General features: G+C 58.5%; 42 protein-coding genes, 1 tRNA gene, 1 pseudogene and 1 CRISPR repeat array (1 of these 45 running past the window's edge). Of the genes and pseudogenes, 23 read left to right on the top strand and 21 right to left on the bottom strand.

Translation table 11 applies throughout. The features are described from left to right. Positions 1–721, bottom strand: the 5' portion of a protein-coding gene (locus tag JIN78_RS01745) for a LysR substrate-binding domain-containing protein (protein WP_200390205.1). 167 nt of this gene lie to the left of the window's left edge; the window shows 721 of its 888 coding nt (coding positions 1–721); its start codon is at positions 719–721; its stop codon lies beyond the left edge, outside the window. 73 nt (positions 722–794) lie between these two features. On the opposite strand from JIN78_RS01745, the gene cas10 reads away from it, so the two are divergent. The 11 genes and pseudogenes from cas10 to JIN78_RS01690 all read left to right on the top strand — a co-directional run bounded on the left by cas10 (position 795) and on the right by JIN78_RS01690 (position 17,378). After that, complete coding sequence (cas10, locus tag JIN78_RS01740) at positions 795–3,581, top strand: type III-B CRISPR-associated protein Cas10/Cmr2 (protein ID WP_200390204.1); 2,787 nt, start codon at positions 795–797, stop codon at positions 3,579–3,581. A gap of 23 nt (positions 3,582–3,604) precedes the next feature. Further along, positions 3,605–4,969, top strand: coding sequence for a type III-B CRISPR module-associated Cmr3 family protein (locus JIN78_RS01735; RefSeq protein WP_200390203.1), 1,365 nt, complete (start codon positions 3,605–3,607; stop codon positions 4,967–4,969). A gap of 116 nt (positions 4,970–5,085) precedes the next feature. Continuing rightward, a complete protein-coding gene (gene cmr4 / locus JIN78_RS01730) occupies positions 5,086–5,937 on the top strand; it encodes a type III-B CRISPR module RAMP protein Cmr4 (protein WP_200390202.1) in 852 nt (283 codons plus the stop codon). 8 nt (positions 5,938–5,945) lie between these two features. Beyond that, on the top strand, positions 5,946–6,314 hold the full coding sequence (locus tag JIN78_RS01725) for a type III-B CRISPR module-associated protein Cmr5 (RefSeq protein ID WP_200390201.1): 369 nt from the start codon (positions 5,946–5,948) through the stop codon (positions 6,312–6,314). A gap of 6 nt (positions 6,315–6,320) precedes the next feature. Beyond that, positions 6,321–7,697 (top strand): type III-B CRISPR module RAMP protein Cmr6, encoded by a 1,377-nt coding sequence (cmr6, locus tag JIN78_RS01720; RefSeq protein ID WP_200390200.1) that lies wholly within the window; start codon positions 6,321–6,323, stop codon positions 7,695–7,697. Between the two features lies 1 nt (position 7,698). After that, positions 7,699–8,547: an RAMP superfamily CRISPR-associated protein gene (locus JIN78_RS01715; RefSeq protein WP_200390199.1), complete on the top strand. Its 849-nt coding sequence runs from the start codon at positions 7,699–7,701 to the stop codon at positions 8,545–8,547. A 6-nt stretch (positions 8,548–8,553) separates the two neighbouring features. After that, positions 8,554–11,211 carry a transposase gene (locus tag JIN78_RS01710; RefSeq protein WP_200390198.1) on the top strand — a complete coding sequence of 886 codons (2,658 nt, stop codon included), beginning with the start codon at positions 8,554–8,556 and terminating at the stop codon, positions 11,209–11,211. Between the two features lie 17 nt (positions 11,212–11,228). Beyond that, positions 11,229–12,518, top strand: coding sequence for a TIGR02221 family CRISPR-associated protein (gene csx2, locus JIN78_RS01705; RefSeq protein WP_200390197.1), 1,290 nt, complete (start codon positions 11,229–11,231; stop codon positions 12,516–12,518). 110 nt (positions 12,519–12,628) lie between these two features. Next, positions 12,629–13,636 carry a CRISPR-associated endonuclease Cas1 gene (cas1, locus tag JIN78_RS01700; protein ID WP_200390196.1) on the top strand — a complete coding sequence of 336 codons (1,008 nt, stop codon included), beginning with the start codon at positions 12,629–12,631 and terminating at the stop codon, positions 13,634–13,636. A gap of 164 nt (positions 13,637–13,800) precedes the next feature. Beyond that, a complete protein-coding gene (gene cas2, locus JIN78_RS01695; RefSeq protein ID WP_200390195.1) occupies positions 13,801–14,076 on the top strand; it encodes a CRISPR-associated endonuclease Cas2 in 276 nt (91 codons plus the stop codon). A 186-nt stretch (positions 14,077–14,262) separates the two neighbouring features. Continuing rightward, positions 14,263–15,853: a CRISPR direct-repeat array (repeat unit 37 nt; unit sequence CTCCCCCCAATCCCCTCAGCCGAAAGGCACTGAAGAC). A gap of 234 nt (positions 15,854–16,087) precedes the next feature. After that, a pseudogene (locus JIN78_RS01690) lies at positions 16,088–17,378 on the top strand (O-acetylhomoserine aminocarboxypropyltransferase/cysteine synthase family protein). Positions 17,379–17,483: 105 nt separating this feature from the next. On the opposite strand, the gene murJ reads toward JIN78_RS01690, so the two are convergent. Beyond that, on the bottom strand, positions 17,484–19,544 hold the full coding sequence (gene murJ, locus JIN78_RS01685) for a murein biosynthesis integral membrane protein MurJ (RefSeq protein WP_200390194.1): 2,061 nt from the start codon (positions 19,542–19,544) through the stop codon (positions 17,484–17,486). A 183-nt stretch (positions 19,545–19,727) separates the two neighbouring features. On the opposite strand from murJ, the gene polX reads away from it, so the two are divergent. After that, positions 19,728–21,458 (top strand): DNA polymerase/3'-5' exonuclease PolX, encoded by a 1,731-nt coding sequence (gene polX / locus JIN78_RS01680; protein ID WP_200390193.1) that lies wholly within the window; start codon positions 19,728–19,730, stop codon positions 21,456–21,458. Between the two features lie 111 nt (positions 21,459–21,569). Further along, entirely contained in the window at positions 21,570–22,199 is a 630-nt protein-coding gene (locus JIN78_RS01675) for a carbonic anhydrase (RefSeq protein ID WP_200390192.1), read from the top strand. 104 nt (positions 22,200–22,303) lie between these two features. Here JIN78_RS01675 and gpmI read toward each other — a convergent pair whose 3' ends face one another. Then, positions 22,304–23,842, bottom strand: a complete 1,539-nt coding sequence (gene gpmI, locus JIN78_RS01670) for a 2,3-bisphosphoglycerate-independent phosphoglycerate mutase (RefSeq protein ID WP_200390191.1) — start codon at positions 23,840–23,842, stop codon at positions 22,304–22,306. Positions 23,843–23,964: 122 nt separating this feature from the next. Here gpmI and JIN78_RS01665 point away from each other — a divergent pair, with 122 nt between their 5' ends. Next, entirely contained in the window at positions 23,965–24,768 is an 804-nt protein-coding gene (locus JIN78_RS01665; RefSeq protein ID WP_200390190.1) for an ATP-binding cassette domain-containing protein, read from the top strand. Between the two features lie 33 nt (positions 24,769–24,801). On the opposite strand, the gene JIN78_RS01660 is transcribed toward JIN78_RS01665, so the two are convergent. After that, positions 24,802–25,374, bottom strand: a complete 573-nt coding sequence (locus tag JIN78_RS01660) for an FG-GAP repeat protein (RefSeq protein ID WP_200390189.1) — start codon at positions 25,372–25,374, stop codon at positions 24,802–24,804. A 99-nt stretch (positions 25,375–25,473) separates the two neighbouring features. Beyond that, positions 25,474–27,480 (bottom strand): glycosyltransferase, encoded by a 2,007-nt coding sequence (locus tag JIN78_RS01655; RefSeq protein ID WP_200390188.1) that lies wholly within the window; start codon positions 27,478–27,480, stop codon positions 25,474–25,476. A gap of 264 nt (positions 27,481–27,744) precedes the next feature. Between JIN78_RS01655 and JIN78_RS01650 the strand changes: the two genes are divergently transcribed. Further along, positions 27,745–28,455 (top strand): peroxiredoxin-like family protein, encoded by a 711-nt coding sequence (locus tag JIN78_RS01650; RefSeq protein WP_200390187.1) that lies wholly within the window; start codon positions 27,745–27,747, stop codon positions 28,453–28,455. 90 nt (positions 28,456–28,545) lie between these two features. Here the strand turns inward: JIN78_RS01650 and cutA are convergent, their stop codons facing one another. After that, positions 28,546–28,842 (bottom strand): divalent-cation tolerance protein CutA, encoded by a 297-nt coding sequence (gene cutA / locus JIN78_RS01645; RefSeq protein ID WP_200390186.1) that lies wholly within the window; start codon positions 28,840–28,842, stop codon positions 28,546–28,548. Between the two features lie 102 nt (positions 28,843–28,944). Here cutA and JIN78_RS01640 point away from each other — a divergent pair, with 102 nt between their 5' ends. Beyond that, positions 28,945–30,138, top strand: a complete 1,194-nt coding sequence (locus JIN78_RS01640) for a two-component system sensor histidine kinase NtrB (RefSeq protein WP_200390185.1) — start codon at positions 28,945–28,947, stop codon at positions 30,136–30,138. 234 nt (positions 30,139–30,372) lie between these two features. Here JIN78_RS01640 and JIN78_RS01635 read toward each other — a convergent pair. Then, positions 30,373–30,447, bottom strand: a tRNA-Arg gene (locus tag JIN78_RS01635). Positions 30,448–30,535: 88 nt separating this feature from the next. Here JIN78_RS01635 and JIN78_RS01630 point away from each other — a divergent pair. Beyond that, positions 30,536–32,401, top strand: a complete 1,866-nt coding sequence (locus JIN78_RS01630) for a vWA domain-containing protein (RefSeq protein WP_200390184.1) — start codon at positions 30,536–30,538, stop codon at positions 32,399–32,401. Positions 32,402–32,497: 96 nt separating this feature from the next. Here the strand turns inward: JIN78_RS01630 and JIN78_RS01625 are convergent, their stop codons facing one another. Both JIN78_RS01625 and clpB read right to left on the bottom strand, forming a co-directional pair. After that, positions 32,498–32,770 carry a Precorrin-3B methylase gene (locus JIN78_RS01625; RefSeq protein WP_200390183.1) on the bottom strand — a complete coding sequence of 91 codons (273 nt, stop codon included), beginning with the start codon at positions 32,768–32,770 and terminating at the stop codon, positions 32,498–32,500. A 94-nt stretch (positions 32,771–32,864) separates the two neighbouring features. Continuing rightward, positions 32,865–35,444 carry an ATP-dependent chaperone ClpB gene (clpB, locus tag JIN78_RS01620; RefSeq protein WP_200390182.1) on the bottom strand — a complete coding sequence of 860 codons (2,580 nt, stop codon included), beginning with the start codon at positions 35,442–35,444 and terminating at the stop codon, positions 32,865–32,867. Positions 35,445–35,637: 193 nt separating this feature from the next. On the opposite strand from clpB, the gene JIN78_RS01615 reads away from it, so the two are divergent. Then, positions 35,638–36,357: a hypothetical protein gene (locus tag JIN78_RS01615; RefSeq protein WP_200390181.1), complete on the top strand. Its 720-nt coding sequence runs from the start codon at positions 35,638–35,640 to the stop codon at positions 36,355–36,357. On the opposite strand, the gene mnmM is transcribed toward JIN78_RS01615, so the two are convergent. The 8 genes from mnmM to JIN78_RS01575 form a co-directional block, all read right to left on the bottom strand. Further along, a complete protein-coding gene (gene mnmM / locus JIN78_RS01610; RefSeq protein WP_200390180.1) occupies positions 36,334–36,903 on the bottom strand; it encodes a tRNA 5-(aminomethyl)-2-thiouridylate-methyltransferase MnmM in 570 nt (189 codons plus the stop codon). The genes JIN78_RS01615 and mnmM overlap by 24 nt on opposite strands. Continuing rightward, the gene (locus tag JIN78_RS01605; RefSeq protein ID WP_200390179.1) at positions 36,900–37,871 is read right to left on the bottom strand and encodes an NAD(P)/FAD-dependent oxidoreductase; all 972 of its coding nucleotides are present in this window, start codon (positions 37,869–37,871) and stop codon (positions 36,900–36,902) included. Before JIN78_RS01605 ends, mnmM begins: the two co-directional genes overlap by 4 nt. Positions 37,872–37,881: 10 nt before the next feature. After that, positions 37,882–38,418, bottom strand: coding sequence for a DUF1353 domain-containing protein (locus JIN78_RS01600; RefSeq protein WP_200390178.1), 537 nt, complete (start codon positions 38,416–38,418; stop codon positions 37,882–37,884). A 49-nt stretch (positions 38,419–38,467) separates the two neighbouring features. Further along, complete coding sequence (lnt, locus tag JIN78_RS01595; protein WP_200390177.1) at positions 38,468–40,222, bottom strand: apolipoprotein N-acyltransferase; 1,755 nt, start codon at positions 40,220–40,222, stop codon at positions 38,468–38,470. A 21-nt stretch (positions 40,223–40,243) separates the two neighbouring features. After that, positions 40,244–41,143 (bottom strand): YitT family protein, encoded by a 900-nt coding sequence (locus JIN78_RS01590; RefSeq protein ID WP_200390176.1) that lies wholly within the window; start codon positions 41,141–41,143, stop codon positions 40,244–40,246. A gap of 96 nt (positions 41,144–41,239) precedes the next feature. Next, complete coding sequence (locus tag JIN78_RS01585; protein ID WP_200390175.1) at positions 41,240–41,989, bottom strand: ThuA domain-containing protein; 750 nt, start codon at positions 41,987–41,989, stop codon at positions 41,240–41,242. Between the two features lie 147 nt (positions 41,990–42,136). Further along, positions 42,137–45,271, bottom strand: coding sequence for a PVC-type heme-binding CxxCH protein (locus JIN78_RS01580; RefSeq protein ID WP_200390174.1), 3,135 nt, complete (start codon positions 45,269–45,271; stop codon positions 42,137–42,139). 71 nt (positions 45,272–45,342) lie between these two features. Continuing rightward, on the bottom strand, positions 45,343–46,206 hold the full coding sequence (locus JIN78_RS01575; protein ID WP_200390173.1) for a phosphoenolpyruvate hydrolase family protein: 864 nt from the start codon (positions 46,204–46,206) through the stop codon (positions 45,343–45,345). 144 nt (positions 46,207–46,350) lie between these two features. Between JIN78_RS01575 and JIN78_RS01570 the strand changes: the two genes are divergently transcribed. After that, on the top strand, positions 46,351–47,226 hold the full coding sequence (locus JIN78_RS01570) for an AraC family transcriptional regulator (RefSeq protein WP_200390172.1): 876 nt from the start codon (positions 46,351–46,353) through the stop codon (positions 47,224–47,226). 15 nt (positions 47,227–47,241) lie between these two features. Here the strand turns inward: JIN78_RS01570 and JIN78_RS01565 are convergent, their stop codons facing one another. The 4 genes from JIN78_RS01565 to dnaK all read right to left on the bottom strand — a co-directional run bounded on the left by JIN78_RS01565 (position 47,242) and on the right by dnaK (position 51,949). Next, positions 47,242–47,652 carry a cupin domain-containing protein gene (locus JIN78_RS01565; protein ID WP_200390171.1) on the bottom strand — a complete coding sequence of 137 codons (411 nt, stop codon included), beginning with the start codon at positions 47,650–47,652 and terminating at the stop codon, positions 47,242–47,244. A 312-nt stretch (positions 47,653–47,964) separates the two neighbouring features. Beyond that, positions 47,965–49,590 (bottom strand): chaperonin GroEL, encoded by a 1,626-nt coding sequence (gene groL / locus JIN78_RS01560; protein WP_200390170.1) that lies wholly within the window; start codon positions 49,588–49,590, stop codon positions 47,965–47,967. A gap of 33 nt (positions 49,591–49,623) precedes the next feature. After that, the gene (locus tag JIN78_RS01555; protein WP_200390169.1) at positions 49,624–49,917 is read right to left on the bottom strand and encodes a co-chaperone GroES; all 294 of its coding nucleotides are present in this window, start codon (positions 49,915–49,917) and stop codon (positions 49,624–49,626) included. 85 nt (positions 49,918–50,002) lie between these two features. After that, entirely contained in the window at positions 50,003–51,949 is a 1,947-nt protein-coding gene (dnaK, locus tag JIN78_RS01550) for a molecular chaperone DnaK (RefSeq protein WP_200390168.1), read from the bottom strand. A gap of 350 nt (positions 51,950–52,299) precedes the next feature. Between dnaK and JIN78_RS01545 the strand changes: the two genes are divergently transcribed. From JIN78_RS01545 to JIN78_RS01530, 4 genes are all read left to right on the top strand, one after another. After that, complete coding sequence (locus JIN78_RS01545; protein WP_200390167.1) at positions 52,300–54,003, top strand: TolC family protein; 1,704 nt, start codon at positions 52,300–52,302, stop codon at positions 54,001–54,003. 6 nt (positions 54,004–54,009) lie between these two features. Next, complete coding sequence (locus JIN78_RS01540; RefSeq protein WP_200390166.1) at positions 54,010–55,515, top strand: efflux RND transporter periplasmic adaptor subunit; 1,506 nt, start codon at positions 54,010–54,012, stop codon at positions 55,513–55,515. An 8-nt stretch (positions 55,516–55,523) separates the two neighbouring features. Next, complete coding sequence (locus JIN78_RS01535) at positions 55,524–56,225, top strand: ABC transporter ATP-binding protein (RefSeq protein ID WP_200390165.1); 702 nt, start codon at positions 55,524–55,526, stop codon at positions 56,223–56,225. A gap of 84 nt (positions 56,226–56,309) precedes the next feature. After that, complete coding sequence (locus tag JIN78_RS01530; protein WP_200390164.1) at positions 56,310–57,515, top strand: ABC transporter permease; 1,206 nt, start codon at positions 56,310–56,312, stop codon at positions 57,513–57,515. Positions 57,516–57,671: the final 156 nt, after the last annotated feature.

Below are 57,671 nucleotides of genomic sequence, written 5' to 3'. Positions count from 1 at the left end.
AGGGGCGGCAGAGGCCCGGCACCACTGCCATGAAAGAACTCTGCGCCGCCAAAGCGAGAGCCTGCTCGTAGGTTGAGCACAAAGCCGCAATCTGCAAACGGACTCCCTGCCTTTCAGCAGCTTGCTCCAACGCCATTCTGAGCGGGGTCACCCCCTCCAAGAGAATCAGACGCTCTTTTAAGATAGTTGAAACCATCACCCGCTTGGCGGCGGGATACTTCCGCCGAGTGAGAGCAAGAAAATCTCCCTGATGCAACCGCAGCGAGCGTTGCCCCACCTCCTTGGGCGGCTCGCTCGAACTCAAGACAATATCGACCACCCCGCGCCGAAACTCCTGCATCGCCTCCGCGCTCCGCATATTTCGCAAACGCATAGCAGGAAAATCGGGCAACAAACACGGCGCCAAAGCAGGAATCACAAACTGCACCAATGCCATCTCTCCCCCCGCAATGGTCACCTCTTCGCAATCCCCTTCAATGGACTCCCCCTGAATCTCCCTCATCAGCTTTTGGTAACGACCCAACACCTCATACCCCTTCCGGGAAAGACGCAGCCGCCTCCCGACCCGCTCAACCAACACCAGACCGGTCGCTTTTTCCAGCAACTTGATCTGATGACTGAATTGGGACTGCCGGACCGCATTGCCCGCCGCCTGATTTAAGCTAACAGATTCAGATAGAGATTCTAACACCGCAAGCCTCGCCAGAGTCACTCCTTTCATGATTTTTCAGTCATAACAGAGAAACTTATCTCTTGCAATCCTTTCCACCTCCTGCCATTTCTGATAACGAATAATGAACAGTTCCTCCGATCACCTTTGGCGCCGCAAGCTGAACGCTTATCTTCACGACACCCCCGACAAGACAACAGATATTGCCAGTCACGAGTTCCGGGCCGCTTGGCTCAAGGCTTTGGACCAGTTTTCCGACGAGGAGAGCTTTGACAAGTCCGCCGACTGGGCCGCCTCCGCCGCAGACCGCCTCCCCTTCCCCCATCCCAAACGCTTGCGCCAGTCTCTCGATGAATTGGAAAGACTCCCTCATGCTTTGGGAGAGGCAACGGTCACCGCCCCCAAGTTCGGCTCGGCGATGGAAGCCCTCGAAACCAGCCAAAAGACCCGGCCCTTCCTCCTGGATGGCAACGACCCAAGGGCGGACTACCTCTGCGCCTGGCGCTTCTGGCGAAACTGGGCTTCGAGCGCGGATGCCCGCTTCCCCTTTCTTCCCGCCGACACCCGCATTCCCGACCACAGCATCTGGCATCATCTGGGTGTCACCTCCGCACTGCAATCCTGCCAGATTCCCTGCTCCACCGATGCCCAAGGCAGGACCAAGACCTTTATCGACGCCAGTCAGAATCCCCGCCTCCTCCTTTTTTCCCTCGGTCCCGTGCAACCCTTCATCGCCTCCGCGCGGTCCACGAGGGACTTGTGGTCGGGTTCTTACCTTCTTTCCTACCTCATCAGCACGGCCTTGGGTGAGATCGCCCGCGAGTTGGGTCCCGATCACGTCATTTTCCCCAACCTCCTCGACCAACCTCTTCTTGATCTGCAACTGAGAGAGATATTTGAGAAAGTCACTTTTTCTGAGAACACAGTCTGGAAGGGCTTGGGATATCAAGAATACAACTTGTCCAAGCTCCTCACTCCATCATTACCCAATCGTTTTCTGGCCGTGCTTCCGGCCACCCTTCCTAACGGAGAAACCTGCGAGGAATTCGCTGCCAAACTCGGGAAGACCATCCAGAAGACACTCAGCGATATCGCCGGCACAGTTGCGCGAGAAGTTGGGAAACTAGGTCTCCAATTTGAGAGAGACCGCTTCGACGAACAAACCTCCCGCATCCTTGACCTTCATTGGCAAACCCTGGCCATCCCGGAAGGCTTTGAGGAGGTGTGGAAGCAGGCTGATGAACTCCTTCCTCCCGACGAAAAACAAGATAAGGGGTATCAACCCCGAGCTCCCATCGCCGCCATTCGGGACATGATACAGCAGGAAGACTGTAAACCGCAATACGATCCCTCTCCCACTTCCGCATGGGGCCTTCTCAACGCTCTCTTGCAATGGCTGCACGACGGCACCAAAGCCCAGCGTCCCTTCGAGGCTTGGTCTACGGGAGAATGGAAATCGGGAACAACGTTCAACAAGGACTCCCTCAACGGTAAGGAGGAGGCGGTGTTGATCATTCCCTCCGGGAACGAGGATGCCGAAAAATTGGGTCTCATCCTCGGCATGAGCAAAGGCACCTTCAAGGCCAACGAACTCCTGGGAGCTTCCACCCTCATCAAGCGACTGTGGTGGCATTGCTACTTGCCGGACGAGATTGGCATCTCGGCAAGCACCCTCAAAGAGATGCACCCCATGCCGAACACCCACGCCATTGCGAAGGGTGACCCTTTCGCCGATAGCGACGAATACGAGGAGAGCGAGGGGGAAAAATATTTTGCCATCCTCGCCCTCGACGGCGACGAGATGGGCAAGTGGATCTCCGGATCCAAATCGCCGAAAATGCGCCACTGCCTCTCTCCAGAAGCGCTCAAATACTACGAAGAAAAAGCTCCCGATTTTCTGGAAGCCCGCCGCGCCATCACTCCGGCTTGGCACCAACAGTTCTCGGAAGCGCTGGGCAACTTTTCTTTCCACTGTGCGCAACGCATCGTGGAAGCCTTCGACGGCCGTCTTCTTTATGCCGGAGGCGATGATGTTCTCGCCATGCTGCCCGCCAAAGATGCCGTCGCTTGCGCACGGGCCCTGCGCGCCGCCTTCCGGGGCGAAAAAGATCATCTCAACAAAGTTCGAGGCAAATTAATCGGAGAAGGAAAGAAGCGCCGCTCGGACCGCAAAAGCCGTCTCTTCAACTGCGACGAGGAGGGCTACCTGCGCTTGCACGAAGATTCGGGAGCGACGTTTGGTGAGAGTAAAGGTCTCCTTTCCGACCCAGTCGAATTCTCCGTGCTTCTGCCTGGACCCGCCACTGACGTCTCTGTCGGCATCGCCATCGCCCACCAAAAGTCGCCGCTGCAAGATGTGGTTCGGGCCGCGCAGTCGGCAGAAAAGCGGGCTAAGAAACAACTGAACCGCGCGGCTCTGGCCATCACCGTGATGAAGCGCTCGGGCGAGATTCTGGAATGGGGCTGCAAGTGGTCCACGGACTCGAAGAAGACTGCCGATTCGGCGGGCTACCTTTTGCTGCAAAGCCTCATCACGGACTTGTTGAGCGAGAGCCTCAAAGGCCGGTTCCCACACAAGGTGGAGGCCTTGTTAGTTCCTTATCTGAACCACTCCAAGAGCCTCCGAGAAGACGAGTCATTCGACCCACTCTTTGGCAAACTCTTACTGCGAGAGGTTGAGCACGTTCTCACTCACAATGACGGAGGACACCCGGAAGCCACGAAAAAAGAGGACTTCACAAGATATTGGGAAGAACTGGGCACCCTCACGGGGCCGAACAACCCTGCTGAGAAACAAGATTTCAACAAGAAATTATCACTCTTCATCAACCTGCTTCGAACCGCCGCTTGGTCGGTGCGCAATGAGCGCCGCGCCGACGAAGAAACAACCTATGCCCTAAACACCCATTAACCTGCCGAAAGCCCGAACCCCTTATGTCCATTCATCAACTCAATCTCCGCCCCACTGACGTCCTCTTTTTCAAAGATGGTCGCCCCATGGAAGGCTCGTCCGCCGGTCATGGTGCCGCTTGGCCGCTCCCTCATGTGCTGGATTCCGCCCTACACGCCGCCCTCCATCGCTCGGGGCTGGAGAAGAAAGCTCACAAACACACCGTGGGACGATCGTCGGATCGCGATCGCGACAATGAGAGCAAACGCACCCGCCTCTTCGGCTCCCTGCAATCCGTGGGACCCTTCCCGGTGAGCCCGGATGGCGAGTGGTTTTTTCCTCGTCCAGCCGATGCCGACCAAATCGGCTCCAGCAAAAGCACGCACAGGCCTTTGGCCTCTCTTCCCGAAGGGGCCGCCAGCAGTCTCACCAAGGGGCTCAAGCCCGTGGTGAGCCTTCATCCACCCTCAAAGAACAAGGCCGAGAAATGGCTGAGCGCAGCCGCTTATCAGGCCTACTTGAAGCAAACGGAATCCTTGCCTGCGGAACACTATTGCCACGATGAGACGATTTTCTCGGCCGAACACAATATCGGAATCGGCATTGAGACCAGCACCGGGGCCCAGGACGGAAAGAGCTTTTACTCCGCCTCCTACCTGCGCCTCCAGCAGGGCTGGTCCTTGGGGCTCTTGACCTCTTGTTTGGATAAGGGCGAAAAAGAAGCTCAGGACAAGGAGGGACGCATCGATCTGATTGAGAAGACCTTCCAAAACTCAGGCCACGCCAACCATATTCTCGCGGGAGGACAACAACGCACCTGCACCGTTTACCGCACCACTCCCGAGGTCTTGCCTTTGCCGACCGGAAGCGCGATCACAGGAAACCTGGTGCGCTGGACTCTGCTGACCCCGGCCATTTTTCCCCTGCTCACAGGCGAAAACAATCATCCCGGTGGCTGGTTGCCGACTTGGATTGAACCGGAGATGCTGAAGATTCGCCTAAAGACCCGGCCAGCGCGGGAGAAGGGGCAGTCGCGCAAAGCTTGGCGCGATGCCGTGAACGGAGCCCCTGCCATCGACGGCCAGCTGATCGCGGCCCTCCTTCCCCCTGCCATTCCGGTGACGGGATGGTCGCTGGGAAAGGCGGAGGGTGAAGGCGGTCGCGGGTTTGGGGCCAAATCCACCCATCTCGCCGTCCCGGCGGGAGCGGTCTATTACTTCGAGTGCGAGAGCGACAAAGAGGCACGCAAGCTGGCTGACGAGCTCAACTGGCATGGAGCGCCCGCCAGCCAGAGGCTGGCCCCCACCATCGTCAACCGCCGCTCCTCCTTGTTCGGCGAAAAAGGCTTCGGCCTCGGCGTGTGCTCGAACTTTCGATACCACGGTAGCAGCGAGCATCCTGCTTGCTGAGTCGTGACCTCGGCCATCCTGGCCGAGTCCCCCAACGCCAAGCGAGACGCTTGCCGCCCCCTTGTGCCAAGCCAGAGGCTTGCACCCACCCTCTCCAATCCAACCTCAGAAACATCATGAAAACAAAACTACTCTACATCTTCACCCGCACTCCCCTCCATGTTGGAGTGGGTTCATCTGTCGGAGCGGTGGACCTCCCCATCCGCCGGGAGCGCCATACGAATCATCCCATCATTCCCGGTAGCTCAATCAAAGGAGTCTTCCGCGACTGCGCTTCCCATTCCCAAGACACGCAATCTCTCATTCGCGACCTCTTTGGCCCCGACAATGACGAGATTGACGACACCAACAAAGCTCAAGCTGGCGACCTTGCCTTCGGCGAAGCCCGGCCCATCGCCTTTCCGGTGCGCTCTGCTAAAGGGGCTTTTGCTTACGTGACCTGCCCCTTCGTCCTGCAGCGCTTTGCCCGCGAAGCCAACCTTCCCGACCTCTCCGACTTGCCCCAACCAAACGACCAAACCTGTCTCGCCGGCAAAACAGTCAGTATCGACAATCCGGCCAAACGAGTGGTCTTGGAAGAATATGCCTTCGAAAAGAAAGAGGACTTCCCCGCCGAATGGCAAACCGCCCTTCTTTCCCTCAGCGAAGACCCGGTCTGGCAAGAAGCCAAGGATCGGCTCGTCCTGCTCAGTGATGGCGACTTTGCCCACTTCGTCACCACCACTACCGAAATCTCCACCCAAACTAAGATTAATCCCGAGACTGGAGCAGTTGCAAAGGGGGCGCTCTTCAACATGGAATGCATCCCGGCAGAAACCCTCTTCGCCGCTCCAGTACAAATCATCGGACGATACAAGGATACCGATAGCGAAGCGGGCCTTGCAGCCATCGTAGAGAACAACCCCATCATGCAATTCGGGGGAAACTCCACCACCGGTCGAGGCTTTTGCTCCATCACCCTCAAATAAGAACTATCATGAAAAATCTCGCTCAAATTCGCGCCGCAAACGCCCTCGCCTTTGCAAATAGCCCTGCGGAAAAAAGAGGAAAAGACGGTGGTGAGGCCATCAAGAAGATTCCACCCATGATTGCATCTAATGGACTTCTCGCTGCCATTGCTTTTTCGGTTGAAGTCAAAAACGACAAACTTCAACGCCCCGGCTATGCCGCTATCTTTGATGCCATCGCTAAACATCTCGGATCTTCCGATATAGCCATCATCTCCAGCAAGGGAGCCCCAGATCTAATCGTCAAACTCACAGAATCCGACAGCCAAACCCTCAAGCTGGCGACCGCTGAGGCCATGGAGTGGCTCGCCTACGCCCGTCGTTTCGTCACCACCTAAGATGCCATGATTCCTTTAGCAAAAGACACCCGCGAATCCATTGGAGCCTTCGCCGACAGGGTCGAAAACCGCTCTCTCCTCTTCGAGAAAATGGTTCTCGCCAAGACCTGGGGTCACGAAGCTCGCTTTGAAGATGCCCAGCGATTCAACGTTCTCCGAGCCTCATTTGACGGACACAAAGTGCTCGGCCAAGAGCGCGAAGCCGCCTCTCGCAAAGCGCAGCGTGGTGGAAAGAATGCCGACAAAGAAGCTTACAAGGCCAAGGTCGCCGGCGCTTTGGCGGGAATTCGCCTGGAGAACACCAACTTGGCAGAGTCACGAATCCGCTCCACTCTCCGTCTGCAAGCGGACCTCGCCCGGACCTACGGGGGTCGCTGCGTCACCTTCCCTGCCCAGCTGGGAGGCCGCCTCCTTATCAACATGGCGGGAGGGGTGATGGAGAACTCCGGCCTTTCCCTGGACCGTATCACTGGCCTCCCCATTATTCCAGGAAGCGCGATCAAGGGAATCACCCGCCACGAAGCTCTGTGGGAAATTCGGAACTCACAAGACGAACCTGCCAAGCAGACCCTCCTTCTTCGTCAGGCTCTCGCCATCTTTGGCTTCAGTCCCAACGACACCGCTAGGAACGGCGATTTCCTTTGGGCGGTCCACGGAAAGCAGGCTCTGCTCGAAGAGGCTCACCGCGGCTTCCCCAGCGACACCTTCAAAGGCCTCTGTTCCTTTCTGCCAGCTCAGCCATCCAGCACCAAAAGACTGGCCATCGTGGCCGAAGTTCTCACCCCCCACTTCAATAACAACCTCCGACCAATCTTCTTTCCTGCCGTCGAAGCGGGTTCGGAGTTTGCCTTCGCCATCATCGCCAATCGGTCCCCTGCTGGCAAAGGGTTGCAAGATCTCACTCGCAGCACCTTGCTTGAAATGGCCAAAAAATGGCTCCAATCCGCTCTCGCCAACAACGGCATCGGAGCCAAGACCGGGGCTGGCTATGGCTGGTTCAAACTCGATCCCCAGGCAGAAGCCAGACAAGCCGAAGCTCTCGCCGCCGAGCAAGCCCGCATCGCTGCGGAACAGGCAGCCGCCGAAGCCCGCGCCCGAGAGGAGGCGGAAGCGCAAGCCGCCGCGAAGGCCGAAGAAGAGCGCTTGGCGAATCTCCCGGCTCGGGACCGATTCCGCGAGAACATTTCCGCTCTGAACGATCAAGATTTTGCCAGTCTCGCCAATTCTCTTTCGGAAAGCGAAAGAGACGAACAACTGGCCTTCTTCGATGTCCTGCTCAGCAAAGCCAAAAAAGAACGCCGAAAGCAGTGGTCCAAAAAGAAAGCCCAACTCTGGGAAAATCTTCGTGACCTGGCCCAATCCCACAACATTGAACTCAGCTAAGATGGAAACTCTCACCTATCAGTTCACCCTCCTCAGCGACACCTTCGTCCACGGAGCCTACCAAACCCAGGATTTCAATCAGCCCGAACTCCGCGCTCCTTCAGTCAAAGGAATGATTCGCTGGTGGCACGAAGCGCTGGGTTACTCGAAAGCGGATGCCGACCATATCTTTGGAAAAGTCAAAGGAGGTAACAAAGCGTCTCTCGTCATCGTTAGAGTAGAGCCAATCGAACCACCCGACATTTCAGAGTCTCCGTTTTTGCCACATAAAAGCCGCAAACCCAAGTTCGCCATCACTCCGGGGACATTCTTTCGACTTTCGCTGATACCACGCCGGGAGGGCCTTTCGGGATCTTTCAAAGAACAACTCAAGCAAGCGACCGAGGCTTGGCTTCTTCTCGGCTCCATCGGGCAGCGCTCCAATCGGGCAGCCGGATCGGTTCTTTGGGAGAAATGCCCGACGACCCAGAAAGATTTCGAGATCATCGTCGGCGACCTAACGAAAGGGAGCAGAGTCTCCTTCGCCATTCTCGACCGCGTATTTGAGAATGATATTGAAGCCCGGGATCTAGCAGGACGCTTTCCAAAACATGCTCCAAAGGATTGGAAAAATCCCTCCACCGTTCCCGGCGCTGTTTTCGGTTCGGCTTCTCCTCGAAAGCCTTCTTCACTCAAACTGAAAGTCGTGGACCTCGACCAAGCCTATCGTCTCCTGGCGCTTTGGATTCCAAGCGACTCCCAAGACAATCCTGCAAACCTAGAAGCTGCGATAAAAATGATGAAGACCTTCGAAGGAAAAGCCGAACTAGGCCGCCTTCTTCAATCCGCTCTCCCCCAACTCACCGCCTAACCTCGCATGCACCTTCTCGCTACATTGGGCTCCAGCTTTGGGGTCGTGCCGGAGGCTTTTTTGCTGGGGAATGGTCCGGAGCAGTATGCCCGCGTCACGGTGCTGGCCACCTCGGGGGTCCCTGATAGCGTGAGGCAGGTTCGGGAGTGGTTTGCCGGGCACGCGCCGCAGGTGGCGCTTTCGCTTCGGGTCATCGCCGATCTGCCCGATATCCGCAATCATGGCGACCACGCCCGGTTCGAGGAAGCTCTTCTGCGCTGCTATGCGGCGGTCTTGCGACAGGAGGAGAGTTTGGAGAAGATCCATCTCTGCCTCGCGGGAGGGTTCAAGACCATTTCCAGTGCCGTGCACCAGACCGCCGATCTGCTGGGCTGCGGCAAGTTGTTTCATATCACCAGCCCTTTCGGTCATCGCTTTGATACCGATGCAGAATTTCGCCAAGGCATCGCGGAGGGACTGATCAATTTGATCGACCTCGGTCCCCGACCCGGTTGGCCGACTATCCAGACTTTGCTCGACGAGGCTCCGGCCCCGCAGGGGGAGACGCTTCGTATTGAAAACATTACTCTCCGCGAACAGGTGCAGAACCGGCTGCAGGAGGCCAATCGGCTCGCGCAATCGGAAAGGGAGCTGGCAGCGTTGCCCTTTCCCCAAATCGCCCGTTGGTCTCCGGCGGCGCGGGATTGGCTCAACCAGCCGCTCGACCCGAACGCGGATGCCGATTGGGTGCGGGGGCTGCCGAAAGTGGAGTTGCACTGTCATCTGGGAGGCTTTGCCACCCACGGCGCGCTGCTGGCGGAGGTGCGGGCGGCGGCAAGGCATCCGGAGAGGCTCCCTCCTCTGCCCGAGCCGGACAGTGAAGCGGATCGCAAGACTTCTCCCCCGGCAGACTGGCCATGCCCGGCCGAGCCCATCGGGCTGGAGCCCTACCGCCATCTCGGCGACCTCAATGGCTCGGCCCTGCTCCGCGACCCGGGCTGCCTGCGCAAGCAGATCGAGCTGCTTTATCACCACTTTGCAGCCGAGAACATTCAGCATGCGGAGGTCCGTTGTTCGCCCGGGAATTACGCCTCCCCGGGGCGCTCGCCCTGGAAGGTGCTGGAGGAGATCCTCACGGGCTTTGAGGAGGTGGCTGCGAGCTTCCCAGCTTGCAGTCCCGTGGCTGCGAGCTTCCCAGCTTGCAGTCCCGTGTCCCCGCCCGTCCCGGGCGCGGGAGAGGCTGCCACCTTCATCCCCTACAACGAAGACAAAGACTATTCCCAAACCTGGCGCGACCTTCCCCACCGTCATCAGGAAGGGGCCACCGCCTTTGTCACCTTCCGGCTCGCGGATTCCCTTCCCAAGGACCGGGTGAAAAGTTGGCTGGCCGAACGAGAGCTCTTCCTTGCCAAGCATCCCAAGCCCTGGAGCGAAGAAATCTGGCGCAACTATCAGCGCCGATTTCCCCGCCAGCTCGAGAACTGGCTCGATCGCTCCCATGGCTCTTGCCTTCTCCGGAATCCCGAAAACGCAGCCCTCGTGGCACAAGCCCTCCAGCACTTCGACGGCGAGCGCTACATCCTCGACCGCTTCGTGGTGATGCCCAATCACGTCCACGCCTTAGTCAAGCCTCTCGGCTCGCACAAGCTGGCCGACATTCTTCACTCCTGGAAATCCTTCACCGCCAAGGCCATCAATGAGCGCGAAAATCGCGCGGGCCAGCTCTGGCAACACGAATCCTATGACCATCTGGTGCGGAGCGAACGCCAGCTGGAGCACTATCGGCACTACATCGCGGAGAATCCGGAAAAGGCCGGTCTAGAGCAAGGCTACCTGGTGGGACAAGGTCTTGGACTGGTCGTGGGGGCAAGCACCCCTGCTTGCCCTGAGGTGGGAACAAGCTTCCCAGCTTGTCCAGAGGTGACCCCGGCCGTCCCGGACGCGGGTCATTCCCTGCCAAGCGAGACGCTTGCCGCCACCTCTGAGCCAAGCCAGAGGCTTGCTCCCACCATCAACCTCATCATCATCGGCACGCGCCAACCGGGGGGCGACTACCGCACCCAAATCATCAAGCACCTCATGCTCGCGGTCACCGCTGCCGAGCACTTTGGTGAGAGCCGCAGCTGCCGGGTCGTCGGGGTTGACCTTGCCGGATTCGAGGATCCCAGCACCCGCTCCCACTACTTCCGCGACGACTTCCTCCCCGTCCACCGGGCCGGACTCTCCCTCACCGTGCATGCGGGCGAGAACGACGATGCCGAAGCCATCTGGTCCGCCATCTTCGACCTCTCCGCCATGCGTCTCGGCCACGGACTCTCCCTCCACGAGAGCCCCGCCCTCCTCCGCTCGGTGGCCCAACGTCGCATCGCCATCGAGATGTGTCCCTACGCCAATCTACAAATCAAAGGCTATCCCCTCGACAAAGCCGTCGACCTGGCCCCGGAAGAGAAACGCTACCCCCTCCTCCGCTACCTGCGAGCCGGGGTTCCCGTCACCGTCAATACCGACAACATCGGCATCAGTGCCGCCAGCCTCAGCGACAACCTTCTACTCCTGCCTCGCCTCTGCCCCGGCCTCACCCGTCTCGACGTTCTGCACCTCCTACGCCACGCCATCGAGCACAGCTTCCTGCCGCAAGAAGAGCGGGAAAGGCTGTTGGGGCAGATTCATCTATCTCACCAATAATCCTTAATTCCACCGCAATGACTCTTATCACCTTTCTCGGCATCGGAAACTATACCGAAACCACATACAACCCTTGTGATTTTTCGAACCTTCCACAGCCACAACACACCGACCCTCAACCCCTCACAAGCAGATTTTTCTCAGCGGCCTTAGCAAAGTGGACTCACCCTGTTCGCATACTTGTCATCACCACACAGGACGCATCTAACAAACATGAAAAGGAATTGAGAAAAGAACTCACAGGATACGAAGTTGAATTTTTCCAGCTTCCATTGCAAACGGGAACGGAATCCGATCTCTGGGATTACTTTCAAGTTCTCACCGAAAACCTCTGCAAAGGAGAAAATATCATCGCTGATATCACACACGGCTTTCGTAGCACCCCCATTGTCACTCTTCTTGCTCTTACTTATCTCAGGATGACCCGCGCCGTTCAGGTTCACGGTCTCTATTATGGAGCCTTCGATGCCGTTCCTAGGGATTATCCTCTCAAGCCCACCTTCGATCTTTCACCCTTTCTCTCACTTCTCCAGTGGACGAGCGCTGCCGAATCTTTTTTCGAAACAGGTGACGCAACTCAAATTAGCCATCTCATTGAGCATACTCAAAGAAACCTCTGGGCGAATAAGACGCTTTCCAAATCCGAGAACCCACGCAATCTGACCCCTTTGGCGAGAACATTACGTGAGACCTCCGCAAATCTCCGCACCCTTCGATTGCAGGATCTTTCAACCTCTGCCAGCGAACTCAAAACCAAGTCGGACGCCGCCGAAACAGAGATAGACCAATTCCTTCCCCCTTTCGGACACCTTATCAAATTGATTGCAGACGAGCTAATCGCTCACCGGGAGGCAGGGCTGTCTTCCCGAAAGAATTCCGAAAGCAACCTTCCTGAGGAAACCGATCTCCAAGCCCAACTCGACCTCATCCGATGGCTTCTGGCGAAAGGACACCCCGTGTCCGCCTTGACCTTGGCAAGGGAGTGGATCGTAACCGCCTTCGCAGCCCATTTGCGCCCAGCCCCTCCTTTTCCACTCGTTTATTCGGAACGCAAACCTTTTGAAGCCATTCTCAATTATCGCACAAACCCCAAAGCAAAGAAACAATCTCTCGACGAAGATCTTCTAGCCAAAAGCGAAGAGCTCCCCCCGACCCTTCTTGCCACCTTTGAAACCCTTTGGAGCCAAACCACGGGGCCTCGGAACGATCTCAATCACGCCAACCACAACGACAAATCCCACAAGGCTTCCGCTCTGAGGGATAAGGTATCCGAGCTTGTTGCCGCTTTTCCCACCCTCATTCCCTAAGCGCATTTTGCCCCCATCAAGCTGGAAGCTTGCCCACCCACCTGTGCCAAGCGAGACGCTTGCACCCACCACTGTGCCAAGCCAGAGGCTTGCACCCACCCTCCCACCTCATGCCCTCCGCCTGGTTAACCCTGCCCCGCGCCACCGTGCGCCTTGTCTCCCGTCGTCTCGACGTCTCCGGCGTCAATGAAGACGACCAGAAAGTCAGCCGCCAGATCCCCCTGCGCGACCTCGACCGCCTCATCGTCACCTCCGGCATCACCCTCACCGGACCCGCCCTCGCCGCCCTCATGGATGAGGAAATCCCCGTCGTCCACTTGAACCACAGCGCCACCCGCTTCCTCGGCACCACCCTCTCCCCCGGCAGCCATCACGCCCCCGCCCGGCTCCGCCAATACGAGCTCACCCTCTCCCCCGCGCGCTCCCTCCCCCTCGCCGCCCAGCTCATCGCCGCCAAGATTCGCAACCAGCGCCGCCTCCTCCAGCGCCTCTGCAACGACCGGGGGCACGACTCCACCACCGAGCTCGCCCGCCTCAACGCCCTCCACCAGCGCGCCCTCCACCCCGGCGACGCCCCCGAGCTCCTCGGCCTCGAAGGCGCCGCCTCCGCCACCTACCTCTCCGCCTGGGCCCGCCTTCTCCCCAGCGACTTCCCCTTCGAGAAACGCTCCCGCCGCCCCCCACTCAACCCCGTCAACGCCGTCCTCTCCTTCATCTCCGTCGTCCTCACCAACGAGCTCACCGCCCTCCTCCACGCCCACGGGCTCGACCCCGCCCTCCCCGTCTTTCACAGCCCCGACTCCGGCCGCCCCTCCCTCGCTCTCGACCTCATCGAGCCCTTCCGCCCCGTCATCGTCGAAGCCCTCACCCTCGACCTCTTCTCCCGCGGCATGCTCCAGCAGCAACACTTCCAACCCAGCGAAGACGGCGGCATCCACCTCGACCCCATCGGCCGCCAAAAGCTCATCCTCCAGTATGAAAAGCGCGTGCAACGCGAATTCCTCTCCACCCAGCGTCAGCACCGCACCTCCCTGCGCCAGCAATTCGACTACGCCGTCACCGACTTCAAATCCGCCCTCGCCCCACCCCACGACCTCTCCCCCTTCCTCATCAACTAACCCCACTCAAAACTCAAAACTCAAAACTCAAAACTCAAAACTCAAAACTCAAAACTTAAAACTTAAAACTCAAAACTCTGAACTCTGAACTCTCAACTCCCCCCTGGTGGGACGACCTCTTCCCCCAAGTTCCCTATCAATGGTCCCCGCCGGGAAATACCGACATGCTCATCCTCATCGGCTACGACATCACCGACGCCAAGCGGCTCAACAAAGTCGCCAAGACCTGTCTCGACTACGGCGTGCGCACCCAGTATTCCTTCTTCGAGTGCCACCTCGACGCCTTGGAATTCGACCAGCTCTGGTATCGTCTCAACGAAATCATTGATAGCGAAGAAGACAAACTCGTCGCCTACACCCTCGATGCCAAGTCGGCCCGCAAGACCCGCACCGCCGGCCAGATGGTCAGCCCCGAGAAAGTCATCTGCTACCTCGTCTGACGCGACGGCCAAAGAGCCCAAAACCGCCACCTCGCGTCAACACACAGAAACCACTCAAAATAAAGTGATAGAACCCAGAGAAAGCGCCTATCGACCTCTCCAGCCACCCTCAATCTGGTGCGCGAACGATGGTCCCGTCAAAAGCACCCATTTGAGGATTGGCAGCGAGTGGATTACTGCTACCCTCTCCCCCCAATCCCCTCAGCCGAAAGGCACTGAAGACGTTCATGCCGACTGACGAATATCATGTTCATAATTGCTCCCCCCAATCCCCTCAGCCGAAAGGCACTGAAGACAAAACAATACCTAGTGATGCTAGGTATTGTTTGGGACTCCCCCCAATCCCCTCAGCCGAAAGGCACTGAAGACCCTAGTGATGCTAGGTATTGTTATTGAAGGTTATATTGACTCCCCCCAATCCCCTCAGCCGAAAGGCACTGAAGACCTCCAATATTGGAGGCTAGCTCACCTTCGCTGGCCTCACTCCCCCCAATCCCCTCAGCCGAAAGGCACTGAAGACAGAGCGCGCAAAAAACTAACATGATCAGGAAAAGCTCGCCACTCCCCCCAATCCCCTCAGCCGAAAGGCACTGAAGACTCGGCGCTTCCGCCGTGTTTTAGTGACACCTTAGATCTCCCCCCAATCCCCTCAGCCGAAAGGCACTGAAGACGTATTGAATAGAACTCTCTAGTTCTACAATAGCACGCTCCCCCCAATCCCCTCAGCCGAAAGGCACTGAAGACCCCGTGCAGCCCGTGCAGCCCGTGCATTCCAGGCAGCTCCCCCCAATCCCCTCAGCCGAAAGGCACTGAAGACCTTGCGCGCAAGTAAACCCCTTGCGCGCATTCCATCCTCCCCCCAATCCCCTCAGCCGAAAGGCACTGAAGACATATCCTTAATTTAAGACTCTCCCAACACTCGGTTCTCCCCCCAATCCCCTCAGCCGAAAGGCACTGAAGACCCGCAAACCGGAATACAAACCTTCGGATAAGACTCCTCTCCCCCCAATCCCCTCAGCCGAAAGGCACTGAAGACCAAGCGATAATCTCGGGGTTCTCTTTTTTAGCCATCTCCCCCCAATCCCCTCAGCCGAAAGGCACTGAAGACTCTTTTTCATTTGCTCAAGATCGTATTCATCCATGCGACTCTCCCCCCAATCCCCTCAGCCGAAAGGCACTGAAGACGCGCCCCATGACCACGCTTTTCAATTCCGTAGGCGGTCTCCCCCCAATCCCCTCAGCCGAAAGGCACTGAAGACGTTCAGTGACTGGATAACGTTTCTTTCCATCCTTCCCTCCCCCCAATCCCCTCAGCCGAAAGGCACTGAAGACACTACTGAACAGTGCTAATCAAGTGAACAGTGTTCACGCTCCCCCCAATCCCCTCAGCCGAAAGGCACTGAAGACAGCTCACGTAAGTGTAAGACATGTCGTCTCCTCTCAACCTCCCCCCAATCCCCTCAGCCGAAAGGCACTGAAGACGTGTTAATTGCGGCTTAGACTGATCCTTGAACCGAAGCTCCCCCCAATCCCCTCAGCCGAAAGGCACTGAAGACATCCCAATCGCAGGTGAACAGGCCGACAATGTAATCCCTCCCCCCAATCCCCTCAGCCGAAAGGCACTGAAGACCGCGCGTCAAACGCGGCCCGGTCTTCAAACACTTCCTCCCCCCAATCCCCTCAGCCGAAAGGCACTGAAGACAAGGCCAGCGAGAAGCTGGCCTTCAGTCTGGGGTCGCTCTCCCCCCAATCCCCTCAGCCGAAAGGCACTGAAGACGAAAAAAGATTCAAGACTGCAAGATGCAAGACGCAAGACTCTCATCTCCCCACTCCTCCTATCTCCACCGTAATCCGGGGAATCTTGAATCTTGAATCTTGAATCTTGAATCTTGAATCTTGAATCTTGAATCTTGAATCTTGAATCTTGAATCTTGAATCTTGAATCCCACGAACGGATTTTCTCACTTTCGGCGTGCGCCGACGGGGGTGGGGAGGTGGAATGGGCCCACCTATGAAACTCGATACCCTCTGCCTGCACGGCGGCCATACGCCCGATTCCGATACCAAATCCCGCGCGGTGCCGGTCTACCGGACCTCCGCCTTCACCTTCGACTCCACCGAACACGCGGCCAATTTGTTTGCCCTCAAGGAGCTGGGAAACATTTACACCCGCCTCATGAACCCCACCAACGACGTCTTGGAGAAGCGGGTTTGCTTGTTGGAAGGGGCACCCGAGATGGGGGGCTTGGCGCACTCCTCGGGCACTTCGGCCATTTTCAATACCATCATCAATCTCGCCGAGGCCGGGGACAATATCGTCTCGGCACGCAATCTTTACGGGGGCACTTACACTCAGTTCAAGGACATCCTGCCGAAGCTGGGCATCGAGGTGCGCTTCGTGGATTCCAATGATCCGGCCAGCTTCGCGGCGGCGGCGGATGAGAAGACGCGCGCCTTTTTCACCGAGACGGTCTCCAATCCCGCGCTGGAGGTGGCCGATCTGGAGGCCATCGCGGAGGCCGCCCACCTGGCTGGGGTGCCGCTGGTGGTGGATAGCACCTTCACCACCCCGGCTCTGCTCCGGCCCTTGGAGCACGGAGCCGACATCGTGGTGCACTCGCTGACGAAATGGCTGGGAGGGCATGGCACGGGTATCGGCGGCCTGGTGGTGGACTCCGGCAAATTTAACTGGGCCGGAGGGCAGCACCCCCTCTACGACGAGCCCGACGCCTCCTACCACGGGCTGCGCTGGGGTCACGATCTGCCGGCTCCGCTAGCCCCCCCTGGCCTTCATTCTACGCATGCGCACCGGGCCGATGCGCAATCTGGGGGCTTGCCTGTCCCCCGACAATGCTTGGATGTTTTTGCAAGGCATCGAGACCCTGCCGCTACGCATGGAGCGCCATTGCGAGAACGCGGCGGCAGTGGCGAAGTATCTCGCCAATCATGAGTTGGTGGAGTGGGTGCGCTTCCCGGGGCTCTCGGGCGATTCCCAATTTGCCAAGAACGAGAAATACCTCGGTGGCAAAGGGGGTCCCATGGTGGTCTTCGGCATCCGGGGCGGGGCCGAGGCTGGCAAGAAGTTCATCGAGTCCCTGAGCCTGCACTCCCACGTTGCCAATGTGGGCGATGCCAAGTCGCTGGCCATCCATCCCGCCACGACCACCCACAGCCAATTGAACGAAGAGCAGCAGGCTGCGGGCGGCATCACCCCCGAGCTCATCCGCTTGAGCGTGGGCATCGAGCACATCGACGACATTCTGGCCGACCTCGAGCAAGGTTTGCAAAAGGCCACCGCCTAACCACCCCGCCCGGGGTCTGCCCGGCGGGAAACACCCCTTGCTTGCACCAAGAACCGGCAGAGGACGTTTCCCTGCCGGTTTTTTTTCAGGCCCTCGCCCGCCCCACTAGCCCTTGCCAAAGCCAGCCTTGAGGTCCTGAATGCTGGTGGCGCGCAGGAAGAGGGCAAAGGCCCCGAAGGCGGTCGCCCCCGTGCTGACCAGAATGACCATGGCGCCAATGCGCTGCCAACTCGCGCCTTCCTCGAACCAAGGTGCCAGACCCTTGGCGGCGAAAAAGAGGACGACCCCCATGAGAAGACTGCAGAGCACCATGCGGCCGAGGCGGAAGACCACGGACTCCGACATCACCACGAAGCCATGCAAGCCGCGCCAGAGCATGAAGACATTGACCCACGCGGCGATGGATGTGGCCAGCGCGAGCCCGACATGACCGAGCCAAGGGAAAAGAAGGAGGCTGACCACGATATTGACCAACACCATGGTGAGCGCCATCTTCATCGGATTCTTGGTATCGCCTTTGGCAAAATAGCCGGGCTGCAGGACCTTGATGAGCACGTAGCCCGGAAGGCCGAGGGCAAAGGCCGCCAGGGCCCGCCCGGTCTGCACCGCATCGGCGCGCACGAACTCCCCCCGCTGGAAGAGACCGGCGATGAGCTCGGTGGGCACCACCACCATGGCTGCCGCCGCAGGCAGGGTGAGCAACATCCCAAGCTCGATTCCACGCGTGATGGTCTTGCCCGCCTGGCGCTCCAGCCCGCCCTGTAGCTGGCGGGTGACCTCCGGCAGGAGGACCACCCCGAGGGCGATTCCGATCATCCCGAGGGGCAGCTGGTAGACGCGGTCCGAGTAGTAAAGATACGACACCGCACCAGGCTGGAAGGAGGCGATGATGCCACCGATGAGGAGGTTGATCTGTTGCACACTGGCGGAAGCGACCCCCGGTCCCATGAGAGCGAAAAGCTTCTTCATCTCGCGGTCCAGACGCGGACGCACCAGCTTGATGGGCGCGCCCTTTTTCAGACAAGTGGCCCACAGCGCGGCCAATTGAAGAAAGCCAGCCACTGCAACCGCCCAAGCAAGGGTCTCCCCCGGCAGCCAGCCCCGCCAGCCAATGAAGCCCAGGGCGATGAGGAAAACGAGATTGAGAATGACCGGAGCGGCGGCGGGCATGCCAAAGATGCGGAAGGTATTGAGCACCCCGCTGAGGTGCGCGGCCAGGGCCATGCAGAGGAGGTAGATGAACATGATGCGGGCCAACTTGACGGTGGTCTCGAAGGTGCCCGGATCATTGCGATAAATCTCAGTGGAGCCCTGCCCCGCCAGCGAGAGCGAGAACCAGCGGAAGTCCTCGCCCGCTTTCCCCCGGGGCCGCGAAAACTGGTAGGAATCAGCCCCGCTCCGGGCCACAAAGACTCCCTCTTCCCACGTGAAGCCCTCCACCACAAAGTTGTTCTGCCGGATGAGCTTGATCTCCTCCGCCCGCTCTTCAGTAAAGTCCTCGGCCTCTTCCCCGGAAAGCCCGGGCGGCAGCTCGATGGTCAAGGGCCCCAGCACCGTGTGGTAGCGCCCGGCCAGGGCCACTTCCTCACTGACGGGCGCACCCAAGCGGCGGACCTCCCGGGCGCTCTTTTGCCCGAAGAGACCGCCCAATCCCCGGTCCTCACTGGCAAAGCTCACCTCGCTGACCCGCAAGGAGCCTTTTTCCAGGGGATTGAGAAACATCGCCCGCGCCCCCTTGGTGCCCACTTCAAAGGTCTGCCCCTTTTCCTGCAGCACGATCTCGGTGGTCTTGCCAAAGAAAGAGGGGTCGACATCGCGGGCCTTGAACCCCGGCACGACGAGATTCATGAGCAGGGGCATGGCGGGAATGGCCACCAGAGTGAAGATCCCCAGCACCACGAAGAGCATGGAAAAAGCCTTGCTGGCAAAGCGGATCCCGCCTGCATGATCGGCCGCCACCTTGCGGCCAAAGAGGGGCACAAAAGCGGCATTGAAGGCCCCCTCACCGAAAATACGTCGAAAGAGATTGGGAAAACGAAAAGCAGCGAAAAAGGCATCCGCCACCAGCCCGGTGCCCAGAAAACGCGCGATAAGAATATCGCGGAGAAAACCCAGCAATCGGCTTATGAGCGTGAAGCCCGAGACCGTCATCAATGACCGTAACATCTGGCAGAAAGCTGAGTCCCCCGGCCGCCAAATTCAATTTCAATCGCTGTCACCCACCGGCAGCCCTCTCCCCGGTCTCCCGCTCCCCTCACGGCCCGGCCACGGAAGGGGAAAAAATCGCTAGCGTCACTTTTGGCAGGTCCTGCCTTGTCTTGCTGCTCGCTTGCGATCATCGTCGCCCCCGTGTCCCTCACCGCTGAAGACCTCGCCGCCACCTTGGAAGAAATCGCCCTCCTGCTGGAGTTGAAAGGCGAAAATCCCTTCAAAACCCGGGCCTACCGCAATGGCGCGGATATCATTCGCGACTACGAAGGCGATTTTTTCCAAAAGGCCAAAGACAACGACCTCAAAGGCATCAAGGGCATCGGAGAGGCCCTGCAGGAAAAGCTGCACGAACTGGCCCGCACCGGCAAACTGGACTACTACCTCGACCTCAAGCACCAGTTCCCGGAAACCCTCTTCGAGCTCTTTGAGCTGCAAGGACTGGGGCCCAAAAAAATCAAGGTGCTCTACGAAGAGCTCGGCATCGCCACCCTAGGAGCGCTGAAACGAGCATGTGCCGATGGCTCGGTGGCCGAGCTAAAGGGCTTTGGCAAAAAAACGGCGGAGAAAATCCTCGCCGCGATCGCGACCCACGAACGCTTTTCGGGGCGCTATCGCCTCGCCGATGCCGCCCACGAGGCCGAGCCCCTACGCGACTACCTGCGGGAGCATCCCGCCGTGCACCAGCTCGAGATCGCGGGCTCCTACCGCCGGGGCAAGGAGACCGTGCACGACCTCGACTTCCTCGTCGCCACCGATCGTCCGGCGGAATTGACCGAGTATTTCGCCAGCTATCCCGGTAGCATCGAGACCATCGCGCAAGGCGAGACCAAGGCCGCCATCCGGCTGGAGAACGGGCTCCAGTGCGACTTGCGGGCGGTTTCCAGCGCCCAGTTTCCCTTTGCCCTGCAATACTTCACCGGTTCCAAGGAGCACAATGTCGCCCTCCGCAGCCGGGCCAAGGCACGCGGCTGGTCGCTCAACGAATACGACTTTTCCCCCATCCGGGAGGATGCCGACGAAAGGCCCCCGATCGAGACCGAGGCCGACCTCTACGCGGCTCTCCATCTGGCCTTCGTTCCTCCCCCCCTGCGGGAAAACCGGGGAGAAATCGAAGCCGCCGCCGAGAATGAGCTCCCTCCCCTCCTGCAGCAGGAGCATCTGCGCGGAACCTTCCACAATCACACCACCGCTTCCGATGGCCGCAATACCCTGCGGGAAATGGCGGAGGCCGCCCGCGAGCTGGGGATGGACTATCTCGGCATCAGCGATCACAGTAAATCCTCGCCCCAGGCCAATGGACTGGACGAAGAACGGCTCCACACCCAAATCGCAGAAATTCGGGCTCTCAATGAGGAACTGGATGGCAGCCTGCACCTCTTCGCGGGCTCGGAGGTCGATATCCTCAAGGATGGCAGCCTCGATTTCGACGACGATCTCCTGAGCGAACTCGACTACGTGGTGGCCTCCGTGCACAACTCCTTCTCCCTCCCAGAGGCGGAAATGACGGCTCGGGTCATCCGCGCCATCGAGAATCCCCACGTCACCATGCTCGGCCACTCCACCGGCCGTCTCCTCCTGCGCCGGGAAGCCTACCCCATCAATCTTGACAAAATCATCGATGCGGCGGCGGCCAACGAAACCATCATCGAGCTCAATTGCTCGGCCAAGCGCATGGACATGGATTGGCGCTACTGGAAGCGGGCCCGCGACAAGGGCGTGCTCTGCTCCATCAACCCCGATGCCCACAGCACCAGCCAGTTGCAAGCACTCCACTTTGGCGTGCGCGTGGCGCAGAAAGGCTGGCTGCGCAAGGAAGACGTTTTCAATACCCGCACCCTGGCCGAAGTGCGCGCTTATTTGCAAAAGTGAGGGCCCTCCTCACTTCCTTCGCCTCCCCCGCAAGCGCCCCGCCAGAGGGTTGGCCGAAAATGTGCTGGCCACTCTGGCCCGCGAACGGCAAAATTTCTCACCACAATCCACATGTCTACCAACGTGATTCCTGCCGACGAAGCTCTCAAAATGTTGAAAGAAGGCAATGCCCGCTTCGCGGCCGGCGAGCCTCTGAAGGTTGCTCAAACCACCGTCGAGCAACGCAATAGTCTGACTGGCGGACAAACCCCCTTCGCCATCATCCTCGGTTGCTCGGACTCCCGCGCTCCCGTTGAACTCGTCTTCGACCAAAACCTCGGCGATCTCTTCGTCATCCGCATTGCGGGCAATGTCGTCGCTCCCTCCGGCATCGGCTCGGTGGAGTTCGCGGCTGCCAAATTCGGCACCCGCCTGGTGGTCGTTCTCGGTCATTCCCAATGCGGCGCGGTCACCGCAACCATCGAGGAGCTGCAGCAACCCAGCGACCAGCGCTCTCCCAATCTCGACTCCATCGTCAAGCGCGTGCGTCCGGCAGTGGAACCGCTCTTGGAATTCCGCCGCGACCAGGATCCGGGCAGCCTCATCGCCAAAGCGGTCCGCGCCAACATCCGCGCCTCCGCCAATCATCTCCGCCACGGCTCCGCCATCCTGGAAGACCTCATCGAGAATGACGGCTTGCGCGTGGTAGGGGCGGAATACTCCCTGGAAACGGGCAAAGTCGACTTCTTCGACGGCGTTTGAGCAAAATCCCGCTCCCGTCATTTCTCAAAGAGAAAGCCCCGTTGTCACCAACGGGGCTTTTTTCGTGAAAAACTGTCTCGCCGGGGAACATCCCGGGGAATCCCTCAGCGACGGAGCAAGCTCGTGCCCGTCATTTCCGCCGGTTTCTCCAAGCCCATCATATCGAGCAAAGTGGGCGCCATGTCAGCCAGGATGCCGTCGGCCACATAGAGGCTCTCCGCATCTTCGCCCACATAGATGGCGTGGACCAGGTTGGTGGTGTGCGCGGTGTGGGGCGAGCCATCGGGATTGCGCATGTATTCGCAGTTGCCGTGGTCGGCAGTGATGAGCGCCTTGCCCCCGAGACGAAGGGTTTCTTCCACCACGGCCTTCACGCCCGCATCGATAGTTTCCACCGCCTTCATCGCGGCCTCCACCACTCCGGTGTGGCCCACCATGTCGGGATTGGCGAAGTTGAGAATCATCAGGTCGTAGTCCTTGAGCTTCTCCACCACGGTGGCGACCACTTCCTCCGCGCTCATCTCCGGCTTCTCATCATAAGTGGCCACATCCTTGGGAGATGGGATGATGAAGCGTTCTTCGCCGGGAAACTCGACCTCAACGCCTCCATTAAAGAAATAAGTGACGTGAGGATACTTCTCGGTTTCCGCAATGCGCATCTGGTTTTTACCCGCCGCCGCCACCACCTCGCCAAGCACATTGCTCATCGTTTCAGGCGGAAAGGCAACCGGGCAACCGTAGGTTTCATCATACTCGGTCAGGGTGACAAAGTGGACCTTGGGCTGGCCTCCGGTATCAAAGCCCTCGAAGCCCTCCTTGAGGAAAGCCTCTGAGAGCTGGCGGGCCCGGTCGGCACGGAAGTTGAAGAAAACCACGACATCGCCGTCATTGACGCGGCGCTCCCCGGCAGCCTCGAAGACCATGGGCAACAGGAATTCGTCCGTCTTTTCCTGCTCGTATTGCTCGGCCACCGCTTCACTGGCGAGAACGTCCTTTTTCTCCCCCTTGCCATCGACAATCGCGTCCCAGGCCAGCTTGCTGCGGTCCCAGCGCTTGTCACGATCCATGGCGTAGTAACGGCCCACCACGGTGGCAATGCGCGCTCCACTCTCGGCAAGCTTGCTCTCCACCTCGCTGAGATAAGCTTTTCCTCCCGTCGGCGAGGTGTCCCGACCATCGGTGATGGCATGGACAAAGATATCCTCCACTCCCGCCGCCTTGGCCTCACTGGCCAGGGCCACGAGATGATTCTGATGACTGTGCACCCCGCCATCGGAGACGAGTCCGAGAAAGTGCAGCCGCTTGCCCTTGGCCTTGGCAAAGGCGTCCTTGAGCACCTCGTTCTGGCCCAATTCCCCGTCAGCGATGCACTTGTTGATGCGGGTGAGGTCCTGATAAACAATGCGCCCGGCTCCCAGATTGAGGTGGCCGACCTCCGAGTTCCCCATCTGTCCCTCAGGCAAGCCGACATCGAGACCCGAAGCCGAGACACAGCCCCGGGGGTATTTGGGAAGAAGCACCTCGTCATGAAACGGGGTCCGGGCCAGCTCCACGGCATTGCCATCCTGCTCGGCCGTCGCCGCGCCTCCCGGATTCAAGCCCCAACCATCGCGAATTATCAATACAACCGGCTTCTTCGACATGCCCGTTCGTCTAGCGAAGGGAAGGCCAACCATCAAGCCCGAGAGCGGAATGGCCCCAGAAAAACTGACAGTGGGCCACTCCGCGCTTTCCCTTCTGCCGTCGAGAATCTACTTTCCTGCCCGTGTTTCTCCATATCGACGATCTCAAGGTTCACTTTCCCGGCAAGCGCGGTCTCTTCGGTCAAGGCGGCGGCGAAACGGTCAAAGCGGTGAACGGGGTGTCCCTGAAAATCCAAAAGGGCGAAATCCTCGGGCTCGTCGGGGAATCCGGCTGCGGAAAGTCCACCCTCTCCCGCGCGGTGATGCAGCTCATCTCCCCCACCAGCGGACGCATCACCCTGGAGGACCGGGTGCTGACCGAGTTGCCGCGGAGCGAAGTGCGCCGCCACCGGCTGGACTTCCAGATGATTTTCCAAGACCCCTATGCCTCCCTCAATCCCCGCATGACCGTCTTTTCCATGCTAGCCGAAGCCATCGGACGCCGTCACCCCGGTGCCGTGGGCCACCAAGCCGCCATGACCGATCGCGTGGTGGAACTGATGCGCACCGTGGGACTCGACCCCAAGCACATGCGGAAGTATCCCCACGAATTCTCCGGCGGCCAACGCCAACGCGTCGCCATCGCCCGCGCTCTCGCTCCCGAGCCCAAGCTGGTCATCGCTGACGAACCGGTCTCCGCTCTCGATGTCTCGATTCAGTCCCAAATCCTGAATCTCCTGCTCAAGCTCCGCGACGAGCTCGAACTCACCATGATCTTCATCTCCCATGACCTCTCGGTGGTTCGCTATCTCGCCGACAACATTGCCGTGATGTATGCGGGCGAAATCGTGGAATACGGAGAAGCGGAAGAAGTCTTCAACAATGCGACCCATCCCTACACCCAGAAGCTCCTCGCAGCCGTGCCCCAAATTCAAGCGGCCGGCTGAGGAAGTGACGCAGAGCCCTCGTCAAAAAGCCACCTACTGCTGGCTCTCGAGGGGGGTCGCAATCGTCACCTTTCCAGCGTTAAAGTCATGTCTTTCGCAGCGGACAATCTCATAGTGCCGACCGGAAAAGGACATCAGAAAGCGGGCGTATTGCCCGCCACCGCCCCTGCTCACTCCTGAGAACTGACGCCACCCCATTTTTGCTGGCAGGAACTGGAATCCCGAGCCCTGGACCTCACCCATCCCCTCATAGCTTTTCCCGTCTTTACTCGTGAACAAGACATAAAAGGGCCCTCCCGTGCCACTGAGTTCAGGCACGCCCACGAAGATCTCGGCCCAACCGTCACCATTGAGGTCAACTTCCGCAACTTCCACCGACTCGGGCGCTTTCCCCTCTGGAAAAGCTTCCTTCACCACCTTCCGCTGACCAATCGCCAGCTCCTCCCATCGTTTCCTCAAAGGAGTAAAGCGGGGAGCACCTTCCTCAACGGCAGGCCAAACATAACCGTCGGGAACCGGCAACCATTCGCCACCCGGATTGTCATCACCAAACTGGGCACCCAGCCTAGACAAACTGGCAACAAGCAGCAGAGAGATCATTTTCATCGCTAGAGATAGTCTACCAGACTCGTGCCAACTCCCTTTCACATGAGAGCGATCTTCCCGCAACAAGTCCCGCAATGAGCTTTCCACTGGCAAGCTCGCTCAACCCGCCGCTGAGACCATGGGGGCAGGCGAGTCCGCCTCGGGGGCGGTTTCGGGCAACTCCAAAAGACCCCGGGCCACCTCTTCCTCCGCTTTGGCGGCGGCGTCATCATGGATTTTCTGCAGGTAGTCTTCATAGTAGATCACCTCGAAGCTTCCATCGAGATGCTCGACCACACAGCTCAGGGACTCCACCCAGTCACCGGAATTCAGGTAGTGGATATCATCAATCTGCTCATCAGCCGGCGTGTGAATGTGCCCACAGATGATCCCATCGCAATTGCGGCGGCGCGCCAGCATCTGGAGCTGCTCCTGATAACGGTCGACGAAGGAAACCGCCGACTTCACCTTGGACTTCACCATTTTACTCATGGAAAAGTAATCCTTTCCTCGCCACAGCCGGTAACTGTTGTAGAGGCGGTTGACCTTCATCAGTTGGTCGTAGGCGATCGCCCCCAGACCTGCAATCCACTTGTGATCAGTAGAGACCGTATCGAAACCATCGCCATGCACCACGAGATACTTTTTCCCCTGCAGGGACTCATGGATGTGTTCCTTGACGATTTTCATCGGCCCAAAAGCCATGGGGAGAAAGCGATCCAGGATATCATCATGATTTCCCCGCAGGTAAATCACTTCAATATCATTCTCCATCACCTTGAAAATATGCCTCACAAATTTGGAATGGCTTTTTTTCCAAGTTCCTCCCCGCTTCAAAGCCCAGCCATCGATGATATCTCCGTTGAGCACGAGTTTCTCATACTTGGAGTGCTTGAGAAAGTCGATGACCTCCTTCACCTTGCTATCTTGGGTGCCGAGGTGAATATCGGACAAGAAGATGGTGCGATACTCCAGGGTGGAAGGCTTGCGACGGCTGATGGTGCGGGCATTGAGTCGACCCTCTCCCATCTTGGCCAGCTGGTTCTCAAAGGTTTCCACTACTTGTGACCAACCCATCTCCTGCACGCTCTCGCAAGCGGTCTTTCGCAGGGAATCGGCCTCCGCCGCCAGCGAATCGGCGGCGGCCAGAGCCTCGGCGACGAAGCGCTCACTCTCTCCCAACGGGGCCTTGCGGCCATTGACTCCATGGCTCACATGCTTGGCAGAGGCGGCATAGTCGTAACTGACGGTGGAAAGTCCGCTGGCCATGGCCTCAAGCAGAACATTGCCAAAAGTCTCCGTTTCACTGGGAAAAAGAAGGATATCCGCTGAGGCGTAGTGCCGGGCCAAGTCTTCGCCCCGTTGCACGCCCGCGAAGATGAGATCCTTGTTTTGCCCCTGCAGCTGCTCGCGCACCGGCCCGTCCCCCACAATCACCCCCTTGGCCCGGGGATGTTGCTTTTGAATCTCGCGAAAAGCCCGCAGGCCCAGTTCCAGATTTTTTTCAGGTGCCAGCCGCCCCACCATGAGAACCACGGGCGTCTCCCCTTCGGCTCCCCACTCGCGCCGGAGAGTCTCGTCCCGGCGGTCGGGGCGGAAGAGCTCGGTATCCACTCCCCGCCCCAAAAGGTGAACTTGCTTGAACCCCTCATTTTCCAAGCGCTCCACGACCTCGCGGGAGGGCGCAAAGGTGCTATCCGCGCGATTGTGCACCTTCTTCAGGTAGCTCATCGCGGCAGGCTTGAGGGTGCGCAGCTTGTATTGCTCCAGATACTGGTCGAAATTGGTGTGAAAGCCCGCTGCCACTGGAATGCGCAACATGGCCGCAGCCTTGATGGCGGAAAGCCCCAACAAACTCTCCGTCGCCACATAGACCGCATCAGGACTTTTCTTGCGCCAGCGCCGGAGAAGCTTCAGCCGACCCGGGAGCCCGACCCGCACCTCCTTGTAGCCCGGCAAGGGAATGGAAGGAAGGGAAGTCTCCCCACTCTCCCCCTGGCGCTCGGCAGTATGCCAGACGTGGACCAGATGGCCGCGGGCCCGCAGGCCTTCCACCAACCGACCAAGAGTCATGGCCACTCCATTGACATCGGGCGGAAAGGTGTCGGTAACGAATTCGATTCTCATAGCTTGACGGCAGGCCGCAGAAACGGGGAGTAACGGAAAGGCCTCTGGCCGGAACACATTTCCAGTGACGATTCCGTCAAATTGAAGCCCGGCCGGAACCTCCTCGCAACTACGGTTTCCTTTCCACCCTTATAGCACCCTTTCTGGAGCAAATGAGGCCCATTTTGAAAAAAATCGCGTCCGTGTGGGAATCAATCCTCTTCTCACCCCTCTCAGGAAGGACAGATGAAGCTACCAACACCCGTCACAATCGCAACTATCGCCATGAAACGAACCACACTGGGCCTCGCCTTTCTGCTCTCTGCCCTGTCCCTCTCCGCTGAAGACCTGCAAGACGAACTCGATGCCCGCAAAGCCAACTTCGAGAAAACCGCCAGCGCGGAAAAAATCTCCGAATACAACAAGGGAGTGGAAGCAGTGAAGCAATCCGGTATCTTGGCAAAAGCCCTCAACGTCGGCGATCAAGCCCCGGATTTCACCCTCCCCAACGCAGTGGGGAAAGAGGTCACCCTCTCCGAACTGCTCAAGGACGGCCCCGTCATCCTGACCTGGTATCGCGGCTCGTGGTGCCCCTATTGCAACCTCACCCTCATCAACTATCAGGAAAATCTGGATAAAATCAAAGAGGCGGGAGCCCAATTCGTGGCCATCAGCCCGGAGCAGCCCGACCAATCTCTCCCTACCAAGGAAAAGCACGAGCTGGCATTCCAAGTCCTTAGCGACACGAACAACCAGGTGGCCAAAGACTTCAATATCGTCTTCACCATGACCAAATGGGTGGAGGAGGCCATGCGCGAATTTGCCGACCTCAAGAAATACAATGGCGAAGACTACGACGACACCACCCTGCCCTTGAGCGCGACCTACATCATCCAGCCCGACCGCACCATCAGCTACGCCTTTTTGGATGCCGAATACCGCAACCGGGCCACCCCGGAACAGGTGCTGGCCGCCTTGAAAAAGACGAAAAACTAAGCTCTTCCTTTCCCACCCCCCTACAAAAAAGCCGGAGATCGCCCTTTCTCCGGCTTTTTTCCTTTCCCCAGAGCGCGCAGCCCCCAGCCCTCAACGGCTTTCACCCAGCAAGAAGGCCAGGTAGCCCGGGCTCGCGGCTGCGAAATCGAGCGCTACGATCTCGGGCTCATCGTAAGGGTGGAGGTCACCCAAGGCCTTTTCAATAGCGGGATACTGCTCTCCCGCGGCTTTCAGCAAGACGAGGACTTCCTCTTCTTCACAAAGTTCGCCCTCCCAACGGTATATCGAAGTCGCACCCGGCAAGATCGTCCCACAAGCCACCAGCTCGCGCTCCACGAGTTCGCGCACCACCGAGCGCGCGGCCGCAAAGTCTCCAAATGTCGTCAAAATCAAGATAGCCTTCGTAGTCACCCTCCCTCCCTACGGGCAATCCTGTCGCCATGCGAGCTTGGAAAACCGCCTCCCTTCGCACAGACTTCCGGCCGAGCCATGAAGTCCTCCTTCATTGACAAACTGCTTTCCCGGCTGGACCGCCTGTCGCCCCGCCAAGTGCAAACCCTGGTGGACCGCCTCCTGCGGGACAAGGGCTTCCTCGAGTCGGTCTTCGAGGCCCTGCGTGAAGGTGTTCTCATCCTCACGCCCGAAGGCCTGGTCACCTTTCTGAACTCCGCCGCCGCCCGCCTTTTCGGACTCGATGTCGAAAAAGCCACCGGACAACCCCTCGCCAAGCTGGTGCGCGGGCTGGACTGGGAGAGCCTCTCCGGCGGCAAGACCCCCTCCGTGGTCTCCCGCGACCTCGAGGTCTTTTACCCCGAGCACCGCTTTCTCAATTTCTACCTCTCTCCCATCGTCGAGGATGTCGAGGGCAGCCCCCGGCACCTGGGCACCGTCATGCTGGTGCGCGACCTCACTGAAGCCCGGCGCACCAGCGAGGAAAATCTCGAATCCGAAAAGCTCAACGCCCTCACCCTGCTGGCGGCCGGCGTGGCCCACGAAATCGGCAATCCCCTCAATTCCCTCGGCATTCACCTTCAGCTGCTGGAGCGCAAAATCAAGAAACTGCCCCCCGGAGACAGCGACTCCCTCCTCGACCATCTCTCCACCGCTCGCACCGAAATTCGTCGCCTCGACACCCTGCTACAAGAGTTCCTCCACGCCATCCGCCCCGCCCGGGCAGTGATGCAAGCCAGCCAGCTCAACGAACTCATCCGCGACACCCTTAAAACCCTCGAGCCCGAACTGGCCGCCCGGGAAATCCGTATCCAGCTGGAATTACACGCCGACCTCCCACAGCTGCCCCTCGACCCGGACCAGATCCGGCAGGCCCTCTTCAACCTCATCAAGAACGCCTACCAAGCCGTGCCCGCCTCGGGCGGAGACATCTCCATCGCCACCACCCAGAACGAACACGAAGTGCTCGTCCGCATCGAAGACAGTGGCGATGGCATTTCGCCGGAAGTGCTGGGCTCACTCTTCGAGCCCTACTCGACCACCAAATCCGGGGGCACAGGCCTCGGCTTGCTCATCGTGCGCCGCATCCTGCGGGAACATGGGGGCGAAATCGAAATCCAATCCGAAGAAGGCCAGGGCACCGCCGTCACCTTGCACTTCCCCCGCACCAACAAGCGGGCCCGACTTCTTCCCGCTCCCGAAAGCGCCCCCGACGATGTCATTGAAATTTGATCCCCCTGCAGCCTTCACCTCACTGCCGGGACCACGATGCGGGACTTCAAGTTCAAAACGCAAAGCGGAATCCTGATCCCAAGCCAACTGCCCTCGCCACGCCGCACACCTGTTGCGGAGAAAACCGCCTCATTTGGAGCAGAAAGAATCCCGAGATGAAAACGGGCCCCTTCCTGGCAGCGCTTTCCCGGTCGCACCACCACCTCCCAACCGAAGGAAGGGAAAAAGAAAAAATGGTAGGCCCACAGGGAATCGAACCCCGATCTACGGTACCGGAAACCGTCGTTCTATCCATTGAACTACAGGCCCAACTTGGGGCGCGGAGGATGGACCGGATGGGACCGGGATGTCAATACGACTTTGCGCTTTCCTGTGAAAAACTCCCCCGCCCGCAAAAATGGCATCGCAAGCTGGACGGCTCCCCCTCCATTGCAGAGAGTGGCAACCGCGCATGATTCTGACCAATCCCCTCGGGCTGCTCGCTCTTCTCGGCATTCCGGCCGTGCTGCTGATTCACTTTCTGCAGCGGCAGGCCCGGGTGGTGCCGGTTTCGACTCTTTTCCTCCTCGAACAGACGCAACGGGAAGCGACTTCCGGCCGACGCTTCGATCGTCTCACCTCTTCGGTGCCGCTCTGGCTGCAGCTGCTCATGGTCCTCCTCCTCACCTGGCTGCTCACCGAGCCCCGTTACCGCAGTAGCACCACCACCCGGCAGGTGGCAGTAGTCCTCGATTCCTCGGCCTCGATGGCGGTCTTTCAAGAAGAGGCCCGCAAAACTTTGGCCCGAGATCTCCCTTCTCTCCAAGGACTGGCCGCCCGACTGCACCTCTCACTCTTGAGCGATGACCCTGCGGAACCCCTCCTCTACGCGGGCACCGATCTGAAGGAGGCGCTGACTGTGCTGGAGAGCTGGCAACCAAGAGGGGGAGCCCGCGATCCGGCGGCAGCCCTCCGCTTGGCCCGCTCCCGCATCCGGAGCGAAGGTCTCCTGGTCTACCTCACCGACCACGTCCGCGAACGACCCCTGCCCTTCGAGGCCCAACTTCTCGCGGTGGGTCACTCCTCGGCCAATACCGGCTTCACCGGTCTCAGCTTTGCCGAAGAGGGCGCCAGCTGGCAGGCCACCGTGCGCAACTACTCGGACCAAGAAGTCAGCAGAAGCTGGTCCGTCCGCTATCCCGATGGCTCCCGGTCGGAGCCCCGCCTCCTCACCTTGGGACCGGACGGCCTCACCACCCTGACCGGTCGCTTTCCCGACAAAGAGGACCATCTGACCGTGCAACTCGAGGGCGATGCCTTTGCGCTCGATGACCAACTGCCGCTGGTGCGACCTCAACCAAAGAACCTCCTCATTGCCTCTTCTCTCCCCGAGAAGTTCCGCGACTTCGAAAAACGGTTCCGGGCCTTTTTTCCCCCTCAAGCTGAGGCCCCGGCAAGCGCCGCCGACCTCACCCTCACCGCCTATGATCCCCTCCTGCCGGTTCTCCCGGAAACTCACTCCATCCTCACCATCCACGAGACCACTCCCTCTCGCCGCTTTCTCTCAGGTGGCATTGTCGCGGAGCCTCATCCCCTCATGCGCGGCCTCAATTGGCAGGCCCTGCAATCGCGCGAAACCGTGACTTTTCCGCTGCAACAAGGGGACGATATTCTTCTCTGGCAGGGCCAGCGCCCCCTCATTGCGATGCGCGAAAGCCGGGAAGAAACCTCCGGCCAGCAGCGCTCGCACCTCATCTTCAACTTCGATCTCTCCCAGTCAAACGCCCTCAAACTCCCCGCCATCGTCATTCTCCTGCACCGCTTTGCCAGTCAATTACAGGCGGAGAAAGTGGCCTTCGCGGCCACCAACAGCGAAACGGGTCAAGTCATAGCGCTAGCTCATGAGCCCGGTGCGGAGCTCACCCTCACCACTTGGACTAGCGACCATTCCGCCCGCACCGCAGCCCCCCTCCCGGCCCCAGGCGACTTGCGGGCCCCGGTGGAACCCTGCTTTTTTGAAGTCCATCAGGGAGAAACTCTTCTGCTGCGCTCCGCCAGCCACTTTGCGGACACCCGGGAGGCCGACCTGAGACTGGCAAGCGCTACCAGCAATCTCGATCCCGCCAGCGCCACCGCCATCGAGCACTACAGCGAGGAGGATCGCTGGTGGCCGCTCTGGGTGACCCTCACCCTCGCCGCCCTGCTGGCCGCTTGGCATTTCACAAAAGAAAAGCTCACCCCGGAAGCGGAAGTGTCCACGGCCAACGCCACGAACCCCTCTTAACCCAGCGAAAATCAAGAAGCACCGCCGCACCGCCGATGAGCGAGCTTTCAAGGGTTCACCACCAGTGGGGCCGACGAGGCGTCGGCGCTACTTTCTCTACTCTTTGGAGTTCGCTCCATTTCCCTTCCGGCCTTCGCCGAAATACTTTTCGCTGCGATAGCGCAGCCAAACGCGCAGGACTTGCGGAACCTGCTCTTTTTCCGCCTCGCTCAGGGTCTCATAAAGCTCCAGGGCCCGGAGGCGTTCATTGCGGCAAGCCGCGTTCTTGTGCGCGTCCCAGAGCGTGCGCGCGAGACGGATGCGCCGGTTGACCTCCTTGACGAGGGCTTTGCCAACCAAGGGCTTGTTCTTGTTTTTCTTGGCAGGCATGGGGGGAGTTGAGAGTTGAAAATTGGGAGTCGGTTGAAATGAGAAAGCCCGGTTGAAGACGAGCTTCAACCGGGCGGGAGGATTTCTCAAGTGATTACGACTCCTTGGCAAAGACCACTTTGCCGTCCGCGACGTCGGCCTTGATGATGTCGCCGGGGACGAAGTTACCTTCCAGCACTTGCAAGCTGAGTTCGTCCAGCAAGTGACGCTGGATGGCCCGCTTGAGGGGGCGTGCTCCGTAGACCGGATCGTAGCCCTGGTTGCCGATGAATTCCTTCGCTTCTTCGCTGAGGGCGAGGCCCAGTCCCTGCGCGGCGAGGCGCTTGCGCACCCGCTCAAGCTGGAGGTCGACGATGGTGGTCAGTTCCGAACGGTCGAGTCGGTCGAAGATGACGGTTTCGTCAATGCGGTTGAGGAACTCGGGGCGGAAGTGGGCTCGCAGAGCCTCGGTGACCTTGGCTTCGCGCTGCTCGGCATTGCTCTCGTCCATGATGTGCTGGCTGCCGATGTTGGAAGTCATGATCAGCACCGTGTTGCGGAAGTCCACTGTGCGGCCCTGGCCATCGGTGATGCGTCCGTCGTCGAGCACTTGCAAGAGGACGTTGAAGACATCGGGATGGGCCTTCTCGATCTCGTCGAAGAGAACCACCGAGTAGGGTTGGCGCCGCACGTGTTCGCTCAGCTGACCACCTTCCTCGTAGCCGACATAGCCGGGAGGCGCTCCGATGAGACGCGAGACGGCGTGTTTCTCCATGTATTCCGACATGTCGATTCGCACCATCGCGCCTTCGTCGTCGAAGAGGAACTCGGCGAGGGCCTTGGAGAGCTCGGTTTTTCCCACCCCGGTGGGTCCGAGGAAGAGGAAAGAGCCGATGGGCCGGTTCTCGTCCTGCAAGCCAGCACGGGCCCGGCGCACGGCATTGGAGACCGCGTCGATGGCTTTGCGCTGACCAATCACGCGCTCGCCGAGACGGCTCTCCATCTTGACCAGTTTGGCGCGCTCACCTTCTTGCAAACGGCTGACCGGGATGCCCGTCCAGCTCGCCACCACGCGGGCGATGTCTTCTTCGGTGACCTCTTCTTTCAAGAGACCGGAACCGCCCTGCAGCTCGTCGAGCCGGGCCTTGGCATCTTCCAAGTCCTTTTCCGCATCCGGAATCTGTCCGTAGGTGATCTCAGAAGCCCGGGTCAGGTCGCCAATGCGCTGGGCCTGCTCGACCTCGGTGCGCAGGCTTTCCAGGCGCTCCTGCACCTCGCGCACGGCATCGATGACCTCCTTCTCATTACGCCAACGGGCCATGAGACCGCTGGACTCCTCCTTGAGGTCCGCCATCTCGGCTTCCACTTTGGAAAGTCGCTTCTTGCTGGCCTCGTCCGTTTCCTTGGCAAGAGCCTGGCGCTCCATTTCCAGCTGCATGATTTGGCGCTCGATTTGGTCGATCTCGGTCGGCATGGAGTCGAGCTCGATCTTGAGCCGACTGGCGGCCTCATCAATCAGGTCCACGGCCTTGTCCGGCAAAAAGCGGTCCGTGATGTAGCGGTCGCTCAGGGTCGCGGCGGCCACGATGGCACCATCCTGAATGCGCACCCCATGGTGAACCTCATAGCGATCCTTCAGTCCCCGCAAAATGGCGATGGTGTCCTCCGAAGAGGGCTCGCCCACTTTGACGGGCTGGAAGCGGCGCTCAAGGGCGGCATCCTTCTCGATGTATTTGCGATACTCATCCAGCGTAGTCGCGCCAATGGTGCGCAGTTCGCCGCGCGCCAACTGGGGCTTGAGCAGGTTGGAGGCATCGACTGCCCCCTCGCTGGCACCCGCGCCCACGATGGTGTGAAGCTCGTCGATGAAGAGAATGATCTCCCCGTCCGAGGAAGAGACTTCTTTCAAAAAGGCCTTGAGCCTGTCCTCGAACTCCCCGCGATACTTCGCCCCCGCCAGCATGCTGCCGAGATCGAGCGAGACCACGCGCTTGTTTTTCATGCCATCGGGCACGTCTCCGCTCACGATCCGGCGGGCCAGCCCTTCCACGATGGCGGTCTTGCCCACGCCGGGATCACCGATGAGCACCGGGTTGTTCTTGGTGCGGCGGGAAAGGACCTGGAGAATGCGCCGAATCTCTTCATCGCGTCCAATCACGGGGTCAATTTTGCCCTCCCGTGCCCGGGCGGTGAGGTCGGTGCCGTATTTTTCCAGCGCCTCGTATTTCCCTTCCGGATCCTCGTCGGTGACCTTTTGCGATCCCCGGATCTCCTTCAGGGCTTTGTCGAAATTGGCCTGGGTCAAGCCCGCCTCCTTGAGCAGCTTGCCGGCGGGCGAATCGGACTTGAGCGAGCCCGCGAGAAAGTGCTCCACGCTGAGGTAGTCGTCGCCCATAGCCTCGCGCACCTCATCGGCGGCATCGAGACTACTACGCAGCCCGTAGCTAATCTGCGGCTGACTGCCCGAGCCTTGCACGCGGGGCTCCTTCTCCAAGGCTGTCACCACCGAGGCCTTCAAGCGCGGCACATCGACCCCCGCTTTCTCCAGAATGGGCACCACGATGCCGCCTTCCTGAGTGAGGAGGGCGAGGAGCACATGATTTCCCTTCAGCTCCGGGTGAGCCGATTTGGCAGCCGTTCGTTGCGCCTGCTGCAGCGCTTCCTGTAATTTTGCGGTTAATTTATCTAATCCCATGCCTCCTTTTTCGCAGGATACTTGCCAGCCAAATTTCTTTTAACTCATTGAAAAAAAGCGCATCCAACCTGAAAAACTTTCCCTCCGCGACAACTTGTCCGGCAAAATGTCGCATTCCCCGGGCATTTTGACCGGGATTGACTGGGAAGGCTTTCTCCTTTGCTTCCCTCCCTTGCACTCTAGGCTCCTTCCCGTGAAAGGGCTCCTTGCAATCTCGCTCGCTATCTCAATCGCTTTCACTCTCGGGCTCCTGCTGGGTCAACAGCTCAGTCCGGACCCAGCGAACCCGACTTCCCCCAAGCCGCCCATCTTTCAATCCGGAGCGACCAGTCCGTTTGCGGAAGTGATTCAGCAGGGCAGCGGGCAGAAAGTGCTCCCGATAGGGAAAGCGAACGAACCCGTTCTCGATCTCATCGCCACTGCCGCCGAGGCCACGCGAGAGAAGATGAACCGCCCCACCTCGCCGCTGATTGGACTGGCCCGCATCAACGAGGCCTCCCGCCACTTTGAGGATTCCCTGCGCGAGCTCCTCGATGGCCACCCTGACCTGAGTTGTCACATTCCACTCACCCGGGAAGGCAAAGCCCAGCGATCCGGCTACCCGGATCTCCTCCTCACCCATCACCCCACCGGCACCACCTACTATCTCGACCCCAAGCTCTACGAAGCCAGCGCGGAGGACTCCAGTCTCCGCACCTTCTACTACACCCCCCGACGCGAGACTTCCAAGATTCTAACCGATGGTCATCATCTCCTCCTCGGCTTCGCCCACGATGGCCACGACGGCCAGTGGCAGTTCTTGCACTGGAAACTCATCGACCTCTCCCGCACCACCCTGAAGCTCAAGAGTGAATACAATGCCTCGAACAAGGATCTCTATCAGGAAAAATCAGTGATTCGCCGCAGTCAATGAGGCCTCTTCCTTAACCAGAAGCAAAAGAAAAGGCTTATCGCCTTCGGGAAAAACGGCAGGCTGTCGCACGGTGAGAGCGCTTTCCGTGCCCGCCCATTGCCAGACCGCTTGCGCCTCCGCCATGCCACCTTCGTGGCCCCGGTAACAGACCACGCAGAGCACTCCACCTACCCGCAAGAGATCACGGGCAGCGGCAAGGGCCCGCAAAGTGGTTTCTCCCCGGGTGATGACGCGCTTGTCGGAATGCGGCAGGTAGCCGAGATTGAACATCGCCGCCGCAATGGGTTCTCTGACGAAACGAGCCATTTCCTCATGCCCACAATGATGGAGTCGACACCGATCCGCGAGGCCTGCTCGCATCAAGCGCTTGCTGGTCGAGGCCAAGGCTGCCTCCTGCACATCAAAGGCATCAACCCTGCCCTGCGGTCCTACTCGCTCGGCGAGAAAGAGCGTGTCCCAGCCATTGCCCATAGTGCCATCAATGGCTCTTTCCCCCTCTTGCAGCACCGCTGCCACCTCCTCCTTCGCTTGTTCAGTCACCGTCATGGCAAAACTCTTTGCAGGGAAAAATCGGCACTGACCTCCTGCTGGTCCAAAATCAAATTCACCAATTGCCGCGCCGCCTCCGGTCCGTAGAGACAGCCTTTAGAACCCAATCCATTGAGGAGATAGCGGCTCTTTTCCTCCGGATGAGCTCCCACCACCGGCTCGCTATTGCGCACAATGGGGCGAACCCCGGCAACATGATTTCGCACGGTGAAGGGCCGGTCCGTGAACTCGCCCACGAGTTCTTGCAAGCGCCTCCGTCCCTCCTCCGTGGGTTCACTATCCAAATCCTCCCACTCATAGGTTGCCCCCACCCGATAGATATCTTTTCCAATCGGGATACACCATCCGCGGCGATTGAGAATGCGCTCTTCTCCCCAGCCCGGAATCTCCACTTCCAGAATCTCCCCCTTGGCTAATCGCCGGGGTAACGAGGAAAAAAGCCCCTGCTGCAATCCCAGCGCGCCTTGACAATAAACATCGACCACCGGACCGGGAGCGCCCCGGCCTTCTTCCGTAAAAAAGGCCAGGGAATCGGTCACGAACTGCCGCACCGCCACCCAACCGCCGCCGACCCATTCCACACCACCGAATTCCCCCCCCTTCACATCGGTGAGAACCTGATAGACATCACCTATCCAAGGCTCAAGAGCCGGTTGTTTATGGGCAAATTTCTGGCGCTCTTTCTCATCGCTAAAAATCCGGAGCACCGGACTTTCCTGAAAATACCGCCCTCCCAACATCGCTCCCGCATCGAGATAAAATTCCCGCATGCCCTCCAGGAAATCCGCCAAGCGCCAACTGACGTTCATGCCCTTGCCAGTCACCGGATTGACCAATCCCGCAGCCGCCCAAGAGGCTCCCACCTCGCGCTCGCCCACATGGCGAAAACTGATACCACGCTGCCAGAGATGCCAGCCGACAAACACTCCCGCCAAGCCACAGCCATGAATGGTCACTCCCTCCATGCCGGCGAGCTTAGGGCCGCACTCCCTCTTTGTAGAGAAATTCCCGATACTCTTTCCACTCGGTATTGGCCGGGATATCGCGGTATTCCGATGGAATCTGGCGGGGCTTGCCCGCCGCCCGTTCCTCGGCGTTCTTTTTCCACGCCCGTCCTCCGCCGGTGCGCACCGCCTGATAGATCACGGTGCGATCCTTTTTGGGAACGTCCGACTCGATCATACCTGCTAGAAAAATCTCATCAGCTTCCTTGCGAGTGGTGGTTTGCTCCCAGTAGAGAAAATCGTGCACTACGGCAGCCAGTTGATAGCGCCCGGTCTTGGGATAAATGGGCCACAAAGGACGGGGAATGCTGGCAAAATCAGTCACAAAACCCTCCGGCACCTCGTAAACTTCGCCCGTGCTGGCGCGCTCGTAGATCAAGGGACTAGCCACCATCCAGTGCTCGCCATCAATAAAGGGAATGAGCGGCACCGGCTTCATGGGGGCACAGGCACCGAAAAACCACACCAGAATAAGGAGTGGCAGAAAGAGGAAAGACGGTTTCATCATAACCAGACAATTGCCGTGATAGTAGGGAATCTAAGAGCGAAAAGCAAGTTCAGGAACGGCGGCTCCGCGCGCGCGCTTTTTGCCAGAACACGGCTGCTAGTCCCGCGAACAGACCGAGAGCGGCAAACCAGTCGCCAAAGCGGGCATAGAGAGTCGGCCCCCCGCTTTCCCGGATGTAGGCCCGGCCGCGCACATGTCCCCGAGTGAAAGGCTTCCCCTCTTCATTGCGCAGCACTTGCTCTTCCCCGGTGCGGTAATCCACGAGACTTCCCGTAGCAGAGACCACCCCGGTGACGCCCCGGTTGGCAGCGCGCACCATGGGACGCCGCAGCTCGATGGTGCGAAAGAGTGCATTGTCGAAGTGCTGTTGCGAACCCTCGGTCTTTCCAAACCAACCATCATTGGTGATATTGACGATGATTTCGCGTGGCCCCTCGCTAAACTTACGGGTCACCCGGGGAACGGTATCCTCGAAACAAATGGAGGGGATGACCCGCACTTCCCCACCGGCCCCGGGCAGGGAAAACCCTTCCGCCCCCGTGCCCCGGCCCATGTTACCCGCCCACTTCACCCCAGCCACTTTCTCATAAATATCAGCCAGCCATTGCACGGAATCGACAAAGGGAATGAACTCGCCATAAATGACCAGATGTTGTTTGCGGTGAACGGACAACTCGGACTCTGGATTGACCGCCAACAAGGAATTGTAATGTGTGCCGTCAGGCCGGGGACGAATGATCTCATCGACAATTTCCCCCTCGATCTCCCCAATTCCGGCAATGAAATTGCGGGCTCCCAATTCCTGCATCCGGGTGATGGTGCTACTGGATGGCTCGTAGGTGACATATCGTTCCTCCTCCAGGGAGAGTAAGGGCCCGTAGAGCACCACCTCGGGCCAGACGACCCAGTCGATGGCCGCGAGTTCAACTTCCCCCTCGGCTTCCGCGACGAGCTTTTCATTAAGAGCATCCACAGCAGCAAAGGCAGCTCGGGTTTCGCTTTCGTAGCCTTCATGAACCTCCTCCGGGGTCCAGTGAACCTTGCCTGCCGTTTGGGGAATATCCATCTGGACCAACAGAACGCGAAGGGCCTCACTGGGGGCGCGATTGATGGAGAAGGTGCGGAAAACACCAAAGGTGAAAACGGCGATGAGAAAGAGAATGGTGGCCGCAAAATCCCAATGGCGTTCGACTCGACCGACGCGCACGCCCGCTGCCAGGCGAACGCCCACCTGCACCAAGACCGCCGCAGTAAAAACCGGCAAAAAGGCCAGACCGGTGACGCCTACGAATTCCGCCCCCTGCGCCAGCGGCAAGCGATCATGAAAAGCCACCCCGAGGCCATTCCAACCGAAGCCGGTGAAAAGCCAGCCGCGCAGCCACTCCAGGCCACACCACACCCCACCATTGAGGGCCGCATAGGCGAGCGAACGCCCGGCTTCCGCAAGGCGGGTTCCTGGTGCCCTCTTCCGACGAAAGGGATTTCCCGTCGTGGCCGCAAAGAGTCCGAAAAGCCCGAAGAAGAGAGCCAAATAGAGAGCCAAAATCAGATAGGCCCCCCCAGCCACCGAGGCCAGCCACTTCAAGTTGAGAGCCCAAAAGACAAACCCACCCACGCTTGCGGTGAGGAAACCAAAACGCTTGCGCTTGCGCTCCCCTCCCCCCAACCAAAGGGCCGCCAGCCAGGCGACCGGGGCCAGCCAGACCAAGTCCGGCCAGTCAAAGGGCGCAAAACAAAGCGCGAGTAAAACGCCCCCGAGCAGCGAAAGCAGCAAGGGCCACAGAACGGTGAGAACGGTTTTCATAGGCAACATAATCTTCGCTTCTCACCCAATGGGCGCAATATAGTAGCGACGCGAAATACCTTCGACATCGTGGTGGTAATGGAAGCATTCCGGATCAGCGGCCTCCACCGCCGCAATCATGGTGGGAAGCTCTTCTTGAGTAATGATGGTGCGCACGATGGCAAATTTCTCCCGGCTCCGGCCCCCGGTGGCTTCCGAAACGGTGAAAGTGCGGTGCTCGATGGCCGAATTAATGGCTTTGCCCACCGCCTCTTGCTTCCGAGTGAGAACCGCCAGCATGGTGATCTTGAACTTGTGATAAAGATTATTGAGCGTCTCCGCCGAGGCAAAGATATAAACGATGGTATACATCAAGGTATTCACCACCGTCTCAAAATCCCCGGTCTTGAGGAAAGCCATCAGCAACCCGAAAGCCGTGGACACGCCTGCCGCGACGATGGCAATCGATCCAACGGGCTTGAGGTATTTACTGGCAAAATAAGCCCCCAAGATGTCTTCGTCGCCGGTGGAGCCCCGCCGCGTGAAGGCCATGGCCTTGGCCGCTCCCGCCAAAATTCCCCCGAAAAGAACAAGAATCATACGCTCGTGATGGGGCTCCGGGCGGGCAAAGCGGAACTCGGGAAGGACCATCAACATGACGACCACCGTCGTCACCACAACTGCCGAACGGACGGCGAAGACTCGGCTCACCCGGGTGAAAGCAAAGCCCAAGAGCACCACCTGAAAGAGCAGGTAAAGTCCGATGAAGAGGGCGTAACTATCGAAATAGTAGGACAAGGCGGTCGCAATTCCCTCCGTTCCGGTCAGGATCACCTGGGAGGGCAAGACGAAATACTTCAGTGCGCAAGCATAGAGCAGCCCGGAAAGAAGCAATGTGGCATAGTCGAGGACACGGCGGCGGGAATCGAAAGGAGGGGTCATAAAAAAGCGCCCTCTTCCTGCAGCAAGAAGGAAGTGAGAGCGCTTTGAAAGTAGCGGCCCCAACGGCAATTTCAACCCCGCCGTCGGACCTGATTTTCACTGCTCGGCCACCCACTGGACGGCGTTGATGAGCAGCTTTTGATAGGCCTCATTTTTGTGAGCCTTGTCATCGTGCCCCAGAGTGATGCAAACGATGCGTGTTTTCGGGTCCTTGACCACCCAGACGCTGGGAATCGGCCCCTCGGTTTGGTCGGCGGCATTCTCACAACAAACATGCACCCGTTCCTCGTCAGCCAATTCGAAGCGATAATTTTCGTCTTCAATCTGAAACTCCTCGGGAACCTCTTTTGTCACCGCATGATCAGTATCGGTAACCGTAACCGCAAAAAGTCCGTTTCCATGGCTGGGCGTGCGACCGGCAATGAAGCGGTCATTGTATCCTTCCCAGGGATGAGACCACGTGGCGGCATGGAGAAAAACCAGTCCCTTGCCCGCGTCGGCGTGAGCATGCAGGGCCTCCTGAAACTCCTTTTTGCCATAGTCACCGTGATTACCGCTGAAAACGAGCACCTCCGCCTGAGGAAGCAAGGCCACCGCTTCCTCCATATTCGGGGTCGAAACCACCTCCAGATCGCCACTTGCAAGCAGGGTCTCCCGATCCGTGCTCAAAAAATCACGAGGAAAATCATGAGAGCTACCCGAACCAACGAGGAGAACTTGCAGGGTCGACTCGGCTGACTCAGCCGCAAATTTTTCCCCCCAGGGGGCAGTCGTTTCGGGATCCTTGGGATTGGCTCCCGCCAGCAACGGGCACAGAATGAGACTCGTAAACAGGATTTTCTTCATGGCAAAGGAAGAGCCTAGCGAAAATGAATGGAAGCGTCTGTGAAGAAGTAACCCACAAACTGGGATTTTTCCCTCTGGCAGAAAAAAAGCCACCCCCCGTCGACGGGGGATGGCTTTCGCTAGCAACTGAAAAGGTAAGGAAGCGTTCTACTGACCCGCTTTCTCCAAGTCCTCCACAGACCAGGGAACATATTTGCGGGCCTCAACCTCGGGACGGAGAGCTTTCACCTCCGCCGGGGTGACGGCTTCTTCCTCCAGCCCCCCGAAGGCGAAGCGCACGAAGCTGGCGATTTGAGCGATTTCCTCATCACTCACATGACTATGACCGGGCATGACGCCATTGAACTCGATTCCATTCACCTCGATTTCTCCAGCCAGACCACCCAGCAGAATCCGTAACATCCGATCCCGATCACCGGTGACCCATTCGGAATCCACCAGCGGCGGGAAGGTGTTTTCAACTCCTTTTCCGTCCGCCTGGTGGCACTCGATGCAGGCCTTCATGTAGTGGTCCCGTCCGGCATGGAAACGACGGGGCACCTGGGCTGCTTCCCTTTCGACAACGCGAGGCCCAGCCAGAATGCTCTCGATATGAGTGCGCACTCCCACCGGGGCCTCTTTGGCAAAATTCGCCAAATCTTCCCGCTGGTCGCTACTGGCCACTCGCTTGATGACTTCGACCGCTTCCTGCCCCTGCCAATGATTTGGCTGCACTGCGGGCAGGTCTGCGAGAGAAGTCTTCACCAGAGTCAAGCCCTGCTGACGAAGGGCCAGCCGACTGGCTTCCCGCAAGGAGTCATCGAAATCGGCATCCTCCTGCACCCGGTTCCAAAGAGCTTGCGCCACTTTTTCATGAGGTTCAGTCTGAGCGGCAGCCGTCAGAACATGCAATAGTTCACGAGGCTCTTCGGTTTGAGCTATCAACTGGGGCAAAGCGGAAACAACCGCAGGGTCTTTGGCTCCTAGAGCGAGAAGAGCATGGCGGCGCAAGAGAGCGCTCGACGATGAGAGGGCGGGCACGAGGGCCTCTCGCTCGCCCAAGCCCTCCAGCGTCCAAAGAGCATGAAGAGCGGGGATCTCAGACTGGCTGCCCTGCTTGACCATTTTCGTCAGCTCCGCGACGACCACCTTGCTCCCGCTTTCGACCAACAAGCGCTGCGCTTCCAGGCGAATCAGCTGAGAAGGCGAACGCAAGCCCGCCAGCAGAGTATTCACCCGCCGTGGGTCCAGCGTGACATCTTCGCGAAGTTTTCCATCAGCCGGGACAACCCGCCAGATTCGGCCATGATCACGGTCCCGCAAGGGGGTGCGATACGCATTGCCCTTACCCGGTCCTTTTCGTTCGCCCGTGTGATAGGGACTATGAGGTTGGTCGTAGTTCCGCGCGGGATTGTAGTAGCGGAAAACAACGTTGTGCTGGATGATGGGATTATACCAATCCGCAATCCAAACCGCGCCATCGGGTCCCACCCGAGCCGCTACCGGGGCGGCCCAAGCATCCGCGCTGGCAAAGATGTTTTTGCCTCTCAAGATGGTCTCCATCAGCGAGCCTTTGGCAACGACGTCACCAGTAGCGACAAGATGACCTGTCGGCTCACAGATGAGAACGTTATTGGGAGCCAAAATCTCATCCATCACCCGATCGGTATAAAACTGATGACCTGCGGCAGCGGTATAACCGTCAATCTGATCCACCTGAGTGACATCCCGAGTATTGGTATACATGGGCAGAAGCCGGGGGCCCCGATCTCCATCACGACGGCGGAAAACATCCATGCGAGGGGTGCGCGGCTGCTCCAGCCCGCTCTCGTGATAAGCACGGGCGGGTATGGAAACCAGCCACGAAGGATTGTTATTAGCAGTGGAACCGGTGATGTCTCCCTGCTCAGTGAAGCCCAAGCCCCAAGTATTGTTAGTGGTGCCTTGCAAGAACTCCAGCTCGGACAAATCGGGTCGCACGCGGAATACCGAACTCCCGAATTTGTGATGCTGGTCACCGACCTTCATATCCACTCCACTGTATCCCACGGTGGCATAAATCCAGTTATCGATGCCGCGAAACAAGTTGGAAGTCGAGGCATGGGTGTCATTGATATTTAACCCCGTAGCAAGAACCTGGCGCACATCGGCTTTATCGTCCCCGTCGCTATCGCCAAGAAAAACAAAGTCACGGCCATCAGTGGCCAGCACCCCGTCCTTCACGAAAGCCGTTGCGGTGCAGTGACGCAATCCCTCCGCGAAAACCGTCATCTTGTCCGCACGGCCATCGCCATCGCTATCTTCCAAAATTTTAATCGTGTCGGTGCCGGAACCAGGCTCCTCGGGGACATCATTGGGGTATCCAAAGCTCTCCACCACCCAGGCTCGACCTCGATGATCCCAGTCAATCGCGATGGGATTCTTAATCATCGGTTCGCTTGCGAACAACTCAAGCCGGGTCCGCACCGGGACTTGGGTGTGGGCGGCGCTGTCTTCAGGAGAAAGAGGCTTTTGCAGCTCCATCATGGGGATATCCGGATGGGTGCGGTTATCGAGCTCTGGAACCTCGGTCTCTAACTTCGGCAGTTCGAAGCGGGCAAACAAGTCCGCCTTTTCATCCCCAACCGACCAAACAATGGCACGCCGAACCAGCTCCTGATAAGCAGGTTCCCGCCAACTGCGAAGATCGTGACCACTTGCCGTATAAAACACGCGCCCCTCCCCTTCCTTGCGAACCCAAGTCCACGGCTCAGGCTCACTTTCGCCCTCGTTCATGGGTTCCCGGACTTGCAAAAGATGACGGTCTTCGGTCAAATCCTGATGCTGATAGGTTTCATCCCAAGACTTCAGCACAGGCAGATCCTTCGTGATGGGATGCTCGGAGTCCACCGTAACGGGGCTAAAAACACCGCCTTCGTGACTGGCAAAGCGTCCGCCCACCAAATCAAACCATTCCTCGGAAGGATGAAAATTTCCACAAGCGCTGTGGAGGGCAACGAGCCCTCCTCCCGCTGTCACCCACGGCTGAATGGCGGCGGGGACTTCCTCTTTCTCATAGTTGGCGTAGACGATGAGAGCGTCGTAGAGCGACAGCGTTTCGCTCGTGATCTCGCTCAAATCCTCTTCAAACGAAAGATTGAATCCCTGCGGACCGAGGGATTGCTTGAGCACACGATAGCGTTCAATGGGGTTGTGATGGCCGTCATCACCGAGAAAGAGAACCTCCAGGCGGCGGGGCTCCGCCACCTCTTGGGCACTCAACGTCGAGGCCACCAGCAGGGTTGCAAAAGATAGTCGAATCATAAAGGGTATCCTAGGAATGAGCTGAAACAGGTTGAGCCGAAAGTCCCCGGCAACCGGGGACCTTCCAGCCGCTAGCGTTTGACCGAAATGGATTTGAACTCGCGGGTGAGATTCGTCAGAGATTCTTCCACCCCCATGCGCTCGAGGCTGGATGCACCCACGAAGCCCACGCAGTCAGTGGCCTGAATCACCCGATCAGCATCTTCCGGAGTGTTGATGGGGCCGCCATGGCAAAGGTAAAAAATATCATCCCGCACCGACTTGGCAGCATCGATGATGTCTTGAGTGCGCTTGATCGTCTCTTCCCAAGAAACGACCGCATCAGTAACTCCGATAGAGCCTCCCACCGTCGTTCCCACGTGGGCGATGATGGCATCCGCTCCCTGCCGGGCCATCTCGGCGGCTTCCTCGGGAGAGCCGACATAGACAATGGAGAACATGTCCATTTTGCGGGCCAGGCCCACGGCCTCGAATTCCTTCTGCACACTCATACCGGTTTCCTCCAAGACGCCGCGGAAATGACCGTCCACGATGGTGTGGGTGGGAAAGTTATTGATTCCCGAGAAACCCATTTCCTTCACTTTGCCCAACCAGTGCCACATCCGGCGCCGAGGATCGGTGGCGTGGACTCCGCAGATCACCGGGACCTCCTCCACCACGGGCAGGACCTCGTATTCGCCAATTTCCATCGCAATGGCATTGGCATCGCCATAGGCCATCATTCCGGCAGTGGAGCCATGGCCCATCATGCGAAAGCGCCCGGAATTGTAGATGATAATCATGTCCGCCCCGCCCTTTTCGATGAATTTGGCACTGATTCCCGTTCCTGCTCCCGCAACGATGAGAGCCTCTCCCTTCGCGAGGGTGTCATTGAAACGCTCGACCACTTCCTCACGGGTGTAAGGATTTCCTTTTCCAGTCCATTGATTTGGCATTCCTCCAGCCTAGGCCCCGGGGAGGACTCCCGCAAGAGAGGAAACCTTGGTCCGTCCACGAGAGAATATTCAAAATCAACATCAGAACGCAAAACTCTTTCTCGACCGCCTGTTCTTTTCCCGTTAGCTTCAGCCTTCTTGGTCATGCCTCTCCATTCTTCCCCACGCCCCAGTCAGGACCTTGAAATATTTGGCCCTGGCACTGAATTCATCGCCATTAGAGCTGATGATAGCGACGATCGCGAGTGGATCGCGCGGGAGCCAAAGTGTAGCCTGCTGGCCCAAAACAACATCGCCCATTGCGGTCTGATGCGAGCCCGCCCACCCTATAAAATCGTGCGCAGTTATCAGAGCGGCACATTTATGCTCGCCTGCCTCGAAGGGGAAGGAGTGGTTCTCGCCGATGGCAAATGGAAGACCATTGCCGCCGGGGAAGCCTGCCTGCTGCCTCCCTTCACCCTCAATGCCCTCAAGTGCGAGCCGGAGACTCCGTGGAATTTTGCCTGGGTTCGCTACGCCGAAACCCACGACACCCGCCCTATCGTGACCGCGCTCTCCCCGGTGACAGGGCCATTCCCCGGGGAAGCGCTCCGCGCCGCAGTGGGCGGGCTCCATGCCGAGTGCCGAGCCACCAACAACCTTGCGGCTCTTCACCACTGGGCGGAGCTCATTCATCACTATGTTCTCCAATTCGCCCAACCCCACAGCAGCGACGAACGTCTCTGGCGGGTCTGGGAAGCGGTTGAAAAAGACCTCTCCCATTCTTGGAACCTGGACGAACTGGCCGCCATCGGCTGTCTGAGCAGTGAGCACCTGCGCCGCATCTGCCGGGCGGAACTGGGCCGCAGCCCCATGCAACATCTCACCCACCTCCGTTTGCAAAAGGCGCGTCACCTGCTCTCGGTCACAGATGACAAAGTGGAAGTGATCGCCCGCCAGGTCGGCTACGAAAGCGCGACCACTTTCTCCAACACTTTTCTGAAGTGGATCGGCTGTCGGCCTTCCCGCTTCCGGGAATAATGGCCCCGACCAACCTCAGACCACACTCGCCCGCAGGGAAGCCCACGGCTCTTCCTCGCTCACATCGACCAAGAAGGGTCCCTTTTGCGACCCGGGTGAGAGAATCGCCAGGATAACGGCATCCTTTGCCGACTCATTGAAGGTGGCATGAACAACTCCCGGCCCCATGTGGGCGCACTCCCCCGCCCGCAGGGTTTGCTGCTCCTCCCCCACCCATTGCACCACCTCCCCTTCGAGGACGTAAATGGCCTCTTCCAATTCTGGATGATGATGAAAGTTGTGCCCTTCCCCGGCAGGAAGAACGGCTCGGCAAATCTGCAAATCCTTGGCATTGGTGATGTCCGGATGGCACATCCAAAAATTCGTCCGGCCTTTGAAGTCTTCTTTAATGGCCTCGGCCTCGGTAATAAAAGCGCGTTTATTCATAGGGAAAAGATGATCTGAACTGGGACTTAGCGACTCCCCCGGACGGAGTCAATCGGTTGACTAGCAAACATGGGGTGCCCGCAAAAAACGAGAAAAAACCAATAGTATTTCTTACCATCATTTTACCTTCTTTTTACTATTAGATAAGAAGAAAGTCACCGGCCGGGAGCAGCTCCTCCAATCGCGCACAGCCCCGGCCGGACCGACCCGTGAAAGAGGGCGGGTCGCGCCACCGAGGGAAGCAGGAACGAAAAAAGCCGGAGGACGCGAATCCTCCGGCTCTTGGCGAAAATCAGAACAGGACCAACTTCCTTAGAAGTCCATGCCACCGTGGTCGTGACCAGCGGGAGCAGCGGCTTCGGGCTCGGGAATGTCAGTGATGAGACATTCGGTGGTGAGCATGAGGCCGGAGATGGAGGAGGCGTTCTGGAGAGCGCTCCGAGTCACCTTGGTGGGGTCAACCACACCGGCGGCCACGAGGTCTTCGTAGGTCGCGGTGGCCACGTTGTAGCCTTCGTTACCCGTGCGGCCCTTGACTTGCTCCACGATGAGCGCGCCTTCGAGACCGGCGTTGGCAGCAAGCTGACGGAGGGGAGCCTCGATGGCCTTGGCCACGATCTCCGCACCAGTCGCTTCGTCACCAGCGAGACCGAGGTCACCCACCTGGCTGTAAGCACGGATGAGAGCGGTGCCACCGCCGGGGACGATGCCTTCTTCCACTGCGGCGCGAGTGGCGTGCAGGGCGTCTTCCACGCGGGCCTTCTTCTCCTTCATCTCGGTTTCGGTCGCCGCACCCACGTTGATGACGGCCACCCCGCCAGCCAACTTGGCCAGACGCTCCTGGAGCTTCTCGCGGTCGTAGTCGGAGGAGGTGTCTTCGATCTGCTTGCGGATCTGGTTCACGCGGCCAGTGATGGCGTCGCTGGTGCCGCTGCCTTCCACGATGGTGGTGTTTTCCTTGGTGATGGAAACGCGCTTAGCTTCACCGAGGTCGCTGAGCTCGAGGTTCTCAAGCTTGAGACCGAGGTCTTCGGTGATGCAACGGCCACCGGTGAGGACGGCGAGGTCTTCGAGCATGGCCTTGCGACGGTCGCCAAAGCCGGGAGCCTTGACAGCCGCGATGTTGAGAGTGCCACGAAGCTTGTTGACCACGAGAGTGGCGAGCGCTTCGCCTTCCACGTCCTCGGCAATGATGAGGAGGGGGCGGCTGGTCTTGGCCACTTTCTCGAGAAGAGGAAGCATGTCCTTGAGAGAGGAAATCTTCTTCTCGTGGATGAGAATGTAAGCATTGTCGAGGTTACATTCCATGGTTTCGTTATCAGTTGCGAAGTAGGGAGAAAGATATCCCTTGTCGAACTGCATCCCTTCCACCACGTCGAGAGTAGTCTCGATGCCCTTGGCTTCTTCCACAGTGATGGTGCCGTCTTTGCCCACCTTGTCCATCGCTTCCGCGATGATGTTGCCGATTTCGGCATCCCAGTTGGCGGAAACGGTAGCAACCTGGGCGATTTCCTTGGAGTCGGAGACTTCCTTGGAGATTTCGGCCAGCTGAGCCACGATGGCTTCAGCCGCTTTCAGGATACCACGCTGGAGGCTGATGGGGTTGGCACCCGCAGTCACGTTGCGGAGACCTTCGCGGTAGATGGCTTCCGCGAGCACGGTCGCTGTGGTGGTGCCGTCACCAGCGATGTCGGAAGTCTTGGAAGAGACTTCTTTGATGAGCTGGGCACCCATGTTTTCATAGGGATCTTCCAGTTCGATTTCCTTGGCGACCGAGACCCCGTCCTTGGTCACGGTGGGAGAACCGAACTTCTTGTCGAGAATGACGTTACGACCGGAGGGTCCCAAAGTGGCCTTCACGGCACGAGCCAATTGCTCCACTCCACGGAGGAGGGCTTGGCGTGCTTTTTCGTCGAATACGAGTTGTTTACCTGCCATAATATTTTCTTCTACTAGATTCTACGTATTAAATTAGTCTTCAACAACACCGAGAATGTCGGACTCGGAAAGGATGAGGAGGTCTTCCCCGTTCACTTTCACATCAGTTCCGCCGTATTTGGAGATGAGCACCTTGTCGCCCACCTTGACGGCGAACTCGATGTCGTTGCCATTGTCGTCTTTGCCACCGGTTCCGAGGGAAACGACCTCGGCTTCCTGGGGTTTTTCCTTAGCGCTGTCGGGAAGGACGATGCCCCCGGCAGTGACTTCTTCAGCTTCCAAGCGCTTCACAAGCACCCGGGCTCCAAGCGGTTTAATGCTAGCCATGTTTTTCTATTAGTTGGTTGTTTGTTGGTTAAAAAAGCCCGCTCTGGCTTCTGTGGAAGCCAAAGCGGGAAATCTACTTCGTGAGTCAGTCTTTCTTATCGACTTCTTCCGCGTCCACGACCTTGCCTTTTGCCTGGCGAGGTTCGCTACTATCAGCATCGTCGGCGGCGGGAGAGGCTCCTCCCATGTCGGGCATATCAGGCATGCCTCCCCCCGCTGCGGCACCAGCGGCTTGAGCAGCTTGCGCCAATTCGCCGAGAGTCTTCTCCAGCTCCGCTTGCGCGGACTTGATGGCGTCGAGGTCGTCACTCTTGAGCGCGTCCTTCACCGCGTTGATTTTCTCTTCGATGCCGGACTTCAACTCGGCCGGAGCCTGGTCACCCAGCTCTTCGAGTTGCTTCTCGACTTGGAAGACCATGTTTTCAGCTCCGTTTTTGACGTCCACAGCTTCGGCCCGCTTCTTGTCGGCTTCGGCATTTTCCTCCGCCTCTTTCTTGGCGCGCTCGATTTCCTCATCGGAAAGACCACTGGAGCCTTCGATGGAAATCTTCTGCTCCTTACCCGACTTCTTATCGGTTGCGGAGACGTGAAGAATACCGTTGGCGTCAATGTCGAAGGTCACCTCAATCTGAGGCATGCCGCGGGGAGCGGGCTCGATGCCATCGAGACGGAAGTTCCCCAGCAACTTGTTGTCCGCGAACATGGGACGCTCGCCCTGACAAATGCGGATATCAACGGCCGGCTGGTTATTGACGGCTGTGGAGAAAATCTGCGACTTCTTCACCGGGATGGTGGTGTTTCGCTCAATCATGGGCGTGGCGCGGCTGCCCTCGGTCTCGATGGAGAGGCTGAGAGGAGTGACGTCGAGCAAGACCACGTCCTTGACGTCGCCCTGGAGAACCCCGCCCTGAATACCGGCTCCGATGGCCACCACTTCGTCGGGATTGACGCCCTTGTGCGGGTCTTTACCTGCCAATGCTTTAGCGGTTTCCTGCACCTTGGGCATGCGGGTCATGCCACCCACGAGAACCAGTTCGCCGATTTCGCTGGCGGACAGGCCCGACTCCTTGAGGCAGCGCTCGACGGGAGCCTTGGTGCGCTCGAAGAGCTTGTCGGTGAGTTGCTCCAACTTGGAACGGGTGAGCTGCAACTGAATGTGCTTCGGTCCGTTCTGGTCAGCGGTGATGAAAGGCAGGTTGATGTCGTAGGAAGTGGAGGAAGAAAGGGCAATCTTGGCCTTCTCCGCTTCTTCCTTGATGCGCTGCAACGCGTCGGGCTGCTTGCTCAGGTCCATACCTTCGGCCGCCTTGAACTCGTCGAGAATGTATTGAATGAGAGCATTGTCCCAATCGTCACCACCCAGCTGGGTGTCGCCATCGGTGGCGAGCACTTCAAAGACGCCGTCGCCGATTTCCAGCACGGAGATATCGAAGGTTCCGCCCCCGAGGTCGTAAACCGCGATCTTCTCGTCGGACTTCTTGTCGAGACCGTAAGCCAGGGAAGCGGCAGTGGGCTCGTTGATGATGCGGCGCACCTTCAAGCCGGCGATTTCGCCCGCCGCCTTGGTGGCATTCCGCTGGGAGTCATTGAAGTAAGCGGGCACGGTGATGACCGCCTCGGTGATGGTCTCGCCCAATTTGGCTTCGGCATCGGACTTGAGCTTGCCGAGGACCATGGCGGAGATTTCCTGGGGCGAGTAAGTCTTCTTCTCGCCGTCCACTTCCACCTGAATGTGGGCGTCGCCATTGGAGGCCTCCACAATTTCGTAAGGGACCTTCTTGTCCGCTTCCGAGAGCTCCGCAAACTTGCGACCGATCAGGCGCTTGGCGGAGAAAATGGTGTTGCGCGGGTTGGTCACCGCTTGACGTTTTGCGGCTTGTCCCACGAGACGCTCGCCTCCTTTACCAAAGGCGACCACGGAAGGAGTGGTGCGGGCGCCTTCGGAGTTTTCCAATACCACGGGCTCGCCACCCTCCATGACTGCCATGCAGGAGTTGGTCGTTCCCAAGTCGATTCCTAAAATCTTTGCCATATTCTTTGTCTTTGGTGTTTTCGAGATGAGTGTGATGCGGGTGAACCCGCGGACTGATGCTCCTCTCTTCGCACAATCCATGCCCAGACTATCAATCAACCACTTGCGACAAAACCCCTCCCAATCGGATGGCTATCCGGACAGTTTGACCCGGCCAAAAGAGACAGAATGTCGCACTTGGACAGCCTGAACCACTTTTTGCCAAGGCAAGAAGAATCCCGATCTCGCAGGTGACAAAATGCGACAAACTTCTGACAGATGATCGTGCCGTCGGCGTTTTTGTAGGAACAAAGCAACCCTTCTATTCCTCCGGCGGCCGCGTGCCGCCATTTTGCGTTTTTCCTCACCTCATGATCGCTCGTTTCTGCCATCGACTTGGTCTCCTCGCCACTCTCACCCTGTGTGGTTGTTCGACGGAACACTACCGGGACCAAGCCGACAAGGACGTCTATGCCATTCTCAGCCGCGTCGAAAAAGACATCTTCGGGCAATCCTCGGACTTCACCATTGAGAGCAAACACAGCTCGACGGAAGCGCGTTCCCTGCAAGCCAGCGACATCCTAGGCGAACGCAGTTCGGGTGAAAAATTGCGCCTGGACCTCAACGAGGCCCTCAACTATGCGGTCAAAAACAGCCGCGAATACCAGTCCCAGAAGGAACAGCTCTACCTCACGGCGCTCACTCTCACCGGCGAGCAGCACCGCTATCGCCCCAACTGGTTTGGAGGCACCGATCCCTCCTTCACCCGCCAGAGTGATGGCGAGCAAGTGGGACGCGCCAATACCCGCTTGGGATGGAATCAAGCTCTGGCCACGGGAGGAACTTTCGGGCTCAGCCTGGCCAACGATTTGTTGCAATACTTCACCGGAGACCCCCGGCGCTCCGCCACCTCCCTCATCTCGGTCAACCTCGCCCAGCCTCTCTTACGCGGAGCGGGACAGGACATCGCTCTCGAGAATCTCACCCAGGCCAACCGCAACGTCGTCTACGCCATCCGCGACTACACCCACTTTCAAAACACCTTCTCGGTCGGCATCGTCAATCAATACTTCGACCTTCTGCGCACCAAGGACGTTATCTTCAATGAATTCAACAACTATGAGTCCCGTAAAGAAAACGTGGTGTATCTGCGGGAGAGGGCCGATCGGGAGCGCCCCGAATCCGTGGGCATTGCGGAACAGGACGAGCTCAGCGCGCGAAACCGTTACATCAGCGCCATCACGAACTACCGCAACGCCCTTGATCGCTTCAAGGTCACTCTGGGACTCCCCCAGACCACCCGGCTCCGACTCAATGATGCCGAAATCATCAAACTCCGCGCCGAAGGACTCAAGCCCCTCGCAATCAGCAATGAAGAAGCTTTCAGACTGGCCCTCTCGCACCGACTCCCCCTTTTCAATCAGATTGACCGCTTTGAAGATCGAAAACGCCAAGTCTCCTTGGCAGCCAACCAGTTGAAAACCGACCTCTCCTTGGTTGGAGATGCCAGCCTCACGAGCGGGGATGGTCCCATCGACTACACCAAATTCAACTTCGACGACGTGCGCGCTACAGTAGGGCTGCAGCTGGACCTCCCCTTGGACCGACTGCGCGAGCGCAATCAATACCGCGCGACTCTCATCAATTTCGAAGCCGCCATCCGTGAGCTGGGCCAGAATTTTGACGAACTGCGCAACCTTCTCGACCGTCGCCTGCGGGAGCTGGAAGAATTCCGGCAAAGCTACGAAATTCAAAAAGGGGCCGTCGAACTGGCCCGTCAGCGGGTGGAAGGCAACCAACTCCGCCTCCAAGCCGGCACCGTGGAATTCCGCCAACTCAGTGAGTCCCAGGATGACCTCGTGAGTGCTCAGAACGCGGTCACCAGCGCGCTGGTGAACTATCTCGGGGCCCGGCTCGGACTCTTGGTCGAGCTAGGCGTCCTCAATCCTAATGACCGCGACTACTGGCTCAGTGACAATCCTTCGAGCATCCCCGCCCTCGCTCCTCCCTCTCAAATGCCACCCGCCTTTGGAACCGATGATGACGTGCCCACCCCAGAAGAACTTTTTGAATAACCTGCTATGAAACTTTTGCTGAACAAACGCCTTCTCCTTCCCCTCCTCGGGGTTGCTGCCGTTCTGATCCTGCTTCTTTTCTCCCGGCGGGAAGGGGAAGCAGGCGAGGGACTCTATCACACCGCCAACCGGGGCGACCTCATCGTCTCTATTATCGAAGGGGGCTCCATTGAGGCCGTCAACGAGGTGGTGGTGAAGAACTCCATCGAAGGGGAATCCCAAATCATCACGCTCATTCCAGAAGGCAGCTATGTGCAAGAAGGAGACCTCCTCGTCGAATTTGACAAAAGTCAGGCCGAGAGCACCCTGCAAGAGGCTCAGGTCAAATACGAATCCCATCAGGCGGAGGTGGTCAAAGCCACCAACGACCTTCTCATCACCCGTTCCACCGTCGATAGCGAATTGCGGGCCGCCAAGCTGGCCGTCGAGTTTGCCCAAATGGACTTGGAAAAATTCAAAAATCTGGAACGAGACCACAAAATCCGGGATTCTGAACTCAATATCGACACTCAGGAAGAAGCCCTCAAACTCGCCCAACAACGCTACGAGTGGTCGGAAAAACTTGCCGAAAAAGGCTTCGAAACCAAGAGCCAGGTCGATCGCGACCGCCTGGAAGTGAGCAAAAGCTCGAAAGCAGTGGAAACAGCCAAATCAACCTACGAGATGCTTCGTAAATTTGATTTGGAAAAAGAAGCGGCCACTTATCAATCCGCCTTGCAGGAGGCCGAAGCCAAACTGGAGCGCACACGCAAAGAAGGAGAATCCAAAATCGCACAGCAGGAAGCAGCGGTCAACTCAGCCAAATCCACCTTGCGCATCACTCAAGAGCAATTGGATCGCGCCAAAACCCAGCTGGAAGCCACCAAGCTCTACGCACCCCAGAACGGCCTCGTCATTTATGCCAAATCTGACCGCCGCTGGGACAACGAGCCCGAGATTGCGGAAGGTTCCAAGATCCGCAACCGGCGCGATGTGATCAAAATTCCGGACACCTCCAAGCTCAAGGTGCAAGTAAAGATTCACGAATCCATGATCAGTCAAATTGCGGTGGGGCAAAAAGCCTACGTGGTTCTCGACTCCCTCCCGGATCAACGGTTTCGCGGCGAGGTGTCCAAGGTAGCCATTCTACCGGACAGCGATCGCGGCTGGCGGGGCGGCGACGACAAGAAGGTCTATTCCACCGAGATCGTCATCCTTGATGAAATGAAAGACATCAAGCCGGGAGTCTCGGCGCGGGCAGAAATCGTGATTCAAGAGCTGTCCAATGTCATCTCCGTGCCCATCCAGGCCGTCACCACTCAGAATGGCAAGCAAGTGTGCTATCTCAAGGGCGAAGACGAACCGACAGAAATCGAGGTGGGCCTTTTCAACACCAAGTTCATTGAAGTGAAAAGCGGACTGAATCCCGGCGATCAGGTGAGCTTGAATCCACCCTTGGACAAACGGCTCAACCTGGAGGGTGACACCCTGGACCTTGAAGACGCCAGCGGGGAAACGGAGCCTGCAGCCTAGTGTGGATCATGAGCGAATCCGTCATTGAGATCCGGCAGATCGTTAAAAACTTTCAGGTCGGCGATAGCGTGGTGCGGGCTCTCCGGGGCGTCGACCTCACCATCGAGAAAGGCTCCTTCGTGGCGATCATGGGCCCCTCAGGATCCGGAAAATCCACTTTGCTCAACATTCTGGGCTGTCTCGACCGGCCGACAACCGGGGAGTATTTTCTGGGACCCGACAACGTGGCGGAAATGGACGACGACACCCTTTCGCAAGTGCGGGGCAAGCGGCTGGGTTTCATTTTCCAATCCTATAATCTCATTGCCCAACTAACTGTAATCGAGAACATTCAGGTCCCTCTCATCTATCAACAAGAGGACTTGGCCGAGCATCATGACCGCTGCGTGGATTTAGCCAAACTCGTGGGTCTCGGTGAGCGCTTGGATCACCGCCCCAACCAACTCTCGGGAGGGCAACAGCAACGGGTCGCCATCGCACGCTCTCTCGTCAATGAGCCCCTGATGATTCTAGCAGACGAACCCACGGGCAACCTCGATTCCGAAACAGAAGAAGAAGTGCTCGCCATCCTCAACGAGCTCAATGGCGAGGGGAAAACGATTGTGATGGTCACCCATGATGACGCCGTAGCCCAGCACGCCCATCGCGTGATTCATATGAAAGACGGCCTTATCGCCAAGGAAGTTTACAACGATCATTCCGGTAGCTAATCCATGCTCTCCTCCCATTTTCTCAACACCGTCCAGTTGGCGATCAAGAGCTTGTTGATGCACAAGCTACGCTCTGGTCTCACGATGCTCGGTATCATTTTTGGAGTTTGCTCCGTCATTGCCATGCTTGCCATCGGAGAAGGGGCCTCCTACGAAGCCCAAGAACGAATCAAGCGGCTGGGAAGTGAAAACATCATCATCAATTCCATCAAACCTCCCGAAGACAATGAACAAACTTCCAGCGGGAGCAACTGGTCCATCGAATACGGACTGACTTACAAGGACGCCGCCCGCATCCAAGACACCATTCCTGCCATCGACCGGGTGGTGCCCCTCCGTATCATTCGGGAGAATATTCGCTTTGACCGCAACCAGGAGTCCGGCCAAATCATCGGCACTCTGCCCTCCTACCCGGAAGTGCAGAATCTCGATCTCATCGCGGGCCGTTTCCTCAGCCCGACCGACGAGCGCAATCAGCGCAATGTCTGCGTAATCACGCAGGACTTGGCACGCAAACTATTCCCCTACCAAGACCCTTTGGAGACCACCGTGCGGGTGCAGGACACTTACTATCAGGTCATCGGCATCGTCGATGAAACCGGCACCGCCGAACAGCGCCCTCAGGGTGGAGATAACGATGGGCAGGCCGTGGACAACAATATCTACATTCCTTTGTCCGCAGCTCGTTCTCGCTTCGGCGAAACCCTCATCACCCGCTCCTCAGGGAGCTTCAATTCCGAGCGAGTCGAGCTTCACCGCCTCATTATCCGCATGAAGAATTCTCCCGCAGTCCTCGCCGGAGAAGCCCAGATTCGCCACCTCCTCAATCACTTTCACAACAAAAGCGACTTCGAGCTCATCGTTCCCCTCCAACTTTTGCGCGAAGCGGAAGCCACCAAGCAGATGTTCAATATCGTGCTAGGTTCCATTGCCGCCATCTCACTCCTCGTCGGTGGTATCGGCATCATGAATATCATGTTGGCCACCGTCACCGAGCGCACCCGCGAGATTGGTATCCGGCGCGCGTTGGGAGCCAAACGTAAGGACATCATCACCCAGTTCTTGATTGAAACCATCGTTCTCTCCATTGGGGGAGGAATTGTCGGAGTCGTTCTTGGAATTCTCGTGCCCATTGCGGTGGGTTACTTCACCGAGATGCAGACCATCATCACGCCTTGGTCAGTTCTTCTTGCCTTTGGCATCTCCGGCCTCACCGGCATTGTCTTCGGTCTCTATCCCGCTTCCCAAGCAGCCAAACTCGATCCCATCGAAGCCCTCCGCCAAGAATAACCTTCCCCTGGAGATCGCTCGCAAAGCCGGATTGCTCACCCGGCAGGACAACGGTTGCCAGCGGAAGTGTCCCCGTCATCGTTAAAATAGAGGTGGTAGTTGGTCGGCCCACGCGTGAGCGTGAGGTCGCAAAAACCAAACCAAACCAACTACCGT

Origin of the sequence: Roseibacillus ishigakijimensis (assembly GCF_016595415.1) — a bacterium.
In the GTDB taxonomy this organism is placed as follows: Bacteria; Verrucomicrobiota; Verrucomicrobiia; order Verrucomicrobiales; family Akkermansiaceae; genus Roseibacillus; species Roseibacillus ishigakijimensis.
This window is presented reverse-complemented; position numbering and strand designations above follow the sequence as displayed.

What these genes read in the sequence shown, in the direction of transcription:
- JIN78_RS01660 (WP_200390189.1), bottom strand. Translation starts at nt 25,374, where the DNA reads ATGAAAATGATCTCTCTGCTGCTTGTTGCCAGTTTGTCTAGGCTGGGT.
- JIN78_RS01605 (WP_200390179.1), bottom strand. Translation starts at nt 37,871, where the DNA reads ATGGAGGGAGTGACCATTCATGGCTGTGGCTTGGCGGGAGTGTTTGTC.
- JIN78_RS01640 (WP_200390185.1), top strand. Translation starts at nt 28,945, where the DNA reads ATGAAGTCCTCCTTCATTGACAAACTGCTTTCCCGGCTGGACCGCCTG.
- JIN78_RS01540 (WP_200390166.1), top strand. Translation starts at nt 54,010, where the DNA reads ATGAAACTTTTGCTGAACAAACGCCTTCTCCTTCCCCTCCTCGGGGTT.
- murJ (WP_200390194.1), bottom strand. Translation starts at nt 19,544, where the DNA reads ATGTTACGGTCATTGATGACGGTCTCGGGCTTCACGCTCATAAGCCGA.
- csx2 (WP_200390197.1), top strand. Translation starts at nt 11,229, where the DNA reads ATGACTCTTATCACCTTTCTCGGCATCGGAAACTATACCGAAACCACA.
- JIN78_RS01590 (WP_200390176.1), bottom strand. Translation starts at nt 41,143, where the DNA reads ATGACCCCTCCTTTCGATTCCCGCCGCCGTGTCCTCGACTATGCCACA.
- JIN78_RS01655 (WP_200390188.1), bottom strand. Translation starts at nt 27,480, where the DNA reads ATGAGAATCGAATTCGTTACCGACACCTTTCCGCCCGATGTCAATGGA.
- lnt (WP_200390177.1), bottom strand. Translation starts at nt 40,222, where the DNA reads ATGAAAACCGTTCTCACCGTTCTGTGGCCCTTGCTGCTTTCGCTGCTC.
- JIN78_RS01630 (WP_200390184.1), top strand. Translation starts at nt 30,536, where the DNA reads ATGGCATCGCAAGCTGGACGGCTCCCCCTCCATTGCAGAGAGTGGCAA.
- JIN78_RS01710 (WP_200390198.1), top strand. Translation starts at nt 8,554, where the DNA reads ATGCACCTTCTCGCTACATTGGGCTCCAGCTTTGGGGTCGTGCCGGAG.
- JIN78_RS01580 (WP_200390174.1), bottom strand. Translation starts at nt 45,271, where the DNA reads ATGATTCGACTATCTTTTGCAACCCTGCTGGTGGCCTCGACGTTGAGT.
- JIN78_RS01585 (WP_200390175.1), bottom strand. Translation starts at nt 41,989, where the DNA reads ATGAAGAAAATCCTGTTTACGAGTCTCATTCTGTGCCCGTTGCTGGCG.
- JIN78_RS01565 (WP_200390171.1), bottom strand. Translation starts at nt 47,652, where the DNA reads ATGAATAAACGCGCTTTTATTACCGAGGCCGAGGCCATTAAAGAAGAC.
- cas10 (WP_200390204.1), top strand. Translation starts at nt 795, where the DNA reads ATGAACAGTTCCTCCGATCACCTTTGGCGCCGCAAGCTGAACGCTTAT.
- JIN78_RS01600 (WP_200390178.1), bottom strand. Translation starts at nt 38,418, where the DNA reads ATGATGAAACCGTCTTTCCTCTTTCTGCCACTCCTTATTCTGGTGTGG.
- JIN78_RS01575 (WP_200390173.1), bottom strand. Translation starts at nt 46,206, where the DNA reads ATGCCAAATCAATGGACTGGAAAAGGAAATCCTTACACCCGTGAGGAA.
- cas2 (WP_200390195.1), top strand. Translation starts at nt 13,801, where the DNA reads ATGCTCATCCTCATCGGCTACGACATCACCGACGCCAAGCGGCTCAAC.
- JIN78_RS01715 (WP_200390199.1), top strand. Translation starts at nt 7,699, where the DNA reads ATGGAAACTCTCACCTATCAGTTCACCCTCCTCAGCGACACCTTCGTC.
- JIN78_RS01535 (WP_200390165.1), top strand. Translation starts at nt 55,524, where the DNA reads ATGAGCGAATCCGTCATTGAGATCCGGCAGATCGTTAAAAACTTTCAG.
- JIN78_RS01555 (WP_200390169.1), bottom strand. Translation starts at nt 49,917, where the DNA reads ATGGCTAGCATTAAACCGCTTGGAGCCCGGGTGCTTGTGAAGCGCTTG.
- cmr4 (WP_200390202.1), top strand. Translation starts at nt 5,086, where the DNA reads ATGAAAACAAAACTACTCTACATCTTCACCCGCACTCCCCTCCATGTT.
- JIN78_RS01735 (WP_200390203.1), top strand. Translation starts at nt 3,605, where the DNA reads ATGTCCATTCATCAACTCAATCTCCGCCCCACTGACGTCCTCTTTTTC.
- groL (WP_200390170.1), bottom strand. Translation starts at nt 49,590, where the DNA reads ATGGCAGGTAAACAACTCGTATTCGACGAAAAAGCACGCCAAGCCCTC.
- JIN78_RS01570 (WP_200390172.1), top strand. Translation starts at nt 46,351, where the DNA reads ATGCCTCTCCATTCTTCCCCACGCCCCAGTCAGGACCTTGAAATATTT.
- clpB (WP_200390182.1), bottom strand. Translation starts at nt 35,444, where the DNA reads ATGGGATTAGATAAATTAACCGCAAAATTACAGGAAGCGCTGCAGCAG.
- gpmI (WP_200390191.1), bottom strand. Translation starts at nt 23,842, where the DNA reads ATGTCGAAGAAGCCGGTTGTATTGATAATTCGCGATGGTTGGGGCTTG.
- JIN78_RS01650 (WP_200390187.1), top strand. Translation starts at nt 27,745, where the DNA reads ATGAAACGAACCACACTGGGCCTCGCCTTTCTGCTCTCTGCCCTGTCC.
- JIN78_RS01545 (WP_200390167.1), top strand. Translation starts at nt 52,300, where the DNA reads ATGATCGCTCGTTTCTGCCATCGACTTGGTCTCCTCGCCACTCTCACC.
- cas1 (WP_200390196.1), top strand. Translation starts at nt 12,629, where the DNA reads ATGCCCTCCGCCTGGTTAACCCTGCCCCGCGCCACCGTGCGCCTTGTC.
- dnaK (WP_200390168.1), bottom strand. Translation starts at nt 51,949, where the DNA reads ATGGCAAAGATTTTAGGAATCGACTTGGGAACGACCAACTCCTGCATG.
- JIN78_RS01675 (WP_200390192.1), top strand. Translation starts at nt 21,570, where the DNA reads ATGTCTACCAACGTGATTCCTGCCGACGAAGCTCTCAAAATGTTGAAA.
- JIN78_RS01530 (WP_200390164.1), top strand. Translation starts at nt 56,310, where the DNA reads ATGCTCGGTATCATTTTTGGAGTTTGCTCCGTCATTGCCATGCTTGCC.
- JIN78_RS01625 (WP_200390183.1), bottom strand. Translation starts at nt 32,770, where the DNA reads ATGCCTGCCAAGAAAAACAAGAACAAGCCCTTGGTTGGCAAAGCCCTC.
- cmr6 (WP_200390200.1), top strand. Translation starts at nt 6,321, where the DNA reads ATGATTCCTTTAGCAAAAGACACCCGCGAATCCATTGGAGCCTTCGCC.
- JIN78_RS01725 (WP_200390201.1), top strand. Translation starts at nt 5,946, where the DNA reads ATGAAAAATCTCGCTCAAATTCGCGCCGCAAACGCCCTCGCCTTTGCA.
- mnmM (WP_200390180.1), bottom strand. Translation starts at nt 36,903, where the DNA reads ATGACGGTGACTGAACAAGCGAAGGAGGAGGTGGCAGCGGTGCTGCAA.